The 48,506-nt window shown below is 34.1% G+C and carries 40 protein-coding genes (1 of these 40 only partly in view); 28 read left to right on the top strand and 12 right to left on the bottom strand.

Translation table 11 applies throughout. The features are described 5' to 3' along the window. The 8 genes from speB to DNJ73_RS09460 all read left to right on the top strand — a co-directional run. A protein-coding gene (gene speB / locus DNJ73_RS09420) for an agmatinase (RefSeq protein ID WP_158467460.1) crosses the window boundary here: on the top strand, positions 1-435 show its 3' end. The gene continues 459 nt to the left of window position 1, outside the view; the window shows 435 of its 894 coding nt (coding positions 460-894); its start codon lies beyond the left edge, outside the window; the stop codon is at positions 433-435. A gap of 372 nt (positions 436-807) precedes the next feature. After that, entirely contained in the window at positions 808-1,926 is a 1,119-nt protein-coding gene (gcvT, locus tag DNJ73_RS09430; RefSeq protein WP_158467462.1) for a glycine cleavage system aminomethyltransferase GcvT, read from the top strand. 74 nt (positions 1,927-2,000) lie between these two features. Then, positions 2,001-3,821 (top strand): aspartate--tRNA ligase, encoded by a 1,821-nt coding sequence (gene aspS, locus DNJ73_RS09435; RefSeq protein ID WP_187152647.1) that lies wholly within the window; start codon positions 2,001-2,003, stop codon positions 3,819-3,821. A 103-nt stretch (positions 3,822-3,924) separates the two neighbouring features. After that, on the top strand, positions 3,925-5,592 hold the full coding sequence (locus tag DNJ73_RS09440) for a CTP synthase (RefSeq protein WP_158467463.1): 1,668 nt from the start codon (positions 3,925-3,927) through the stop codon (positions 5,590-5,592). After that, on the top strand, positions 5,593-6,234 hold the full coding sequence (locus DNJ73_RS09445) for a 7-carboxy-7-deazaguanine synthase QueE (protein WP_158467464.1): 642 nt from the start codon (positions 5,593-5,595) through the stop codon (positions 6,232-6,234). Between the two features lie 46 nt (positions 6,235-6,280). Beyond that, complete coding sequence (gene queC / locus DNJ73_RS09450) at positions 6,281-6,958, top strand: 7-cyano-7-deazaguanine synthase QueC (RefSeq protein ID WP_158467465.1); 678 nt, start codon at positions 6,281-6,283, stop codon at positions 6,956-6,958. After that, complete coding sequence (locus DNJ73_RS09455; protein WP_158467466.1) at positions 6,958-8,298, top strand: anthranilate synthase component I family protein; 1,341 nt, start codon at positions 6,958-6,960, stop codon at positions 8,296-8,298. Before queC ends, DNJ73_RS09455 begins: the two co-directional genes overlap by 1 nt. Continuing rightward, positions 8,295-9,122, top strand: coding sequence for an aminotransferase class IV (locus DNJ73_RS09460; protein WP_158467467.1), 828 nt, complete (start codon positions 8,295-8,297; stop codon positions 9,120-9,122). Before DNJ73_RS09455 ends, DNJ73_RS09460 begins: the two co-directional genes overlap by 4 nt. A gap of 21 nt (positions 9,123-9,143) precedes the next feature. Here the strand turns inward: DNJ73_RS09460 and cobA are convergent, their stop codons facing one another. Further along, positions 9,144-9,929, bottom strand: a complete 786-nt coding sequence (cobA, locus tag DNJ73_RS09465; RefSeq protein WP_158467468.1) for a uroporphyrinogen-III C-methyltransferase — start codon at positions 9,927-9,929, stop codon at positions 9,144-9,146. Continuing rightward, complete coding sequence (locus DNJ73_RS09470; RefSeq protein ID WP_158467469.1) at positions 9,926-10,738, bottom strand: CbiX/SirB N-terminal domain-containing protein; 813 nt, start codon at positions 10,736-10,738, stop codon at positions 9,926-9,928. The genes cobA and DNJ73_RS09470 overlap by 4 nt, the downstream gene beginning before the upstream one ends. 235 nt (positions 10,739-10,973) lie before the next feature. Here DNJ73_RS09470 and DNJ73_RS09475 point away from each other — a divergent pair, with 235 nt between their 5' ends. From DNJ73_RS09475 to DNJ73_RS09495, 4 genes are all read left to right on the top strand, one after another. Further along, the gene (locus tag DNJ73_RS09475; RefSeq protein ID WP_158467470.1) at positions 10,974-12,635 is read left to right on the top strand and encodes a ferredoxin--nitrite reductase; all 1,662 of its coding nucleotides are present in this window, start codon (positions 10,974-10,976) and stop codon (positions 12,633-12,635) included. Positions 12,636-12,898: 263 nt separating this feature from the next. Beyond that, the gene (locus DNJ73_RS09485) at positions 12,899-13,789 is read left to right on the top strand and encodes a formate/nitrite transporter family protein (RefSeq protein ID WP_158467499.1); all 891 of its coding nucleotides are present in this window, start codon (positions 12,899-12,901) and stop codon (positions 13,787-13,789) included. A gap of 218 nt (positions 13,790-14,007) precedes the next feature. Then, positions 14,008-14,718 (top strand): capsid protein, encoded by a 711-nt coding sequence (locus tag DNJ73_RS09490; protein WP_158467471.1) that lies wholly within the window; start codon positions 14,008-14,010, stop codon positions 14,716-14,718. Between the two features lie 6 nt (positions 14,719-14,724). Beyond that, on the top strand, positions 14,725-15,783 hold the full coding sequence (locus DNJ73_RS09495) for an anthranilate phosphoribosyltransferase family protein (RefSeq protein WP_158467472.1): 1,059 nt from the start codon (positions 14,725-14,727) through the stop codon (positions 15,781-15,783). A 19-nt stretch (positions 15,784-15,802) separates the two neighbouring features. Here DNJ73_RS09495 and DNJ73_RS09500 read toward each other — a convergent pair whose 3' ends face one another. Then, on the bottom strand, positions 15,803-16,234 hold the full coding sequence (locus DNJ73_RS09500; RefSeq protein WP_158467500.1) for a GNAT family N-acetyltransferase: 432 nt from the start codon (positions 16,232-16,234) through the stop codon (positions 15,803-15,805). A gap of 109 nt (positions 16,235-16,343) precedes the next feature. Between DNJ73_RS09500 and DNJ73_RS09505 the strand changes: the two genes are divergently transcribed. The 4 genes from DNJ73_RS09505 (at position 16,344) to DNJ73_RS09520 (ending at position 21,613) form a co-directional block, all read left to right on the top strand. Next, entirely contained in the window at positions 16,344-17,588 is a 1,245-nt protein-coding gene (locus DNJ73_RS09505; protein ID WP_158467473.1) for an MFS transporter, read from the top strand. A 60-nt stretch (positions 17,589-17,648) separates the two neighbouring features. Next, the gene (gene ppk1 / locus DNJ73_RS09510) at positions 17,649-19,778 is read left to right on the top strand and encodes a polyphosphate kinase 1 (protein WP_158467474.1); all 2,130 of its coding nucleotides are present in this window, start codon (positions 17,649-17,651) and stop codon (positions 19,776-19,778) included. Between the two features lie 155 nt (positions 19,779-19,933). Then, positions 19,934-20,956 carry an RpoD/SigA family RNA polymerase sigma factor gene (locus DNJ73_RS09515; protein WP_158467475.1) on the top strand — a complete coding sequence of 341 codons (1,023 nt, stop codon included), beginning with the start codon at positions 19,934-19,936 and terminating at the stop codon, positions 20,954-20,956. A 3-nt stretch (positions 20,957-20,959) separates the two neighbouring features. Next, positions 20,960-21,613: a diacylglycerol/polyprenol kinase family protein gene (locus DNJ73_RS09520; protein WP_158467476.1), complete on the top strand. Its 654-nt coding sequence runs from the start codon at positions 20,960-20,962 to the stop codon at positions 21,611-21,613. 15 nt (positions 21,614-21,628) lie between these two features. Here DNJ73_RS09520 and DNJ73_RS09525 read toward each other — a convergent pair whose 3' ends face one another. Further along, positions 21,629-22,699, bottom strand: a complete 1,071-nt coding sequence (locus DNJ73_RS09525; protein ID WP_158467477.1) for a 3-deoxy-7-phosphoheptulonate synthase — start codon at positions 22,697-22,699, stop codon at positions 21,629-21,631. 153 nt (positions 22,700-22,852) lie between these two features. On the opposite strand from DNJ73_RS09525, the gene acnB reads away from it, so the two are divergent. Further along, a complete protein-coding gene (gene acnB, locus DNJ73_RS09530) occupies positions 22,853-25,453 on the top strand; it encodes a bifunctional aconitate hydratase 2/2-methylisocitrate dehydratase (RefSeq protein ID WP_158467478.1) in 2,601 nt (866 codons plus the stop codon). A 10-nt stretch (positions 25,454-25,463) separates the two neighbouring features. Beyond that, the gene (locus DNJ73_RS09535) at positions 25,464-26,816 is read left to right on the top strand and encodes a ClC family H(+)/Cl(-) exchange transporter (RefSeq protein WP_158467479.1); all 1,353 of its coding nucleotides are present in this window, start codon (positions 25,464-25,466) and stop codon (positions 26,814-26,816) included. A gap of 5 nt (positions 26,817-26,821) precedes the next feature. Here DNJ73_RS09535 and DNJ73_RS09540 read toward each other — a convergent pair whose 3' ends face one another. Further along, positions 26,822-28,126 (bottom strand): O-antigen ligase family protein, encoded by a 1,305-nt coding sequence (locus DNJ73_RS09540; protein WP_158467480.1) that lies wholly within the window; start codon positions 28,124-28,126, stop codon positions 26,822-26,824. Then, positions 28,123-28,977 carry a formyltetrahydrofolate deformylase gene (gene purU / locus DNJ73_RS09545; protein WP_158467481.1) on the bottom strand — a complete coding sequence of 285 codons (855 nt, stop codon included), beginning with the start codon at positions 28,975-28,977 and terminating at the stop codon, positions 28,123-28,125. The genes DNJ73_RS09540 and purU overlap by 4 nt, the downstream gene beginning before the upstream one ends. A gap of 80 nt (positions 28,978-29,057) precedes the next feature. Here purU and DNJ73_RS09550 point away from each other — a divergent pair, with 80 nt between their 5' ends. Next, positions 29,058-30,161: an NAD(P)/FAD-dependent oxidoreductase gene (locus DNJ73_RS09550; RefSeq protein WP_158467482.1), complete on the top strand. Its 1,104-nt coding sequence runs from the start codon at positions 29,058-29,060 to the stop codon at positions 30,159-30,161. A gap of 3 nt (positions 30,162-30,164) precedes the next feature. Here DNJ73_RS09550 and dnaK read toward each other — a convergent pair whose 3' ends face one another. Next, entirely contained in the window at positions 30,165-32,057 is a 1,893-nt protein-coding gene (gene dnaK / locus DNJ73_RS09555) for a molecular chaperone DnaK (RefSeq protein WP_158467483.1), read from the bottom strand. Positions 32,058-32,175: 118 nt separating this feature from the next. Here dnaK and DNJ73_RS09560 point away from each other — a divergent pair, with 118 nt between their 5' ends. The 3 genes from DNJ73_RS09560 to rpsF all read left to right on the top strand — a co-directional run bounded on the left by DNJ73_RS09560 (position 32,176) and on the right by rpsF (position 34,126). Further along, positions 32,176-33,063: a shikimate dehydrogenase gene (locus tag DNJ73_RS09560; RefSeq protein ID WP_158467484.1), complete on the top strand. Its 888-nt coding sequence runs from the start codon at positions 32,176-32,178 to the stop codon at positions 33,061-33,063. A gap of 24 nt (positions 33,064-33,087) precedes the next feature. Beyond that, positions 33,088-33,546 carry a Tic20 family protein gene (locus DNJ73_RS09565; protein ID WP_158467485.1) on the top strand — a complete coding sequence of 153 codons (459 nt, stop codon included), beginning with the start codon at positions 33,088-33,090 and terminating at the stop codon, positions 33,544-33,546. A 73-nt stretch (positions 33,547-33,619) separates the two neighbouring features. Further along, on the top strand, positions 33,620-34,126 hold the full coding sequence (rpsF, locus tag DNJ73_RS09570; RefSeq protein WP_158467501.1) for a 30S ribosomal protein S6: 507 nt from the start codon (positions 33,620-33,622) through the stop codon (positions 34,124-34,126). Between the two features lie 38 nt (positions 34,127-34,164). Here rpsF and DNJ73_RS09575 read toward each other — a convergent pair whose 3' ends face one another. Beyond that, positions 34,165-35,367: an argininosuccinate synthase gene (locus DNJ73_RS09575; RefSeq protein WP_158467486.1), complete on the bottom strand. Its 1,203-nt coding sequence runs from the start codon at positions 35,365-35,367 to the stop codon at positions 34,165-34,167. Between the two features lie 138 nt (positions 35,368-35,505). Continuing rightward, positions 35,506-35,715, bottom strand: coding sequence for a hypothetical protein (locus tag DNJ73_RS10105; RefSeq protein WP_187152646.1), 210 nt, complete (start codon positions 35,713-35,715; stop codon positions 35,506-35,508). 278 nt (positions 35,716-35,993) lie between these two features. Here DNJ73_RS10105 and DNJ73_RS09585 point away from each other — a divergent pair, with 278 nt between their 5' ends. The 3 genes from DNJ73_RS09585 to DNJ73_RS09595 are packed head-to-tail and all read left to right on the top strand — an operon-like array spanning position 35,994 to position 37,661. After that, positions 35,994-36,269 (top strand): DUF3134 domain-containing protein, encoded by a 276-nt coding sequence (locus tag DNJ73_RS09585; RefSeq protein WP_158467488.1) that lies wholly within the window; start codon positions 35,994-35,996, stop codon positions 36,267-36,269. Next, positions 36,250-37,401 (top strand): phospho-N-acetylmuramoyl-pentapeptide-transferase, encoded by a 1,152-nt coding sequence (gene mraY / locus DNJ73_RS09590; RefSeq protein WP_261792601.1) that lies wholly within the window; start codon positions 36,250-36,252, stop codon positions 37,399-37,401. The genes DNJ73_RS09585 and mraY overlap by 20 nt, the downstream gene beginning before the upstream one ends. A gap of 17 nt (positions 37,402-37,418) precedes the next feature. After that, positions 37,419-37,661 carry a hypothetical protein gene (locus DNJ73_RS09595; protein ID WP_158467489.1) on the top strand — a complete coding sequence of 81 codons (243 nt, stop codon included), beginning with the start codon at positions 37,419-37,421 and terminating at the stop codon, positions 37,659-37,661. Between the two features lie 14 nt (positions 37,662-37,675). On the opposite strand, the gene DNJ73_RS09600 is transcribed toward DNJ73_RS09595, so the two are convergent. The 3 genes from DNJ73_RS09600 to recN form a co-directional block, all read right to left on the bottom strand. Further along, on the bottom strand, positions 37,676-39,808 hold the full coding sequence (locus tag DNJ73_RS09600) for an HAD family hydrolase (RefSeq protein WP_158467490.1): 2,133 nt from the start codon (positions 39,806-39,808) through the stop codon (positions 37,676-37,678). Positions 39,809-39,998: 190 nt separating this feature from the next. Further along, positions 39,999-42,947: an excinuclease ABC subunit UvrA gene (gene uvrA / locus DNJ73_RS09605; RefSeq protein WP_158467491.1), complete on the bottom strand. Its 2,949-nt coding sequence runs from the start codon at positions 42,945-42,947 to the stop codon at positions 39,999-40,001. Positions 42,948-42,991: 44 nt separating this feature from the next. After that, positions 42,992-44,677, bottom strand: coding sequence for a DNA repair protein RecN (recN, locus tag DNJ73_RS09610; protein ID WP_158467492.1), 1,686 nt, complete (start codon positions 44,675-44,677; stop codon positions 42,992-42,994). A 75-nt stretch (positions 44,678-44,752) separates the two neighbouring features. On the opposite strand from recN, the gene DNJ73_RS09615 reads away from it, so the two are divergent. From DNJ73_RS09615 to thrC, 3 genes are read left to right on the top strand one after another with little or no spacing between them, the layout of a single operon-like run. Then, positions 44,753-46,612, top strand: a complete 1,860-nt coding sequence (locus DNJ73_RS09615) for an ABC1 kinase family protein (protein ID WP_158467493.1) — start codon at positions 44,753-44,755, stop codon at positions 46,610-46,612. Next, a complete protein-coding gene (locus DNJ73_RS09620) occupies positions 46,613-47,176 on the top strand; it encodes an alpha/beta hydrolase (protein ID WP_158467494.1) in 564 nt (187 codons plus the stop codon). It begins immediately after the preceding gene. Between the two features lie 26 nt (positions 47,177-47,202). Beyond that, positions 47,203-48,309, top strand: coding sequence for a threonine synthase (gene thrC / locus DNJ73_RS09625; RefSeq protein WP_158467495.1), 1,107 nt, complete (start codon positions 47,203-47,205; stop codon positions 48,307-48,309). The last annotated feature ends 197 nt before the right edge of the window (positions 48,310-48,506 follow it).

A 48,506-nucleotide genomic window follows, 5' to 3' on the forward strand; every position in this document is an offset into this window, starting at 1 on the left:
AGTAAATTTAGTCATGCTTGTACTATGAAAAGATGTTTAGAAATACTACCTAGCAAAAATATCTTTCAAATAGGAATAAGAAGTGGGACAAAATCGGAATTTCTTGAAATGAATAATACTAAAAGATTAATTAAACATACTTATGGAGATAATGCAAAATATTTAGATAAAGCTCTAAAAAATTTCAAAGGAAAACCAATCTATTTAACTTTTGATTTAGATTGGTTTGATCCATCTATAATGCCAGGTACAGGAACTCCTGAACCTGGAGGTTATTTTTGGGGAGATTTTGCAGCAATCGTAGAAGTTCTTAAATCTCACAACTTAATTGGTGCTGATGTAGTCGAACTATCTCCAAAATTAGATAATTCAGGTATAAGTACTATTCTTGCTGCAAAGGTGATACGTTCATTAATTATGTTACTAAATAAATAATTTTATCAAATTCAATTTACATTCTCTTTTGATACTAATACCTTTCGAAAATCGAGTTGTTGATGAACAAATTTTTCAGAAATCTTTGGTAAGATAGGTTCCTTTTTTATCCAGTGATAACAAGAAACAAGTGAAGAAATTTCAGAATGTATTTTTATTTTTCTAAGTTTGCACCATGAGAATTTATCAAAATGAGTAGAGTCACATTGATTACAGCTTCTACAACATCTTTTTGAAGTCATCTCTTCATCGACCAAGACTCATAGATTAGTAAAACTTTCCGGATCGAGCCACAAAGCATTAAATTTAGTTTGAGTAATTCTTATAGATTCACCTTATTACTAGTGAATTTCTATATACCTTCAGCAAAAAATGAAATTACTGCAAACTCCTCTTCATAAAGAACTCAAAGAATTAGGAGGGAAAATGATCCCTTTTGCAAACTGGGAAATGCCTGTAAGCTTTGCAGGGTTAATAGAAGAGCACAATGCAGTAAGACAAAACGTTGGGATGTTCGACATATCTCACATGGGCGTTGTGCAATTAAAAGGTAAAAATATCAAGAGCGCGATACAAAATTTGGTGCCTTCAGACGTTTTTCGAATAGGGCCCGGTGAAGCATGTTATACAGTTTTTTTAAAAGACAATGGAGGTATTCAAGACGATCTAATCATTTATGATCAAGGAATTTTAGACACAAATGAAGAGAGCATACTTCTAGTTATTAATGCCGCAAGAAAAGAATCAGACATTGAATGGTTAAATTTAAATCTTTCAAAACAAGAAATCACAATATCTGAATTCATGCCCGAAGGAGCATTGATTGCCATCCAAGGTCCAGAATCAATTCGTACATTTGAGAAAATTCTTCAAGAGCCTTTATCGAATTTGCCACGTTTTGGTCACAAAACTATTACTTCTAATCCAAATATAATTAACTCACAAGAATCAATTTTTATTGCACGCACTGGTTATACAGGAGAGGAAGGTTTCGAATTTTTATCATCGCCAGAAACAGCCAAGTCAATCTGGAAAAGCCTAATTGCATCGGGAGTTACTCCATGCGGGCTTGGAGCAAGAGATACACTGCGATTAGAAGCTTCTATGCATTTATATGGCAACGATATCAACCTAGATACAACTCCCTTTGAAGCTGGCTTGGGTTGGTTAGTTCATTTAGAAATGCCTCATGATTTTATAGGTAGGAAAGCTCTAGAAAAACAGGTTGAAGATGGAACCCGAAAAAAACTTGTTGGTATGAAGGTGCTTGATAAAGGAATTGCAAGAAAAGGATACCGAGTTTTACATAACAACGAAACTGTTGGGCAAGTAACTAGCGGAACTTGGTCTCCAACATTGAAAGAACCTATAGCTCTTGCTTATGTACCTAGCGAAATTGCAAAAATAAATACTCAATTAGAAGTAGAAATTAGAGGAAAAAAACATCCTGCAATCATCGTAAAAAGACCTTTCTACAGAAAAGGTTTTTGAGCAAGTAAAAACTCTGTTGTGCATAAAAGCCGGTCTTTGTGGGAAACTCATTACTCATGATGATTGAGAATTTCATGCGCAATAAGACTTGTGGAGAACTGCGAGCTTCCGCAATTGGCGCAGATGTTCAACTATGTGGTTGGGTTGATCGCAGGAGGGATCATGGCGGAGTAATTTTTATTGATCTCAGAGATCGCTCTGGAACAATTCAAATAACAGTTGATCCAGATCAAGGTCCGAATCTTTTTAGCATCGCTGAAAGTCTAAGAAATGAGACTGTTCTTCAAATCAATGGATTGATCAGAGCAAGACCTGAAGAAGCTATTAATACAAAAATCCCAACCGGTGAAATAGAAGTCTTAGCTAAAAATATCAAAATCCTCAATGCTGTTACTAGTTCACTCCCTTTCTCAGTTTCTATTCATGATGATGAGAGTGTTAAAGAAGAAATCAGGCTAAGACATAGATATTTGGATCTCAGAAGAGAAAGAATGAATAATAATCTTCGCTTGAGACATAACACAGTCAAAGCAGCTAGAAGTTTTCTTGAAAAGGAAGGATTTATAGAAGTTGAAACACCTGTTCTGACTAGATCAACTCCTGAAGGAGCAAGAGATTATTTAGTACCCTCACGTGTATGTGGTGGCGAATTTTTTGCATTGCCGCAATCACCACAATTATTCAAACAATTATTGATGGTTGGTGGCGTTGAGCGTTACTACCAAGTTGCACGATGTTTTCGAGACGAAGATTTACGAGCAGACAGACAACCAGAATTTACTCAATTAGATATTGAAATGAGTTTTATGGAGGAAAAGGAAATAATTGAATTAAATGAGAAATTAATTGTCAACATATGGAAAAAAATTAAAGGGATTGATCTCCCAACTCCATTCCCAAGAATGACTTGGCAAGAAGCTATGGATCGATTTGGGACTGACAGACCTGATACTCGATATGGGATGGAACTCGTTAACACAAGTGATTTATTTTCCAAAAGTGGATTTAAAGTTTTTTCAAATGCTATTTCTTCTGGTGGATGCATAAAATGCATCACCATTGAGGATGGAAATAATTTAATTAGTAATGTCCGAATAAAACCTGGTGGAGATATTTTTAGCGAAGCCCAAAAGGCTGGTGCTGGCGGACTAGCGTTTATTAGAGTTCGAGATAATGAAGAAGTCGATACTATAGGAGCCATCAAAAATAATTTAACTACCTCACAAATAAAAGAACTACTATCAAAAACGAACGCGAAACCTGGTGATCTAATACTTTTTGGTGCAGGAACTACAAATATTGTTAATAGAACCTTAGATAGAGTGCGTCAATTTATTGCTCAAGATCTAAAAATCATCTCAGACAACAGACTAAAAGCACAATGGAATTTTCTTTGGGTCACTGATTTTCCTATGTTTGAATTAAATTCTGATGAAAATCGTCTTGAAGCAATTCATCATCCCTTCTGTGCTCCGAAGCCTGAAGATATTGGTGAATCAGAAAACTTATGGAAAGACAAATTACCCAAGTCAAATGCTCAAGCGTATGATCTAGTGCTAAATGGCCTAGAAATTGGTGGAGGATCTTTAAGAATTCACAACTCAGAACTTCAAAAAACTGTATTTGAAGTCATTGGTCTATCTAAGAATGAGGCAGAAGAGCAATTCGGTTTTTTAATTGATGCACTTTCAATGGGTGCTCCTCCACATGGTGGGATTGCATTTGGACTTGACAGAATAGTTATGCTTTTAGCCAATGAAGATTCAATTAGAGATACTATTGCTTTTCCAAAAACACAACAAGCTCGTTGTTCCATGGCTAAAGCCCCTGCAAACGTAGAAAATAAACAATTAGAAGACCTCCATATAGCCTCGACTTGGATCGAGCCTGATTGAATTGATAGAAATTAGCGACAAAAACACTATCCTAAAGAGAAAATATGTAAATTTCTTGGCGTTTAGCTGGATCAAGGTAGCTTAAAGAATGATTGAAAAGTAAATGGCAAAATTTGTTTTCGTCACTGGTGGTGTAGTTTCAAGCATTGGCAAAGGAATTGTTGCCGCAAGTCTTGGCAGACTACTGAAGTCAAAAGGGTACAGTGTTTCGATTTTGAAGCTTGACCCATATTTAAATGTTGATCCTGGGACGATGAGTCCTTTTCAACATGGAGAGGTTTTTGTAACTGAAGACGGGGCTGAAACTGATTTAGACCTTGGGCATTATGAACGCTTTACAGATACTGCAATGTCACGACTTAACAGTGTCACGACAGGTTCCATTTATCAAGCTGTTATTAATAAAGAAAGGAGAGGTGACTATGACGGAAGAACAGTTCAAGTTATCCCCCACATCACTCGTGAAATTCGCGAAAGAATTAAACGTGTAGCAGACAACAGTGGTGCAGATGTAGTGATATCAGAAATTGGAGGAACAGTTGGAGATATTGAATCTCTACCTTTTCTGGAAGCAATAAGAGAATTTAAAGGTGATGTAAATAGAAACGATGTTGTTTATGTTCACGTCACATTATTACCTTACATAGGTACATCTGGTGAAATTAAAACCAAGCCAACACAGCACTCTGTAAAAGAATTACGTTCTATCGGGATTCAGCCAGATATTTTAGTTTGTCGCAGTGATAGGCCAATTAATGATGATTTAAAAAATAAAATAGGAGGTTTTTGTGGAGTTAACTCTGATGCGGTCATAGCATCCCTGGATGCTGACAGTATTTACTCAGTACCTTTAGCACTCAAAGATGAAGGACTTTGCAAGGAGGTATTAGATTGCTTGGATCTAAATGATCATGAAAGTGATTTAAAAGACTGGGAAAGATTAGTCCATAAATTGCGCAATCCAGGCCCTTCTGTCAAAGTTGCATTAGTTGGCAAATATGTACAATTAAATGATGCCTACTTATCAGTAGTCGAAGCATTACGTCATGCGTGCATTTCCCAAGATGCATCGTTAGATCTTCATTGGATCAATGCGGAGAACATTGAATCAGAGGGAGCAGAAAAACTACTTCAAGGAATGGATGCAATTGTCGTTCCAGGAGGTTTTGGTAATCGTGGCGTAAATGGGAAAATAGCAGCTATCAGATGGGCAAGGGAGCAAAGGGTTCCTTTCCTTGGACTTTGCTTAGGTATGCAATGTGCTGTCATTGAATGGGCTCGCAATTTAGCTGGTTTAGTAGATGCATCTAGTGCCGAACTAGATCCAAATTCAAAACACCCTGTAATTCACTTGCTCCCAGAACAACAAGACGTAGTTGATCTAGGAGGAACCATGAGATTAGGAGTATATCCTTGTAGACTTCAAGCCAACACAACCGGGCAAAGTTTATACAACGAAGAAGTTGTTTACGAAAGGCATAGACATCGTTATGAGTTCAATAATTCATATAGGACTCTCCTAATGGAATCTGGTTATGTAATTAGTGGTACTTCACCTGATGGTCGATTGGTAGAGCTAATAGAATTAAAAAATCATCCATTTTTTATTGCATGTCAATATCATCCAGAATTTCTCTCTAGGCCAGGGAAACCACACCCTTTATTTAGTGGCTTGATTCAAGCTGCACAATTACGCGTCCCATCCTCACCAAGTGAAGCATTCAATCCACAATCAAAAATTATTGAAAAAAAATCTCTAGAACAGCAATAAATGGAACCATCTCTACCAGTAGTGGAATGTTTTCATTCTCTACAAGGAGAAGGAGAACATGCTGGTAGAAGCGCTTACTTCATTAGATTAGCTAGTTGCAAAGTTGGATGTCCTTGGTGTGATACGAAAAATTCATGGAATTCCGAACTTCATCCACAACAAACTTTGATAGATTTATCAATTAGCACAGCCAAAGCGCAAACAGAAGGTGCAGCTTTTGTTGTAATCACTGGAGGTGAGCCATTACATCATAATTTAGATCATCTATGCAGAGAAATTAGAAAATCTACACTCAATCTAGAGAAAAAATCTATTCCAATTCATCTCGAAACAAGCGGTGTAGATGCACTAAGTGGCAACCCAGATTGGATAACATTATCTCCTAAACGGCATTCTCCTCCACGCCTTGATAATCTGTTATCTTGCCAAGAATTAAAAGTTGTCATACAGAACGCTGAAGATTTACTTTTTGCTAAAAAAATGGCTGATTTAATAAAAAACAATGGAAAGGTTAAACCTCAATTATTTTTACAAGCAGGATGGGAAAATGAAGAAGGACAAACACTCGCAATCAAGTATGTAAAAAACAATCCTGATTGGAGATTAAGTATGCAAACTCACAAATGGCTAGGTGTACTCTAACCATCTAGATAATTAAGATTTTGCTTCATTAGATTTAAAAAAAATAATGATTGAACAGACAACAATTGCATTACTTTCCGGAGGAATTGATTCAGCTACAGCTGCATGTATAGCTATGGAAGCTGGGCAAAAAGTGATTGGATTATCCTTTGATTATGGCCAACGACATCTTAAGGAGTTACAAGCAGCCGCAGATTTAGCAAAAGATTTAAATCTTGAGGATCACATAACAATCAAGATTGATTTATCTTCTTGGGGTGGGTCCTCCTTGACCGACACGTCACAAATAATTCCCACTAAAGGCATACAAAAAAATACTATTCCTAATACTTACGTTCCAGGTAGAAACACTATCTTTGTTGCTATTGGGTTAAGTCTTGCAGAAGCTCGTGGAGCCAATCGAATAGCATTAGGCATCAATGCAATGGATTATTCTGGATATCCAGACTGTAGACCAGATTATTTAGAGGCATATCAAGATTTAGCCAACTTATCCAGCAGAGTAGGACGCGAGGGGAAAGGTATAAAACTCTGGGCTCCACTACTAGCTTGGGAAAAAACAAAAATCTTTAAAGAGGCATTACGCTTAAAAATTCCTATAGAAAAAACATGGAGTTGCTATCAAGGTGAAAGTAAACCATGTGGTAGATGTGATAGTTGTCGCATTAGAGATAAAGCATTAAAAGAAATAGGTCGAGAAGATCTATGTAGCCAAAATATCTAGTGAATAACATTAAGCGAATACTATGTCAGTGGAAATCACCTGAGCTAGTAGCTTATAAATTGATTCAAGAATGGGGAGATGCAGGATTTATATGGCTTGATGGCGATGGGAGTGATTTAGGTCGATGGGTCACCTTAGGAATTAATCCTCTAGAACAGTTTTGTTCTAGAGGATTGGAAACTTCAAAAAACGATTCTAATCCTTTTAAAATTTTACGCGAATTACCGCCAGGGCATTGGACTGGTTGGCTGAGTTATGAAGCTGCATCTTGGACAGAGCCACAAAATCCATGGCAAACAAGTTCTATGGCAACTTTATGGATAGCCTCTCATGACCCTATATTAAAATTTGATCTTCAGAAGAGAGAGCTATGGCTAGAAGGCAAAGATGAAAAGCGCATCTCAATTATGGAAAATTTTCTAAAAAGTACTTTTCATCAAAAGCTTTCCAAAGCTCACTCTGAAACGACAAAACAAACAGAACGCAAGAATAGTATCCCCCTAGAATCTTGGGACTGGAAATTAACAAGTCAAGAATATTCTGAAAGAGTTGATGAGATCAAAGAATGGATTGCGAAAGGTGATATTTTTCAGGCTAATCTAACCACCTCATGCCAAGCCCCATTACCAGAATCTATGCGTCCAATAGACGTATATTCAAAACTTAAAAAATGCTCCCCGGCTCCATTTGCTGGAGTAATTATCGGCGATCAAATGGCAAAAGGAGAAGCTATTATATCAACTTCACCTGAAAGGTTTTTAAAAGCGTTACCCAGTGGTGAGGTGGAAACGAGACCAATCAAAGGAACTAGACCCAGAGATAGAGATCCAGAAAAGGATGCTGATTGGGCAGCAGAACTTATTTGTAGTCCAAAAGATCATGCTGAGAATGTAATGATTGTAGATCTACTAAGAAATGATCTTGGAAGAGTATGCCAACCTGGTTCAATCAAAGTCCCTCATCTACTAGTTTTAGAAAGCTATTCACAAGTTCATCATCTCACTTCAGTAGTTAAAGGTAGACTCAATACAAATAAAACTTGGGTTGACTTGCTTGAAGCATGCTGGCCAGGAGGTTCAGTAACAGGAGCACCGAAGCTTAGAGCATGTAAAAGATTGTATGAACTTGAACCAACAGCGAGAGGTCCATATTGTGGATCAATATTAAATATAAATTGGGAGGGGGGCCTTGATAGCAATATTTTAATCCGATCTTTAATGATTAAAGAATCCTCTATCAGTGCTCACGCTGGATGTGGAATTGTTGCAGATTCAGATAGTCAAAAGGAAGCTGAGGAAATGAATTGGAAATTGATGCCACTTTTAAACGCATTAACATGACTAAAAATAAGAACGAAAAATTAGGCTGGATTAATGGTCACTGGGGAGTCTTCAAAGATTTAAAAGTGCCAATTAATGATCGAGGTCTCAACTTTGCAGATGGAATCTTTGAAACGATTTTCATTTTGAATGGAGTTCCGCAGCTTCTTGATGAGCATTTAAATAGATGGGAAGAAAGTGCAAGTATTTTAGAAATGAATCCCCCGCCATCAAAAGAATGGTTGATTTCACTCATTGAAGATGGCATTAACCGATCGCAATTAAATAAGGTCAATGGAGTAATTCGTATTAATTGGACTCGAGGAGCATCAAAACAACGTGGAATTGATATCAGCAAGACAAGCCATCATAGTTTTTGGTTGGAGATAGATTCTTATCAACCAAATTTTGAATCTATATCTACAATAATTAGTCAAACTGAAAGAAGAAATTCTTTTAGCCGATTGAGTTATTGTAAAACATTTTCCTATACCCAAGGGATTCAAGCACGCATAGAAGCAAAGAATGCAGGCTTTAATGATGCAATATTATTAAATAGTCAAGGTGAAATATGTTGCGCCACTACAGCAAATATATTAGTAAAAAGAGAAAATAATTGGTTGACTCCCCCATCTAATAGTGGTTGTCTACCTGGCATAATGCGTCAACGAGGAATTGATTTGAATATAATAAAAGAAGCTCTCATTGAAGCGACACCAAAAGATAATGATGAATGGTTTTTAATTAATAGTTTAAGTTGTCGTCCAATTAAAAAAATAAACAAAAAAGAATTAAAAATATCAACTAACCCCAAAGAATTTTGGCTGAGTTTATTACAAATCTAAAAATAATATCTGATAGACTATCTATATAGGAATTGGAAATGTCACTTCAGCTGGCTTTGGAGAGCAAGCTTCTACTTGAAAATCCACAACTGAACCTATTACAACAATCGCAGGAGACCTTAAATTTTCTTCTTGAACTCGGTCAAAAAGCTTTACCAAAGGGCTCTTAATATAACGTTGACCAATTACAGTCCCCTGCTCAATAACTGCCGCAGAAGTCTCAGGATGCATACCACCAGCAATCAACTCTGCTGAGATAAATTTTAAATTATGAACACCCATATATATAACGATTCCATCACTAGATTTCGCTAAAGACCGCCAATTTACAGCTGGGCGTTTTTTATCAATCCCCTCATGTCCAGTCACAAAAGTGACTGAGGATCCAGCAAGTCTATGAGTAATAGGTATCCCAACATAAGCAGGAGCAGCTATACCTGATGTAACCCCAGGTACTACTTGTACTGGAACCCCTTTTTTATGCAAATAAGAAGCTTCTTCCGCACCTCTACCAAACAAAAATGGATCACCACCTTTTAATCTAACAATACAAGAATAACTCTTTGCTAAGTCAAACAAAATATCATTCGTTGTCCTCTGAGGAACCGAATGATGACCACGCCTCTTACCTACTGAATGAAGTTGACAATTTGAAGAAACTAATTCAAGTAGCTCTACAGGAACTAAAGAATCGTATACAAGCGCATCACATTTACTAATTAGTTTTTGCGCTTTAACTGTTAACAAATCGGGATCACCAGGACCTGCTCCGACAAGATGCACAGTGCCAAACTGATATGTATTCATGGCAAGTTACCCAAAATATTAACAAGACCACCATGAATAATATCAATCTCAAGCAAAGATTTAAGCTGCTCTCCTTTACTATCAATTTCTACATTTTTGTTAGGCGTCAAAAGATAGGGAATAGGAAGATAATTCTTCTCATTTTTCAAAGTATCTTGATTCCATCTAGACCATGAATAAAGAGGAATATTTAGGAATTTTTCTAAGGACTTAAGAAAAACGCTTGAAGTATCTGAAGAGACAGGGTGATGAATCAATGCAGGTTTAACAAAAGGACTCTGACTAGTTATCAGATCATCTATTAAGGATAGCCATGGTATAAAAGAACCTAGGAAAGGAAACAATTTTATATTTTGTCCATCTTCTTGCAAACGTTTAAATATTTTTGGTACATCAATACAAACATGACTTCCGGGTAACAAAAAAAGAGGAACTAAAAATACTGATCTATTACCGATGTCAATTTGTTCTGGATTCTCATCAGTTAAAGCCTCTATTGAAACAGAGCGATTTTTAAGCCTTTTTAATTGGTCAACCAAAGAAAGAAGAGATGGATGTATCTCACCACCTCGAGAACCATGAACTAATAAATGTAAATGGTGAGGAGGCTCACAATTAATTCTATTTGGTAACAAAGACAACTTTTGATGGACATCTGAAGATGTATTAGTACTTTCAACTAATTTATTAAAATTGAGATAATGAGAAATTCTAGATACTCGAGAACAAATAATTTCAGGCGAGGAGAGGGGGTTGATCGAAGAAACACTAAATACAGAGGAAGAAAAAGATTCAAAAGTACTTTTCATAGAGACCTCTTTGCTATGAAAGAGGTTTGGGAAATGCTCAAAAGTGGAGCGATTAGAAGCCTCGGAGAAATTGGACGCCAATACTAAATGGGTAAATTTGAAAACCAATTAATCAATTAAATAGATATGTACGTTGTATTGGATGTTACTAAAAGAATAAAAAAATTTGGTAAAAACTGATACATACAAAGTTTGTCTTTTGACGGTTAATTAATAATGTTAATTACGGATTGTGATGGCCAAGTACTATCTAGAAGGTAAAAAACTAAATCAAGTTGAAAAAAATAAAGCTGCTAAGGATGGACTTGAAATAGGAAAGGATATAGAGAAGTTTGCTGAAATGGGATGGGAGGAAATGGATAAAACTGATTTAGAATTAAGATTAAAATGGTATGGAATGTTTTGGAGGCCCAAAACACCTGGTAAGTTCATGTTAAGGCTAAGAATACCTAATGGGATAATTAATTCAGAACAACTCAAAGTAATTGCATCAATTGTTGCTAGATATGGAGAAAATGGAAGTTGTGATATAACAACTAGACAAAATATACAACTTAGAGGTGTTTTAATTAGTGATTTACCTGAGATATTAAATAGATTAGACAAAGTAAACATATCAACAACTCAATCTGGATTTGATAATCCAAGAAATGTTACTGGCAATCCAATCGCTGGGGTTGACCCAGAAGAAATTATAGACACAAGAAAATATACATCAAAAATGCAAGATCATTTAACTAATGAAGGCAAAGGAAATTCAGAATTTTCAAATCTTCCAAGAAAATGGAATACAGCTATAGCAGGTTCTAAAGATAATTTTCTTTTACATAATGATTTGATTTTTCATCCGGTAAAAATTAATAATGTTTTAGGTTTTAGTGTTTGGGTTGGAGGTGTACTTTCATCAGTAATGAATGAATATGCAGTTCCGTTAAATGCCTGGGTTGAAGAAGAAAAAATTTATGAATTAACATCAATCATTATATCCCTATGGAGAGATAATGGAGAAAGAAATATAAGACCTAAAGGTAGGTTTAGATTTTATTTAGATAAAATTGGGATTGAGAAATTTAGAGATCTTGTCGAAAAACAATATGGAGAATTAAAAGAAGATCCAGGATCAATATTTTCAGATAAACCAAGGTCATTTTTTGGAATTCATCCTCAAAAGCAAGAAAATAAATATTATGCAGGAATTCATGTGCCAGTAGGTCGACTTTTGGCTGAAGATTTACAAGATCTAGCGAATATCAGCAATAATTTTGGTAACAAAGAAATAAGACTTACTGAAGATCAAAATGTTATTGTTACTGGTATAGATACAAATCTAATTGAAGAATTTAAGGGGCAATCTATCTTACAAAAGTTTCCATTAGAACCAGAAACTATTGCAGCAGGTACTGTTTCTTGTACTGGAAATACCTATTGTGGTTTCGCTCTGACAAATACAAAAGATCAAGCTTTAAAAATCTCACATGAATTAGACAAAGAATTAGATTTAAAAGACGAGTTAAAGATTCATTGGACAGGGTGTCCTAATAGTTGTGGGCAAGCCTACATGGGAGGAATTGGTTTAACGGGTAAAAAAGCTAAAGACAAAGAAGGAAAAACCGTTGAAGCTTATGATATATGCATTGGTGGATCACAAGGACCTAATTATAAATTAGGCGAATTAATAAAAAAATCTGTCCCTCAAGATGAACTAAAAGATGTACTAAAAGATTTACTTATCTCAAATTTTGATGCAAAAGAAAAAATATTTTTAAGTAAGAAATCTGGTTCATTTTCTCTTTTCATGAATTGGTTTAACAACCTTGGCAAAGATAAGCCTTTAGTTAATAGAGCCAATGGTAGCCCCGACATCTTTTCCAAATTTATGAATCGAATTAGCAATTAATTCGATTTTATAAAAATTATTTTTATTACTTTTTAAATTTATGACTCAAAGTGCTTCTCAAATGAGCTCCGTCTTACCTAAAGATTCTATTTCTCGTTTCATGAATTGGTTTAACAACCTTGGCAAAGATAAGCCTTTAGTTAATAGAGCCAATGGTAGCCCCGACATCTTTTCCAAATTTATGAATCGAATTAGCAATTAATTCGATTTTATAAAAATTATTTTTATTACTTTTTAAATTTATGACTCAAAGTGCTTCTCAAATGGACTACGTCCTGCCAAATGAATTGGTAGATGGAATGATTGCTGCAGGTGGAAAGAAATCATCTGTAAGCGTAAAAAACTTACTAATAAGAGGCTTCTATTCAGGAGCAATTTTAGGTTTAGCGACATGTCTTGCAATTACTATAGGTATTCAATCTGGGATGCCTTGGTTAGGTTCTTTCATATTTCCTTTTGGTTTTGCAAGCATCGTTCTTTTTGGTATGGAGCTTGTTACTGGTAATTTTGCGTTACTACCAATGGCAGTATGGGCTGGAAAAAGTTCTTGGTCTGCAACTGTAAGGAATTGGCTATGGGTTTGGATCGGTAATTTTCTTGGTACAGCATTTGTTGCCGTACTACTTTCAATTAGTTTATCTAGTGCTGGAAATATAGATCCTTTAACTGCTGCTGAAGGTGGAAAAGGATGGGCAGTTGTTGCAGCAAAAATAATAGCTATTCATAAAGCAAACACAGTTGTTAAGTATGAAGCGCTTGGAAGTACTGGTTTTTTCCTTGCATTTTTACGTGGGGTAATTGCAAACTGGCTAGTTTGTTTAGGTGTAACAATGGCACTTGTAAGTAAAAGTGTTCCAGGCAAAATACTTGCTTGCTGGCTACCTATAACTGCATTCCAAACAATGGGAATGGAGCACATAGTAGTTAATATGTTTTTGCATACAACTGGCCCTCTACTTGGATCTGGTATTCCTTTTACAAAAGTAATCTTTTGGAATTTCTTTCCAGTTACTATTGGAAATATTGTTGGAGGAATGGTATTTATTGGAATGCTTTTCTATAGCACCCACAAAACTCCAATATCTAACGTTTTACCAGACGTCAAAGATGAAAAGCTAGAAAGAGAGGTGGCCGCACAACTTGGTGCAAGATAAAATTAAACAAATTAAATTTTAAACTAAATTAAGAAAGCCTAGAATACAATTTTCTAGGCTTTCTTAATATCTCTACTACTTAGTAGGTATTAATAAGGTTTCAAACAATTTTCAATTGATCTCTAAACAAATCAAATACTTGACTTGATTAATAAACAAAGAGTAACTTATAAAATTAATCTGATTAATTATTTTCTAATCCACTAAATTTAAATTCTATGATTATTGAAGAAAGCAATATATGGGATACGCTTAATAACGCAAAAAAAACTAAGCCAAGCGCTGAGTGGCTTAAGAATGCATACAATCCAAATATCAACTACGAACTTAGGCAAGAAATCGCTAATCGCTTAGGACAATTATCAAAAGTAGGATGGATAAAAATAAAAAATCTAATTAATACATATGGCAATAAAGATGAACTAATTCTTGCTGCAGGACTTACTTATCAAGAGGATGCCAAAGAATGGCTCTTAAAACATCTTTATGATGATGACATTATGAGCATCAAAATCGTAGAAGCTTTAGCTTGCTGGGGAGGAACATTACCGATTGAGTTGATCAAAACAATATTAGAAGATAAACGTGAACAAATGAAAATAGCTGGTCTAGAATTACTAAAGTTTAAAGCTCATTTACTTTCTGATTCTCATTTACTTGATATAGCAAAGTCACCTTTAAATGATTTCAGAGAAGAGATAGTAATCAAAACACTGACAATCATTCAAAGACGTGAAAGCCTAGATATCTGCATAGCTATAAGCGATGTAATACAAAAAGGATCGGATAAATCTGCATACTATGGCTTAATGGCTCTTGGTTCAATTGGAACTGAAATTAGTAAAAATATCCTATTAGATTTGGTCAAAAATTTGAAGAATACTCAACGCAAAGAACTTGCAAAAAAACAACTTCACTTTGAAATATAAGCTCTCATGACAAACAAATACGAAGAATTTAAAACCTATTTAAAAAAAATAGGTAGTGGTGAGTTCACAGGGAAAAGTCTTACTCGCGAAGAAACTAAATCAGCTATTAAGCTGATGCTAAAAGAAGAAGCAAGCGCAGCACAAATTGGTGGCTTCATGATTGCGCATAGAATTAGACGTCCCATCCCTGAAGAATTAGCTGGGATGATTGATGCCTATATAGAACTAGGACCCAAAATTCAATCACCCAGCAATCAACGTCAACCTATATTTTTTGGGATGCCTTTTGATGGGCGAAAAAAAACAGCGCCAATTTACCCTCTAACAACTTTACTATTACTAACTCAGAAACAGCCTGTTATTTTGCATGGTGGTTCTCGTATGCCAGTGAAATACGGCGTTACTCATCACGAACTCTTTCAAGCCTTAGGAATAAATTTAACTGGTCTATCCATAGAACAACTGCAAAGTTTTTTCAACCATAACGATCTAGCTTTAATACATCAGCCAGATCATTTTCCGCTAGCTGAAAATTTAATTCCTTACAGAGATCAAATAGGTAAGCGACCACCTCTAGCAAGTATGGAATTAATCTGGACATGTCATCAAGGAAATCATCTACATATAAGTGGCTATGTTCATTCACCTACTGAAGAAAGACATTGGAAGACCTTAGAGCTTATGGGAGAACAAAATGTGATGACTATCAAAGGACTGGAAGGTGGAATAGATCTTTCAATTAGTCGTTCATCAACAATTGGACAGTACAAAAATCAATATGGAACTAGAACTGTTTTTCATCCCAAAGACTACAAATGTTCTGGAAAAGATATTGAATGGAACAACATCACAGAATGGAAAAGATTTGCTTTACAAGCTCTTAATGGCGAGGGTCCTTTAATAAAAGCACTTGAATGGAATGCTGGTATTTACTTTTTTTATGCAGGCTTAAGCTCTGATATTAAAGAAGGAATTAATAAAGCAAAAGAAATAATCAATTCAGAACTTGCTATCAAGCACTTAGAAAAATTAATTGATTGGAGTGAGAAAAATATTGATTCCTAAAAATTTTTAAAAAATAAATTTAATACAAAGTTTTTTCCATCAAATAACGAGAAAAATGCACACCACCTATTTGAATTTCTTCAGGGGAAATAATTGTCCATCCATGACGTAAAAGCAGTTGATAACTACATAAACTTGCCTCGGTTTTTAAAGTTATTGGTCTATCTTTAAGAGTATCTGCCTCAATTTGATTTAATAGAGCCGTAGCATGCCCCTGCCGTGACGAACGCCCTCGGCAATAAAGCAATGCCAAGCGATTATGGGGATATTTTAAAGCAAATGCTTCAATAGTTTTATCAACACAACTCACCCAGCCCACCCCTTGCTTCAGAGGTTTATCTAAAATCCCAGGAAGATACGCTAAAGCTGACCATGCTTCAATCTGTTCTTGGCTGTACAAGGATTTGTCGCAAGTTCGAATAGCATCTTCATAAACTTCTCTGAGGGCCATTTCATCAGAACTCTCACAAGGTCGCAAATATCGATTTAGACTGTTTTTACTAAATGAAGCCAAGTTCTCTGACAGTATGAGAAGGTGAATAAATTATGAGCTATTTGCATTGAGAAGGCTAAAAATTCCCACCCTTTTAGGAGCTTTCATAACACTTCTAGATGATCGTTTGGGCGAAACCATTGTTTTGCCTTTATTACCTTTTTTATTAGAACAATTCACGACAAGCGCGACGACTCTTGGTTTTTTAACTGGAACTTATGCAATATCTCAGTTTGCTGCAGCACCACTAATTGGAGCTATGAGTGATCGTTTCGGTCGTAAGCCAATCATGATCACATGTGTATCTGGTTCAGTAATAGGAATATGTCTATTTGCATTAACTGTAAGCCTGAATTGGGATAATTATTTACCTTTATGGGCCTCAGCTTTACCTTTATCTTTACTATTTTTAGCCAGAATAATTGATGGTATAAGTGGCGGTACTGCAGCTACTGCTACTACAATACTTGCAGATATATCAACTCCCGAAAATCGCGCAAAAACCTTTGGATTAATTGGAGTAGCATTTGGTTTAGGTTTTATTCTTGGTCCAGGATTAGGAACAGCTCTTGCTAAATTTAGTGTTACTTTACCGGTATGGGTAGCAAGTGGATTTGCAATATTTAATCTTATTTTTGTAATTTGGTTTCTACCGGAAACACTGCCCAAAAATAAAAGAAATTTACTACCAAGGAAAAGAGATTTGAATCCAATTAGTCAGCTACTAATTGTATTCAAAAACCCCTTAGCTAGAAGACTTTGCTTATCCTTTTTTGTTTTCTTTATGGCATTTAATGGCTTTACAGCTGTTTTAGTCCTTTATTTAAAAGAAAAATTTGGATGGAGTCCTGAATTATGTAGTGCTGCTTTTATTGTCGTTGGAGTTATCGCAATGATTGTTCAAGGAGGCCTAATAGGTCCTCTTGTAAAAAGATTTGGTGAGTCGAGATTAACTTTTACTGGTATTGGCTTTGTAATGACAGGATGTATTCTTTTAACGCTTGCAAATATAGATACGTCAATTCCTCTTGTATTTTCTGGCGTCGCAATACTTGCAATGGGAACTGGACTAGTAACTCCTAGTTTAAGAGCACTAATTTCAAGAAGACTAAGTTCTATAGGTCAAGGAGCAGTATTAGGAAATCTGCAGGGATTACAAAGTCTGGGAACATTTCTTGGTGCAATAGCAGCAGGACGTTCATATGATATTTTTGGTCCAAAAAGTCCATTTTTTGGAACCATATTGCTCCTATTATTCGTTATGTTTTTAATTTCGGGTAAAAATCTTCGGAATAGAAAAGTAAGCGTCTAGACTTATAGATAGCCAAGATATTAAAGTTATAATTGGAAATTAAATCAATTAGTTATAGATATGAGCACTTCTAACATCAATAATGAAAACTATATTAATCGTGAACTTAGTTGGATAGATTTTAATAAGCGTGTTTTAGAATTAGCAATAGAAGAAGAAACACCTCTACTTGAAAAGATTAAATTTAGCTCGATTTTTAGCAATAATTTAGACGAGTTCTTTATGGTGAGAGTTGCTTCATTAAAATCACAAGTAGATGGTGGGATATCGAAAAAAAGCCAAGACGGGCGATCGGCCGAAGAGCAACTTGATGCAATTAGAAATTATCTAGATCCTATTTTAGATAAGCAACAATCTAAAACAAAATACTATATACAAGATGAATTTAAAAAAAATAATTTATTTATACTTGAATATAAAGAATTGAACGAAAAGCAAAAGGTTTGGATTGATAATTACTTTACAAATGCAATTTTTCCAATATTAACTCCTTTAGCTGTTGATCCTGCGCACCCATTTCCTTTTATAAGTAATCTTAGTCTCAATTTAGCCGCAATCATATTCGATAGAGAAACAGAAAAAGAACAATTTACTCGTATAAAAATTCCAGGTGAAAGTATTTCTAGATTTATAAGTATTCCAATTGAGCTAGATGATAATCAATCAGCAAAATATACAGGTATTGCAATTGAACAAATTATTGCAAATAACCTTATAATGCTATTCCCAGGAATGGAGGTTAAAGCATATTCATTCTTTCGTGTAACGAGAGATGCTGATCTAGAGCTTCGTGATCTTGAAGCTGATGATTTAATGAGTGCATTAGAAGAAGGTTTAAGAAAAAGACGCAAAGGTGGCGAAGTAGTAAGACTAGAGGTTTCCTCAAATACACCAGAAATAATTCTTGATTTACTACAAGAAGGTATGCATGTTGAGAAAGAAAATTTATATCAAATCGAAGGATTACTAGCTTTAGATGAGCTCATAGAATTAACAGCAATTAATCTTCCAAAACTAAAATTTAAAGAGCATCAAGGGATCACTCATAATCAACTGAAAAACAGTCAATTAAGAGAGACTGAAGATTTAGATATTAGAAATAAAAATAACTTTAAAAGTATATTTTCGATTATTCGCCGTAATGATTTACTAGTCCATCACCCATATAATCTTTTTTCAACATCAGTCGAAGAATTTATCAATCAAGCTGCAGAAGATTCACAAGTCATGGGAATAAAAATGACATTGTATAGAATATCAAAAGACTCTTTAATTATTGATGCACTAATCAGAGCTGCTGAAAAAGGAAAGCAAGTGATGGCTCTGGTTGAACTCAAAGCAAGATTTGATGAAGATAATAATATCCAATGGGCAAAGCAATTAGAACAATCAGGAGTACATGTTGTATATGGCGTAATTGGACTTAAAACTCATACAAAAATCGCATTAGTAATAAGGAAAGAAAAAAATAGATTAAGGTCATATTTTCATATTGGGACTGGCAATTATAATTCAAAAACATCAAAAACCTATACAGATCTTGGTTTACTTTCTTGCCAACCTGAACTTGGTCAAGATCTTATTGAGCTATTTAATTATCTAACAGGATTTGCTAAACAACAATCTTATAGAAAGTTATTAGTTGCTCCGGTAACTCTCAGGCATGGAATCGAAAAGTTAATCAAAAGAGAAATCAAGCATGCAAAAACTGGACTTCCTGCAAAAATAATAGCCAAAATGAATTCTCTTGTTGATCCTGAAATTATAAAATTACTTTATGAAGCCTCAAGAGAAGGAGTACAAATTGAACTCATTATCAGAGGAATGTGTTGTCTATATCCTCAGAAAAAAGGCTTAAGCGAGAATATAAAAGTAAAGAGTATTATTGGTCGATTTTTAGAGCATTCAAGAATTTTTTGGTTTAATAACGATGGAAATGCAGAAGTCTTTATTGGTAGTGCAGATTGGATGAGACGCAATTTAGATAGAAGAGTAGAAGCAGTTACTCCTATTGAAGATAATAAAATCAAAAAAGAAATTAAACATTTATTAGATTCTTATATAGAGGAATCTAAAGACTGTTGGATTATGCAAAGTGATGGAAGCTACATTAAAAATGAAATTTTGAATGATAAAAAAAGATATCTTCAAGAAAAAATTATCAAGCTGTACAAAAAAGAAGCAAATTAAAAGATTCATAAATTTTATGAAAACATTTAATCTGTTTTTTTTGATGCGCTTTATACCTAATTAAGCCAAAAAACATAAATTTTTCGTTTCAATTAGTCAACTTCTTCCTATAAGTGCTACCTTCTTAATAAATCTAATTTCAAGAGGCCAGGGTGATGGGGATCCCGCTGGAATCTGCCAAAGACATTACTGCTGTTTCAGCAGAAATATCTAATGCGGCAAGTACAACTGAAAAACTATCTACATCAACTGTAAGTAGTCAAAAATCTCGAGGTTCACGAAGGCAAAGTAATCGTTTAGCCACTGATGCAATAGGTTTTTATCTAACAAGTATTGGACGAGTTCCTCTTTTAACTCCTGCAGAAGAAATTGAGCTTGCTCATCACGTTCAACAAATGAAAGATTTGTTGAATCTTCCAAAAGAAGAAAGAACTCCACGTCAAAAGCATAAAATAAAAATGGGTAAGCGAGCCAGAGATCGTATGATGGCTGCAAATCTAAGACTTGTTGTAAGCGTTGCAAAAAAATATCAAAACCAAGGTCTTGAATTACTAGATTTAGTTCAAGAAGGTGCAATTGGCCTTGAAAGAGCTGTTGATAAATTTGATCCTGCAATGGGTTATAAATTTTCAACCTATGCATACTGGTGGATACGACAAGGTATGACGCGTGCAATTGATAACAGTGCTAGAACTATTCGCCTGCCGATACATATCAGCGAAAAACTCTCAAAAATGCGCCGTATCTCACGGGAATTATCACATCGATTTGGCAGGCAGCCAAATCGACTAGAGCTTGCCAATGCGATGGGAATTGAACCTCAAGATCTGGAAGATCTTGTATCGCAAAGTGCGCCATGTGCTTCTCTTGATGCTCACGCAAGAGGCGAAGAAGATCGTAGTACTTTAGGAGAATTAATTCCAGACCCAAATTATGATGAGCCTATGGAAGGAATGGATAGAAGTATTCAAAAAGAACACCTCGGTGGATGGTTATCTCAATTAAATGAGAGAGAGCAAAAAATTATGAGGCTGCGATTTGGCCTGGACGGAGAAGAACCACTGACTCTTGCTGAAATTGGTAGACAAATAAATGTGTCGAGAGAGCGTGTAAGACAACTTGAAGCAAAAGCAATTTTAAAATTAAGGGTTATGACTACTCATCAAAACGCTGCATAAACATTGCCAATTCAAATAGCTATTTTTGTTATTGCCTTATGGATAATAACAATTTTAGTAATTGCATTTTTATGTAAACGATTTTTTCCTAAAAAAGAGGAGTTAAGTAGAAAAATTATTCATATTGGTACTGGACCAGTAATTCTATTAGCTTGGTTATTTGATATTCCAAAAAATATAGCTTTTTTTTCTGCATTTTTGGTCACTATAGCCTTAGGTATTAATTATCAATATCGTTTATTACCTGCTATTGAGGATATTGAGAGAAAGAGTTTTGGAACAATTGCATATGGTATCAGCATCACACTTTTACTTTTATTCTTCTGGCCTAACTATTCAGCATCTATTTCGATAGGAGTCCTATCAATGGCTTTTGGTGATGGATTGGCAGGCTTAATTGGAAGATCAATTAATTCTCCAAATTGGACAGTGCTTGGTCAAACAAAATCAATAGCAGGAACATTAACAATGGGATCAATAGTAGCTATGACATCTGCAACAATCTCATCAATAAATAATCTCGGAATACAGCCTTTAGAAATTATAGTCATATCTTTAATAGCCACTTTTTTAGAACAAATAAGTCCTTGGGGCATAGACAATATAACTGTTCCTATTGGAGTAACCTGTGTAGGAATATGGCTTGTTGGAACATAAACCACTACAGAAAATTTATTTCACTGATTCAGCTAATTCCTCCAATAAAACCTCAGTTGTAGAAAAGTTAATGCATGCATCTGTAACACTTTGCCCGTACGTAAGTTTTGATAAATCCGAATTTAATTTCTGATTGCCCTCTACAAGATGACTTTCAATCATTACCCCCATTATATTCTTTGATCCACCTTTTAATTGAGATGCTACATCACGTAAAACTTCTGATTGTCTACGGAAATCTTTATTTGAATTGCCATGACTACAATCAATCATCACTCTTTCAGCCATTTTAGATTGTGCTAATTCATCTGCAATTAAAGTAACTGCATCAAGATGATAATTAGTTCCATTATTACCACCTCTTAGAACAAGATGACCATCTGGATTGCCTGTAGTACTAACGATTGAAGCATGACCATCATTATTAATTCCTAAAAAATGATGGGGTTTTGAAGCCGCTTGCATGGCATTAATAGCAATCGTTGCAGTTCCATCAGTACCATTTTTATAACCAACTGGCATTGATAATCCTGAAGCCATCTCACGATGAGTCTGACTTTCTGTTGTTCTTGCTCCAATAGCAGTCCAACTAATTAAATCAGCAATATATTGAGGAACAACTGGATCAAGTAACTCAGTTGCTGCGGGCATTCCTTGAGTCGCTAAATCAAGTAATAGACCTCTTGCTTTTCTTAAGCCAGTATTAATATCATAAGAATTATCAAGATGAGGGTCATTGATAAGTCCTTTCCACCCAACAGTAGTGCGTGGTTTCTCAAAATAAACACGCATAACAATTTCTAGCTGTTGTGAATATTTTGCTCTCAATGGGGCTAAGCGATTTGCATATTCAATGGCAGCATCAACATCATGAACTGAACATGGTCCAACAATCACCAAAATTCTTTGATCAATACCGTGAAGAATTGATTGAATCTTTTGTCTAGTTGTAGAGACAACTTCAGATGCTGCCTTATCTAATGGCAAATCTCTGTGAATTAATGCTGGTGACATTAATGGACGTGTCTCGACCACATGAAGGTCAGAGGTGCTATCCACCATTGAAAAATATGATGAGGTGGACATTTAAAACGTGATCATAGTTATAAGATTAGAGAAGTATCAGTCATAGGGGGGTAATAAGTTGCATTATCTGAATCTTTGTTCAAGAAACATGCGATTGTAAAAAAAGAAAATAACAGACTCTCACTCAAATACATCCTCTCTTGAGATTTAAACATGCTAAAAAACTACTTATCACATGCTGCAGAAAGACAAGCTTTAGGAATTCCTCCGCTTCCTTTAGATGCAAAACAGACTCAAGCCTTAACAAAGTTATTAGAAAAGCCAGATAAAGAAATCGATCAAAACTTCTTACTAGATCTTCTTATCAATCGAATTCCTCCTGGAGTTGATCAAGCCTCTTATGTCAAAGCCACTTGGCTTAGCTCACTTGCTCAAGAAGAATCGAAAAGTCCATTAGTAAGTCCTTTAAAAGCAACTGAACTATTGGGTACAATGATTGGGGGCTATAATGTAGCAGCATTAATTGAAATACTAAAATCTAATAATAAAGAATTAGCAGCCTCAGCATCTAAAGCATTAAGTAATACTCTTTTAGTTTATGATGCATTAAACGATATTTTTGAATTAGCAAAAAACAATATTTATGCAGAAAAAGTTATAAATAGCTGGTCTAATGGAGAATGGTTCACTAATAAACAATCTTTAGCTAAAGAAATAACAGTAATAGTATTTAAAGTTGAAGGAGAAACAAATACAGATGACCTCTCTCCCGCCACTCATGCCACAACAAGACCGGATATTCCTTTACATGCTCTAGCTATGCTAGAAACTCGAGATCCAAATGGTTTAAGCACTATTGAAAAATTAAAAAAGAAAGGACATTCGATTGCATATGTTGGTGATGTAGTTGGAACAGGAAGCTCTCGAAAATCAGCAATAAACTCTGTCCTTTGGCATACAGGAGAAGACATACCCTTCGTTCCAAATAAAAGAGGGAGTGGAGTAATAATAGGAGGTAAAATTGCGCCTATTTTCTTTAATACCGCTGAAGATTCAGGTGCACTTCCAATTGAATGTGATGTAAGCAAGCTCAAAACAGGAGATGTGATAACTATTTTTCCTTACAAAGGAGAAATTAGAAGAAGTAAACATGAAAACAACGGTGGGGAACTTCTATCAAAATTTGACTTACAACCACAAACTATTACTGATGAAGTAAGAGCCGGCGGGCGCATTCCTTTAATGATTGGAAGAGCTTTAACAGACAAAGTTAGAGCAAAATTAAAACTTCCTTCATCTACTCTTTTTATTCGTCCTGGTCAGCCAGCTTTATCAAATCATGGGTTTACTCAAGCTCAAAAAATGGTGGGAAAAGCTTGCGGTTTAGAAGGCGTACTCCCTGGGACAAGTTGTGAGCCAATAATGACAACAGTTGGTAGTCAAGATACTACTGGTCCGATGACTAGAGATGAAATGAAAGAATTAGCCTGTTTAGGATTTTCTGCTGATTTAGTTATGCAGAGTTTCTGTCATACGGCGGCATATCCCAAACCCGTTGATATCAAAACTCAAAAAGAACTCCCTGATTTTTTTGCTGAAAGAGGAGGAATAGCATTAAAACCTGGTGATGGAATTATTCACAGTTGGCTAAATAGAATGCTTTTACCAGACACAGTCGGGACAGGTGGCGATAGTCACACTCGATTCCCATTGGGCATCTCATTCCCAGGTGGTTCAGGAGTTGTGGCATTTGCTGCAGCAATTGGTTCTATGCCTTTAGACATGCCTGAGTCAGTTCTTGTACGTTTTAAAGGGTCTTTACAAACTGGTGTCACTTTAAGAGATGTAGTTAATGCCATTCCATGGATGGCAATACAACAAGGTCTTCTGACAGTCGCGAAAGCAAACAAAATTAATGTGTTTAATGGAAAAATTTTAGAAATTGAAGGTCTACCAAACCTAAAATTAGAGCAAGCCTTTGAATTGACTGATGCAAGCGCAGAAAGATCTTGCGCTGGATGCACTATTCAACTCTCTGAATCAACAATCAGTGAATATTTAAAAAGCAATATTGTTTTACTTAAAAATATGATTGCTAGAGGGTATAAAGACGCAAGAACAATAAGTAGAAGAATTAAAGAAATGGAAGATTGGTTAAAAAAACCAGATTTACTATCAGCCGACCAAAATGCTCAATATTCAGAAATCATCGAAATAAACTTGAATGAACTCAAAGAACCTGTTTTAGCTTGTCCTAATGATCCTGATAACGTCAAACTTTTAAGCAAAGTCGCAGGCACTCCTATCCAAGAAGTTTTTATTGGTTCGTGTATGACTAATATTGGACATTATCGAGCTGCTGCAAAAATTCTCGAAGGAGAAGGGAAGATATCAGCGCGATTATGGGTATGTCCACCAACACGAATGGACGAGGAGATTTTGAAGAAAGAAGGGTACTACGAGATCTTTGAAAAAGCTGGTAGCCGAATGGAAATGCCTGGTTGTTCTCTATGCATGGGCAATCAAGCTCGTGTAAAAGATAATTCAACTGTTTTCTCAACCAGTACAAGAAATTTCAACAACAGATTAGGGAAAGGAGCTCAAGTGTTCTTAGGAAGTGCAGAACTGGCTGCTGTTTGCGCTTTGTTGGGTCATATCCCTACCCCTGATGAATATCTTGCAATAGCTTCCAAAAAAGTTTCCCCTTTGACTAAAGAAATATACAGATACTTAAACTTTAATGAAATACCAAACTTTATCGAAGATGGCCGTGTAATAACCAAAGAAGAAGAAGCCTCTATTTTAAAAACCTAAATTGAGATAAATGATCAAAAGTCAAAATTCCGTTCAAAAGAAATCAACTCAAAGTATAAAAAAACTTCTTCAGAAGAAATGGCTAAATGTAATTCTTGCTCTAATCCTTACAGGATTAGGAGCAGCATTAACGGGAATATTATTCAAAACTGGAATTCATGCATTAGAACAATATCGATCAAATCTTCTTGGATATATGCCTAGATGGATAGTTTTACCAATCCTAGGAACATTAGGAGGATTAATTGCTGGATCACTCATTCAAAATTTTGCTCCTGCGGCAAAAGGAGCAGGAGTAAGTCACATCATTGCATTTCTTCGCCATAAGCCAGTTCCTATGGGATTAAGAGTTGGAATCGTCAAACTATTTGCTGGAATAATTGCTATTGGCAGTGGATTCCCACTAGGGCCAGAAGGTCCAGCAGTACAAATGGGAGGATCTGTTGCCTGGAAAATGGCTAAATGGCTAAAAGCCCCTATTTCATTTCGCAGAGTCATAGTTGCAGCAGGAGGAGGAGCTGGAATTGCAGCCATTTTCAGTGCACCTATTGGAGGATTTATCTATGCAATTGAGGAACTTTTAAATTCAGCCAGACCCGTCGTCCTTTTACTAGTAGTAGTAACAACATTCTGGGCAGATAGCTGTGCTGATATTTTGCAAGCGATTGGACTAGATCAAAAAGCTGGTGGATTTGTTAATAATTTAGGTTTTCAATTAGAAAGAGCATATACACCCGTAATCAAATTCTTTCCAATAGATTTTTTATACCTAATAGCTTTAGGAATCTTACTTGGATTCTTAGCAGAAATGTATTGCCAATACGTTTTAAGAATGCAAGTCTTAGGAAACAAATGGTTTAAACATAAAACTATTCAAAGAATGAGTTTATCTGGGTTATTACTTGGTTCAGTGTACTCAATAATTCCAGAAAACCTACACAATATTGAAGGATTACAAAAAATTATTGTTAATGAAAGTAGTAGTTTTACTCTCGCAATCAGTATATTTTTAATTTTATTTTTTGCTTCTGGTTTGGCAGCTGCCTCAGGAGCACCAGGTGGTTTATTTTATCCAATGCTCACCCTAGGAGGAGCGATAGGTTTAGCCAGCGGTATAGGAGTAGAAACATTGACCGGCCATGTGCCAACAACCTATATTTTTGCAGGAATGGGCGGATTCGTAGCTGGATGCTCAAGAACGCCCTTAACAGCAATGTTTTTAGCCTTCGCATTAACTAAAAATCTTTTAATACTGAAGCCACTATTGATTACATGCATTACTAGCTTTTTAACTGCCAGAATATTTAATGAACATTCAATTTATGAAAGACAAATTACAATTGAAGAAGGTGAGTTAATATAATAATTTCAATTTTCTTTAAACACAATCTTATCCGTATCAGGATTAAAAATGATACATCTAAGACCTATTAATATTAACCAGCCTAAAATATTAACCCTGCTATCAAACATTGGTATATCAGTTGCATGGAAACAAATAAGAATCAATGCAGATGTCCACCATGCTCGATCAATTATTAAATTTTTTTGAGTTCTTAATTTATTAAATATTTTATAATAAGCCGAAATTATTAATAAAGCAAAAACAAATAGATTTAGTAAAATAGCAACTAAAATACCATGACTTATTGCTATCTCTAAAGGTAAGTTATGAGAATGACCATGATATAAACCTGTCCTTAAAGGATAAATAATTGAAAAGGCTGCTGCTCCCCAACCAAATAAAGGTTTTTCAAAAATTAAATTAAATGCAATTCTCCATTGTCCAATACGTGTTGCCTCGAATGGTCTAGTGTCAACAAACTGAATATCAGTTAATCTCATCCAAATTGATTCAGGCACAATACTTCTTGCAAATTGTTGTAATCCAGCATCAAATACGGGTAAAACAGCAATAACAATTGGAATAAAACAAATAACCATTAAAGGTATTAACCAACTCCATGATGCTGAACCAACAACCAAAGGCAATCCAATAAAAATTGCACCCCAAGCATTTCGAGAATTCGTCAAAATCATTGCTAAAACAAATGCAACCGAAAGAAGAAAAGGAATAACTCTATTTCTTCCAAAAATAAAAGGACGGATAACAGAAGCAAAGCAGAATGGCCATACACCAGACAACCATGCAGCAGTGATATTTGCGTAATCAAACAATCCTGACAATCTGCCTAAAGGCTCTCCACCTGGAGAAATAAACCAAATAATTAAACCATCAAAAAGCTCCCATGGTCCCTTCCATCCAAGCCACAACTGACCAAAGCCAGTTATCAAAACAGGTAAACTTCCTAAGACCAGCCAAGAAGCACATTTTCTTCTTCGTTCAGTAGTTAACAAATATGGTTGAAAGCCCCAAAAGCACCAAAAAAATGGCAACCAATTAAAAAGACCAATCCATGCTAACCAACCAGTTTGAGAGCGAATACAACCAACTAACATTAATAAAGATGTTAGTACTAGCGGATAATTCCAATAGTCCCTCCAATAAAGGTCCCTTCTTATAAAACTTCCTTCAAAAAGAGCTATTAGCAAAAATATATAAGAAATTAAGGCACTTGAAGGTAAAAAAAATACTCCAATCTGAAAACATCTCCAGCCATTATTTACTAATAAATTATTTTTTAAAGTCGAGAAGTTTGCATTATTAATCATGTAAATACTGCCGTTCTGCCCCTATAAACAATTACTTGCCGCCTTAAATGCAACCTTAAAGCTCTTGCTAAAGCAACTCGCTCCAAATCTCTACCCTTTCTGATTAAATCTGATACTTCATCACGATGACTGACATTAGATATTGTCTGTTCGATGATGGGACCGGCATCAAGGTCTTGAGTAACATAATGGGCTGTTGCACCGATTAATTTTACCCCTCTTTCCCAAGCCTGATGATATGGTTGAGCACCTTTAAAAGCAGGTAGAAAAGAATGGTGAATATTGATTAGATGAGGAAACTTATCTAAAAACGAACTACTTAAAATTTGCATATATTTTGCTAAAACACCTAAATCAATTTTGTACTCATTCAATAAATCTAATATTTTACTTTCAGAATCTAATTTACTATTTTTATCTACTTTTATAAGCTTAAAAGGAATATCAAAGCTTGAGCAAATCTCCTCTAAGTCTGAATGATTAGAAATAACTAAGGGAACATTCATACATAATTCACCTGCCTTAACTCTCCATAAAAGATCAACCAAGCAATGACTCTGCCTGCTAACAAATATTGCAACATTGGGGAAATCATCAGAGAAACTCAAGACTGCTTTTCCGTTCAATCGTTTCTCAAGTAAAGTAACTTCAGAATTTATTTCATTTTTATCAAGCATAAAACCGTCTAAATCCCACTCGATCCGACTTAGAAACAATTTTGCATCAGCGTCTGTATGGTGATCAGCATGTCTTATATTCCCATTTTTGCTTGCAATCCAACTCGCTAAATCACTTACTAGTCCTGGCTTATCGGGACAAATGAATTGCAAGATAACTGTTTTGATGTTCACTCCAACTATATCCTTTAACTATTCTCTTTTTTAGAGCACTCATTGAAAATTAACAAGCAAATTTCACAGCATTTGTGCAAATGAATAACCTAAAAGCAAAAAAAAATCCAATTGAAATCTCAGTAATTGGAAGCGGGATAGCAGGAATCACAACTGCCTTTCATCTAGGACAAAAAGGTTATAAAGTGAATTTAATCGATCCGAAAGTCAACTCAGAAATAAATAATATTAATCCACTAAATGGAAGCCAAGCTGCCTTGGGAGTGCTGATGGGAAATAGTTATAAAAGAACAAAAGGAAGAGCTTTTTTCCTACGAAAAAAAAGTATGGAGTTATGGAAAGATTGGCTTATTCAACTAGATTACTCCAGATCGAGTATCGCATTAGAGAAACCTTTGATTAAATTAGCGAGTTCAGCAAAAGAATATCAATCTATGATTGAAATAAGTAAAAATAAAAAAGAATATGGAATAGAACTTTTAGATGAAATCTCATTAGAGTTCTGGAGTTCAATCTTTGAAAAACAATTAATTGGTGGATTAATTTCTCATGAAGATGGTCGGTTAAATCCAATAAAATTAATAAGATTAATAATGAGCAGTCTTGATAATATGAAAGTTAATAAAATTGAAAGAAATGTTATCAGAATTAAAAATAATAAATTATCCAACAAAAACTGGCAAGTATATTTTGAAAATAATGAATATATGAATCAAGATTACATCGTTATTTGTTCTGCATTAAATACTGAAAAGTTATTAAAGCCATTAGGACATGAAATACATTTAGAGCCAATATTAGGACAAGTTTTTGAATTAGAATTAAAGGATCTAACAACTAATTGGTATCAATGGCCTGCGATATTAAATTATCAATCTATAAATTTTATACACCATGATCCTAATCATATCCTAATGGGAGCAACTATAGAAAATGGCACTGAACCAAATTTAAAATATAAGCAAGAAATGTTGGATATGAACAAGGACGCCCCAAAGTGGATAAGAAAAGCAAGAATTAGCCATCAGTGGAGTGGTATAAGAGCAAGACCAAGAAACGAACCTGCTCCATTATTAAAAGAATTAGAACCTGGATTGTTAATTAATACAGGTCACTATAGAAATGGTATTTTGTTAGCTCCTTCTTGCGCTGAATGGATTGGACTTAAAATTAACAGATGTTAATTATTACTTTGTCTCAGTAAATTCAGCGTCAATTACATCATCTCCATCATTTTTTTTATCAGTATTTGGATCTTCAGCTGCTTGTGAAGCTGCATTTGCTTGTTGATATACAGAAGCTCCTAATGAATACAACTCTTGCTGTAATTCCTCAACTAAAGACTTCATAGAGTCATAATCATCTTTTTCTATTGCTTCTTTCAAATTGACACGTTTTTCTTCAACCTTAGTTTTTGCAGCTTCATCAACTTTATCTCCGAGCTCTCCTATTTGTTTTTCAGCTTGATAGACAAGAGTTTCGGCTTGATTTTTTATATCAATCCTCTCTCGCTTTTCTTTATCTGCAGAAGCATTCATTTCTGCATCTTTGACCATTTTATCTACTTCGTTATCCGACAAAGTAGAAGCGCCAGTTATAGATATGCTTTGCTCTTTACCACTCCCCTTATCTTTTGCGGTAACGCTCAGGATTCCATTTGCATCAATATCAAAAGTAACTTCGATTTGTGGAACTCCTCTAGGAGCAGGAGGAATTCCATCTAAACGAAATGTCCCAAGACTTTTGTTATCGGAAGCCATCTCACGTTCACCTTGTAAAACGTGAATTTCTACATTTGTTTGTCCATCAACTGCAGTTGAGTAAGTTTCAGCCTTTTTAGTAGGGACAGTAGTATTTCTAGAAATCATTTTTGTCATGACTCCTCCCAAAGTTTCGACACCAAGGGATAAAGGAGTCACATCAAGAAGCAGAATATCTTTGACTTCACCAGCAAGAACTCCTCCTTGAATTGCCGCCCCAACAGCAACAACTTCATCAGGGTTAACTGTTTGATTTGGATCTTTAGTTGTAACTCTTTTAACTAATTCTTTGACAGCTGGCATTCGTGTAGAACCGCCAACCATAACAATTTCATCTATTTCCCCAGTAGATAGCTTTGCATCTTTCAAAGCTTGCTCTACAGGGACCCGACAACGATCAATAAGGTTAGATGCCAATTCTTCAAATTTCCCTCTTGTAAGAGTCAAATCAAGATGTTTTGGTCCTTCTGGGGTAGCTGTAATAAATGGAAGATTTATTTCACTTTGAGTAGCATTTGATAATTCTATCTTTGCTTTTTCAGCTGCCTCAGTTAGACGTTGCAATGCTTGCTTATCTTGTCGTAAATCAATGCCTTCATTGCCTTTAAAGGTAGAAGCCAAATGATCAACAATCACCCGATCAAAATCGTCACCACCTAAATGTGTATCTCCTGATGTGGAGAGAACTTCGAAAACTCCATCACCAACTTCTAAAACTGATACGTCAAAAGTGCCTCCACCCAAGTCAAAAACTAATATTCTTTCATTACTTTTTTTGTCTAAACCATATGCTAAAGCAGCAGCAGTAGGCTCATTAATAATTCTAAGAACTTCTAAACCTGCAATCTTTCCTGCATCTTTTGTTGCTTGACGCTGAGAATCATTAAAGTAGGCAGGTACAGTAATTACTGCTTGTGTAACAGTTTCACCTAAATATTTTCCAGCGTCATCAGAAAGCTTTCTTAAAACTTGCGCACTAACTTCTTCAGGAGAAAACTGTTTATCAAGTATTGGGCATTTTAGCTTAACATTGGATCCCGCTTTTTCTACACCATAACTCACTTCTTTGGATTCATCATTCACCTCATCAACTCGTCTACCAACAAATCTCTTCGAGGAATAAAAAGTATTTTCAGGATTCATCACAGCTTGACGCTTAGCAATTTGTCCTACAAGTTGATCTTGATTTTTTGTATATGCAACCACTGATGGGGTAGTTCTAAATCCCTCAGCATTTGCTATTACAGTAGGCTTACCGCCTTCCATAACAGCCACACAACTATTTGTAGTACCGAGATCGATTCCGACAACCTTCCCCATGAGTTAAGAGCTCCGTTAATTTCTTTCTTTAGGTATCATCCTCGTCAGTGAAACCTATTTGAGGCGAGGCGTGGTTCCCGAACAGTCTCTTACCTTTTTGTATCAGCATCAGCACGAAATGATTACTATCACTGGAAAAACTAATCTAGTAGGACTTCTTGGACAACCAGTAAATCATTCACTTTCCCCTGTTATGCATAACGCCGCATATGAAGAAATGGGACTGGATTGGTGTTACTTGGCATTTGCATGCGATAAAACTAACCTCATACAACTAACAACAGCATTAAGACTTATAGATTGCAAAGGCTTAAATGTAACTATCCCTCATAAACAAGAAATTTTAAAAGCTTGTAATAAATTTACTAATACAGCACATGAAATCCAAGCAGTTAATACATTAATACCAGAAAAAAATAATGAATGGATAGGAGCAAATACTGACATTGATGGATTTAAAGTGCCATTAAAAAATCATAATTTGATTAATAAAAATGTCATTGTGATAGGTTGCGGAGGAAGTGCTAGAGCTGTAATTATGGGGCTTAATAGCTTAAATGTGAAAAAAATTACAGTTATTGGTCGGAATGAAAAATCATTAAAAAGCTTTATACATAATATGAAAAACTTAAAAACAAATAGCGAGATATCTATTGTAGGAATTAATTATAAAAAATTAAATGTTTCCCCATATATAGAAGAAGCTGATTTAATTGTTAATACAACTCCAATTGGAATGAATAGCAATCAAACTGAACAAGAAAGTATTCCACTTGGTAATGAAATTTGGAACAGTCTTTCAAGTCATACTATTTTATATGACTTGATATATACTCCAAGACCAACAAAATGGTTAAAGCTTGGACAAGAAAAAAATTGTTTCACAATTGACGGGCTTGATATGCTTGTTGAGCAAGGAGCATTGTCAATTAAACTGTGGAGCGGTTTTACTAACGTACCAACTCAAATAATGAAATCATCTGCAAAAAAACATTTAATGCTTTAATCTGAATAAAAATTTAATTTACTTATGCCTTCCATAGGAGGAAAAATATTAGGAATTTTTTTATATATGATTCCATGGGCAGATAGCCTTATGTTTGGTAATCATTTATATATAAAATATCCTTTTACTCAAATTCTTCAAATACCAGCTATTCCTATTATTATTATTGAAAGATCGATACCCTTTGGAAATTTATTATTATTTTTAGCAATATTTATTGGACTAGTAAGAAATACTAAAGTATCATATTTTTTACGTTTTAATGCTCTTCAATCTTTATTAATCAATATTGGTATAATTATAATTAGTTTTATTTTTCAAATTTTCTTTAGTCCTTTTGGAAGCTCATTAATAATAAGAACTTTTTCGAGTACTTTATTAATTAGTCTCTTTGCAATGATTACTTATTGCATTTGGTCTTGCACTCAAGGTAATGAACCAAATTTACCAGGAATCAGCCAAGCGGTAAAAATGCAATTGTAAAAAGTTACCGATTCAGTATAAGATTGTAGATCCGCTGCTCATGTTGAGCCATCTAGTCCTCGTCGGTATTTTTATGTCTGAAAAACCTTACTACGAAACAATGTACATTCTTCGTCCGGATATCCCGGAGGATGAAGTTGATAGCCATCTAAAAAAATATAGTGAAATACTTGTTAAAGCAGGAACAGAAGTATTAGATAGTCAAATGCGAGGGAAAAGAAGACTTGCTTATCCAATTGCAAAGCACAAAGAAGGAATATATGTGCAACTAAGTCACAAAGGAGATGGGCAGCAAGTTGCCCTCCTAGAAAGAGCTATGAGGTTGAGCGAAGACGTTATCCGCTACCTGACAGTAAAACAAGAAGGTCCTTTACCAACTCCAAAATCCACATCTAAGGAAGATGAAGCTGAGAAATCTGAAACAGACAAGGAAGAAATAAAAGCTACTGAAAATAAGGCCGAGTCAACTATTGAAGATAAGGCCGAGTCAACTATTGAAGATAAGGCCGAGTCAACTATTGAAGATAAGACCGAATCATCTACTAAAAACGAAAAAAAAGAAGAAGCCACTGAACAGTGAAGTAATAAAGGGGTAAGGATAAACAAATGAAAAATTATTTATTTATTTATCCAAGACCAAATTCGGCTTGGCAATCCCCACACATAGATAAACCCTTCGGCTGATGTATGGTTGAACTTATCCTCTCTTCCATAAGTAGACATATCAGAAATATACAAACTATTGTTTTTTGACTTTCTACCAATAACATCAGCATTACCTTTGAAAAGCCTAATCTTTACAGTTCCATTAACTTGTTTTTGAGAATAATTAATAAATCCATCCAAGGCTTCTTTTAAAGGACTAAACCAAAAACCTTGATACACCAAATCAGCCCATTGTCGCTCCAACCTAAATTTAGTATTTAATAAATCTGCAGGCAAAGTTAAACTTTCCACTTCTTGATGCGCTTTGATTAATAAAAGCAAGCCAGGTGTTTCATAAATTTCTCGACTTTTAATTCCAACTACTCTGTCTTCAATAATATCCAAACGACCAAAACCATGTTTTCCTGCAAGACTATTAGCCTTCTTGATAAGAGATATTGGATCCATTCGTTCTCCATCAATTGCAACTGGATTACCATTTTCAAACAGGAAATCCACTATTTCTGGCTCATCAGGTGAATCTAAAATTGATGATGTGATACCAAAAACTTCTTCGGATGGCATCTCAAATGGATCTTCAAGGGGACCAGCCTCAATACTTCTACCCAAGAGATTTAAATCGATAGAGTATGGATTTTTTTTACTTACGGGTGGAACTATTCCATATTTCTCTCCATAAGCAATAGTTTCTTCACGACTCATGCCCCACTCTCTTGCTGGTGTAAGCAATTTCAAATCAGGCGCTAAAGCACCAATTGTCACGTCAAAACGAACTTGATCATTACCTTTGCCAGTACACCCATGCGCAACCCCGTCAGCATTTAATTCTCTTGCAATTTCTACAAGTTTTTGTGCGATTAATGGCCTTGCTAATGCAGTTGAAAGAGGATATTTCCCTTGATACAAAGCATTAGACCTAATCGCAGGAAAAGCAAAATCTTCAATAAAAGGCTTTACTAAATTGCCAATAAGTGATTTAGAAGCTCCAGCTGCAATTGCCTTGTTTTTAATTTCATCAAGCTCGTCACCTTGACCAAGATCTGCTGCAAAAGCAATCACCTCCTCCACTCCATATTCCTTTTTTAGATAAGGAATGCAAACGCTGGTATCTACTCCTCCTGAATAAGCCAAAACAACCTTTTTAGCACTTCGCATATGTTTTTATCCTTGAGGAATTTCAATTCTCCTCAATAAATATAGAGACCTATTGGACAAAATTTCTAATTTAGACAATCAATGCAAATACAAAACTCTTAAAGACCTAAAAAAGAACAGAAAAAGTCATTCACAAAATTATTCCCATGGCTGCTTAATGGAATTGCCAGATTGCCTTTCAATTAACAACCCAATAAACCAAACGGAAAGAAAAGCTAAAGCAGAAAAACCAAAAAAAATAAGTACATAAATCAACCAAGTATCAATATTTTGTCCAAAAATCAATAGATCCTGCACATCTTGATTTGAAGTAAAAATAAAATAATCATGTAAACAATTTAAATTCACTTGATCCTCAAAATTAAATTAATGAATCTACAGAAAAAGATCTCTTGATCAAAAAATAAATTAAAAGAAAAAGAGATGGACCAAAAACCAAAAACCACACAAATAAATGATTGATATAAAAGGGTTGTGGATGAGCAATTCCAGTTATTCTAAGAGAAATACTCACTAACAAAGCCATACACCATGTAAAAGTAATTAATGTCAGCTTTGAAGTCAGCATAAAAATTAGAAAATTAATCCATAATGCATTATGTTAATTCATCGATCATAATATTGATATGAGCGATCTAGAAAAAATCAATTTATCAGCTTTAGACGGAATTAACCCCGCTTTAACTCGCTATGGCAGGCAAGAGCCCGCCCCTGTTCTCCCTCTAAGAGAAGAGCCAGATTTACTATCTTGGTTAGAAACTAGTGGAAGATTAGTTGCTGATGAAGATTCGAATGAACAAGAAATCAGTACAGTTGAAGAAGAAGAGCTTTCCGCTTTAATGGGAGAAAAAGAAGATTATAAAGCTGAAGAAGAGCCTACAGATGAAGAATGGGAAGATTAAGTTACAAGCTTATATTTTGAAAAAGTCTAAAAAACTTTTTGATAAAAATAAAGTATTATTTTTAAAAAATAATAATCAACAAGTAATAGTCTTATTTGGGTTAATTACTTTAATTTGTATATTTTTTGATTTTAATCTACAAAATAGCAATTTAACAATTCCTTTTATAATTACAACTCTTGTATCATCAGCAATCACTTTGATAGGAATACCTCAGTTAAAAAAAATTAAAGTTAAGCAAGTAATCAGAGAAGAAGGGCCTAAAAATCATTTTATTAAACAAGGTACTCCAACCATGGGTGGCATTTTTTTTATTCCTATAGGAATAATAATAAGTAATATCTTATATTTTAATACACAAGATTATAAGGTTGTCTTAACTTTAAGTGTTCTTATTATATTTTTTATGTTTATTGGATTAATTGATGATTTGCTAAGTTTAAAAAAACAATTCAACACAGGCTTAAATTCTAATCAAAAAATAATTTTACAGTTAATTATTAGCCTTATTTTTATAATATTTTGTGCATCAAATGGTTATATAAATAATTCTATTCAGATAGAAAATAGAACTTTTAATATAGGGAATTTAATTTATCCATTAGGAGTATTTGTTTTATTAGCTGAAAGTAATTCAGCTAATTTAACAGATGGTTTAGATGGATTACTAAGTGGATGTAGCGTAATAATTTTTGCGGGTCTATCTATTACTATTTTAATAGAAAATTCAATTAATAACACTGGTCTATCTCAACTTTGTATAGTCATGGCTGGTGCATGTATGGGATTTCTATTTCTAAATAAATATCCTGCAAAATTATTTATGGGAGATTCAGGTTCTCTAGCTATAGGAGCATCTATGGGAGGTATAGCTTTAATATCTAATAATCTTTGGTCTCTATTAATTATGGGAGGAATACTTTTCGCAGAATCTATCTCGGTAATAATTCAAGTAACTATTTTCAAAATTTCTAAAAAATTACAAGGTAAAGGCTATAAATTTTTTTTAATGACTCCCTTACATCATCACTTTGAACTTAAAGGTAACAATGAAATTAGAATTGTAAGTAGTTTTTGGTTGGTTACATTATTATTAGTAATATCTAATCTAATCTTTTTTATTAAAGATTAAATATTGAAATTCTTTAAATGACGTATTTTACTTGGAAAGAAGAAGGATTAACTAGCGACTGCGAAACTCTTGATTCTATGGCAGCTCGGTTTGAAGAATCTGCAAGATTAATGAGAAAAATGTCTGAGGAGGGTTTTAAAGTAGAAAAAAGAAATAAACGTCAAATAATTACTCATTTAGACTCCAAGATTTTCAATGATTGGGGATTTGTGAGTGAAGAGCCACCATATCAACAACTTACGTTGATTCTTGAAGAATAAACAAAGCAAATTAATTATTGAGTATTAAAAAACCGAAAATATTTTAAGCCATCAAGAACACAATCTTCAGAATCAGAAAAGAATACCCTTTGTTGAGTTCTAAATCTTTCCAATGATGCGTCATGATCACAAGTAACAACTGTGGGTGTCAATCCTTTTAACAACTCTGCATCACCTTGTTGACTAGCAACAATTAGAACTTTTTCTAAAGAGAGACCCCATCGTAAAGTCAAAAACCTTATAGCTTCTGCTCGAGATGCTCGCAAAGGAACAATATCTAAATACCAATGACATTTCAGATGAGGTAGAGCAGCTAATCCAGCCTGTCTTAATCTTTTACGAACCAAAGGTAAAAGTGCAGTACTAGGTTCTTTCAAAAGATAGCTAACCTTATAGGGAGCCTGATTATCAATTGACTGTAACTCCATATAATCTTTTAAATCGAACAAAGCTTTCTCTACACCTTTACGATTCCAATCAATAGCTATTGACTCTTGCCAAAAAATATCGGTTTTATTTTCATCTGAATAATAAATTTCAGTACCAGCTTGACATATCCAGACTGCGGGTTTTGGTAATTGTTTTGCTGCATATAGATGACGTGCAGATTTAATGGATCTTCCAGTTAAAATTCCTAATTGAATATCCATTTTGAATGAAGTCTCATTTAACTTATTTCTCAGTTTTGATAAACCTTGAGATTCTGATTGCTCAAGGTAATTATCTAAATCAAGAAGTAATAAATTTTTCGAAATTGGAGTAGCCTCTTTGGTTTTCCCAAATGTCCAATATCGAGGTGCAAGAAATTTCAATCGCTTCTGCATCAATGCGATGTAATTACAAACATGAGCATCCCAACTAAAATGCCTGCTTACTGCCTCAACGCCATTATTGCTCCAAGTTTTCCATAAGGAGGAATTAGAGCCCGCAGTCTCTAAACCATCTCTGAAAGCTTCTAAATCAGTTACATCAACAAGTAGACCATTTTCACATCTAGAAAGAATATCTCTTGGACCACCATCATCTGTAGCTACCAACGGCAAACCACAGGCAGCAGCTTCTAATAAAGTCAAGCCAAATGGCTCTGTTAAGGCAGGATTAACAAAGAGACCCTTTCTCTTTGCAACCCAACGATATATTGAAGGAATTTGTTCTCTTTTATGTTGTTTTGGATAAGCAACTTTTCCATATAAATTATATTTATCAACCAATTCAAAAATTTGTTGAAACACTTCTTTTTGCTGTTTCTCAAGCTGACGAGAATCTTCACGACAACCTAAAATTAAAATAAGATTATGTCGTTGCTGCAAAACTGGTGAACGCCCATAAGTCTCAATTAATGCAGGAATATTTTTTCTCCTGACTGCTCTAGATATGGCCAAAAGAGGAGAAAGTTTTGTATTTCTCAAAAAGGGTTTAAAAATTTTATCTAATTCTTTTTCTTCTTCTGTTTGATTAAGATCTATTGAATGAAAACGATTTAAATCAACACCTGGAGGAATGGTTTCAACATTTTTAGAACTAAATTTTCCGTAACGAGAATATTGTTCATCAGATTCTTGCTTAGTGCTTGTGATTAGTAAATTTGAATGAGCTAAAGCTATTTCCTCCGCATCAATTCTTTTACTAATTGAGTAAGTCTGTTCTATTTGATCATGATCTACTCCAGCCGCCAATAATCTTCTTAATTTTTCCCTTCCCAATGAGTGACCAGTAAAAACCAATGGCAATCCCAATCTTCTACTTACTAAAGCACCTACATAGCCAGCATCCGCATAATGAGCATGAATCCAATCCGGTAAATTTTTGTCTTGTTGTAATCTTTGAACTATTTGATCAGCCAAATCATCCAAATATGGCCACAGCAATTCTTTTCTGACATAACGCTTAGGACCAAATGGTAATCGAATAATTTCAGCACAACTTGATATTTTTTCAACGGGTTTTGCATAGTCAGTTGAAACTCTCCTATCGTGAATTAATCTTGTAAAAAGTTGGACTTTATCAACCTCTGGCCTTGCAGCAAGGCCTTTGACTAATTCTAGAACATATAAAGTTTGCCCTCCTGTATCAGAATCTCTCCCAAGTTCTAGATCATGTGATCGGATTAGGCCATGCAAATTTAAATGTAAAAGTCTTAATCCCAAGCAAAGCCTCTAGATAAAGTTGGAAGATAAATAATTCATTTTTTATTCCACAAACATAAAGAAAGCATAATATTTTTTTTTAAAAAATAATTAAAACTATAAGTGTAGACTATTACTTGATTTTTTTGATCTTAATTATTTAAAATAACAAAGCTCAATGATTAACGTAAAGGAATATATCAAAAAATATTTAGGTTTTTTTGGGAGGATGAAGTTCCAAAACTTTTTTTAGATAATTACCTGTGTGACTATTTGAATCAGATGCAACCTCTTCAGGAGTTCCCATAGCAATGATGTCACCGCCTTTGTTACCTCCCTCGGGACCCATATCAATGATCCAGTCCGAGCATCTAATGACATCCAAATTATGCTCAATGACAATAATTGAGTTTCCCTTATCCACCAATCTTTGGATAACATCCATTAATTTATGAACATCATAAAAACTTAAACCAGTTGTAGGCTCATCAATTAAATAAAGAGTTTTACCAGTAGCCCTTCTGGATAATTCAGTAGCAAGTTTCACTCTTTGAGCTTCACCACCAGACAATGTTGGAGCAGGTTGACCGAGTTTAATGTAACCAAGACCAACGTCTAAAAGTGTTCTTAATCTATCTGCAGCTTGTGGTATTGCAGAAAAAACATCCACAGCTTGTTCAACAGTCATTTCTAATACATCAGAAATAGAATAATTTTTATATTTAACTTGTAGTGTCTCTCGATTAAAACGAGCTCCTTTGCAGACATCACATTGAACATAAACATCTGGTAGAAAATTCATCTCTATTACATTTACACCTTGACCACGACAAGCCTCGCATCTTCCACCCTTTACATTGAAGCTAAATTGACCTGCTTGATATCCTCTCGCTTTTGCTTCAACAGAAGTTGCAAATATTTGACGTATAGGATCAAATGCACCTGTATAAGTAGCTGTATTAGAGCGTGGAGTTCTACCAATTGGTGATTGATCAATCACAATAACTTTATCAATTGATTTTATACCTTTGAGTTCTTTTAGACCTTTTGGAAAAGGAACTTTTAACCCTAAGGAATGATTTAAAGCAGGATGCAGTAATTCATTAACTAAAGTACTTTTGCCGCTTCCACTAACTCCAGTTACAGCAACTAATCTACCTAAAGGAAAATCTACAGAAATATTTTTTAAATTATTTTTATCACAATCAATCAAGCGTAATTTTCTTTGTACAGAATCTCTACGATGAGTAGGAGTTGGAATAGCTGAACGTCCACTAAGGTAAGCACCAGTTAAGGATTCTTTAGCAGTCAACAAATTATTGAGAGATCCTTCAGCGATAATTTCACCTCCATGCACACCAGCTCCAGGGCCTATATCAACTAAATGATCAGCAGCTCGTATAGTATCTTCATCGTGTTCAACCACAACAAGAGTATTGCCCAGATCACGTAATTTTTTTAATGTAGACAATAATCTATCATTATCTCTTTGATGTAAACCTATACTAGGTTCGTCTAATACATATAGTACTCCTGTTAAACCAGCACCTATTTGAGTAGCCAATCGTATTCTTTGAGCCTCTCCTCCAGATAAAGTCATTGCAGGTCTATCTAAAGTTAAATAATCAAGTCCAACATCCAAAAGAAATTTAAGACGTAATCGAATCTCTTTTAAGACTAATTCTCCTATCTTTTTCTGTTTATTAGATAGTAATTGTTCTGATTTTTTAGACTTCTCAAGACCCATTAATTCTTCTACATTCTCAAGTGTTTTGGAAACACTTGAGGAAGTAAGATCAGTAATCGAATAAGGACCAAGTTTTACAGCAAGAGCTTCAGAACGTAATCTTTTACCGTGACAAGTTGCACAAGGTACTAGCTCAAGATATTTTTCTAATTTTTGACGAACAGCTTCACCATTTGCGTCCTGTAACTGTCTTTCTAAAATTGGTAAAATACCTTCAAAAGGACGTTTAAATCCAGAGTCTTGTTTATATCTACTATCAACTTTTATTAAAATTGGTTCTTTACTACCGTTTAACAAAATATTAATTTGATCTTCTTTTAAATCTTTCCAAGGAGTTTTTATCTCAAACCCAAATGCCTCACCGACCGAAAATAATAATGAAAAATAATATGAATTATCTTTATCACTCCATGGTGCAACTGCAGCATAAACTGGTAAAGATGGATCAGGTATAACTCTCTCACAAGTAAATTTTTTCAAATGACCTAGTCCATGACAATCAGGACAGGCACCGTATGGACTATTAAATGAAAATAATCTTGGAGATAATTCTTCAATAACTGCACCATGAACTGGGCAGGCAAAATTTTCAGAAAATAATCTTTCTCGCTCTATATGTTTAGGAAGTTCTTCATTTTTTTTGGGAACTGCTTCAACTATTGCTAAACCATCACCCCTTTTTAAAGTAGTACTTAATGAATCAGTTAATCTCTCTTCAATTCCCTCCCTTGCAATTAATCTATCAACAACCACCTCTATGGAATGTAATTGATTTTTATCTAATTCAATATTATCTGCTAGTTCTCTAACTTCTTTATTAATTCTAACTCTGACAAATCCCTCTGCAGCAAGTCCAGACAATAATTTTGAATGTGTCCCTTTCTTGCCTCTAACAACTGGAGCAAGCAATTGGTAACGAGTCCCTTCTGGAAGAGTCTTTATTTGATCAACCATCTCATCTATCGTTTGAGGCTTTATTGGCCTAGAACATTCAGGACAATGAGGTTCTCCAGCTCTTCCAAAAAGCAAACGAAAATAATCTTGAATTTCAGTAACTGTTCCAACTGTTGAACGAGGATTATGACTTGTTGATTTTTGGTCAATAGAAATTGCTGGTGATAAGCCTTCAATTGAATCAACATCAGGTTTATCAACCTGACCTAAAAATTGTCTTGCATATGCAGACAAACTTTCAACATAGCGCCTTTGTCCTTCAGCAAAAATGGTGTCAAATGCTAGAGAACTTTTACCACTTCCGCTAACGCCTGTAAAAACTACTAATTTATTTCTTGGAATTGATAAATCAACATTTTTTAAATTATGCTGTCTTGCACCACGAATTGTTATGACTTCTTCATTAGAAGAATCAATATTTAATGACTTTTTTTTTGAATTAGATTCAGAGCTTCCCATTAGGGAAAATTATTAATAGTTAATTGTATAAAAAAATATGCTCATCATGCAGCTTTGTGTTCCAGCAAACTCGCCGCATAAGCATTTGCTTCTACAATTTCTCCTCCTGCCAATAATGCTAATTCCTTCTGTCTATCTGCTATTTCCTTCAAATTAGTAAGCTTAGAAACTGTTTTACCAGCGATTACAATCTTTTTAAAAGCAAAATGATTATCAGCAAATGCTGCAATTAAAGGTTGATGAGTCACACAAAAAACTTGTCGATGACAAGACAATTGATTAAGCAAATTAGCAACATAACTACTTACTGAACCACTGACCCCAGAATCAATTTCATCAAAAATCAAAAGATTCGTTTGATCAAATGAAGCAAATATGGCTTTTATAGCTAGTAAAACTCTAGATTTCTCTCCACCTGATGCAACTTCTGCAAGAGGTGCCAAAGGGAAGCCTGGATTTGCTGAAAACATAAAATTAACTCTATCTATTCCATTAACAGTTGGTTCCCTTTCTTCAAAAAGAACCTTAAAGCGAACGTTAGGCATACCTAATTCTTTAAGGCTAGTTATCAATTTATCTTCTAATTTAAGTGCAATCTTTTTTCTCATGTTTGATAAATTTTTATTTGACTGATCTCGTATTATTCGTTGCTCATGTTCGAAAGAAATAAGCTCTTCTATATTATTAGAATTATCTTGAAAAGATAAATTTTTAAACAATTCATTTTTATAACTAATTAGTTCTGGTAAATTTCTTTGATATTTTTTTTGATAAAGCTTAAGAGTAGATAATCTAATTTGTAAATCATTTAAATAAGATGGATCAATATCCAAAGTTTGTTCGTAGTCTTTAATTTGATATGTTAAGTCATAAAAATTATTTGTTAGAGTTGAAAAATTATTGAAAATTGTTTCCAAAGAAGAATCAATCTGTGATAAAAGTTTTAACTCATTAATACAAAAATTAGTATGATCTAACAATGATGGATATTCATCTACACCTTCATTTAAACGTAATAATATTGTCTTAACTCCTTCTTTTAATCTATATAAATTCGATAAACGATTTTGATCCATTTCTAATTTTCTATCTTCTTTTGGGTCTTTTAGTTCTAATTTTTCTAAATCTTGATAAATATATTGCAATTCTTCAAATTGATTTTTAAAATCAATAATTTTTTCTTGTGCTTGCTTTAACTGAGAGTATGATTCATGCCAATTTTTCCAACATTGATTGACATTTTTAATAGATTCTTCTATTTTTTCTAAGTCTAGAGAGTCTAATAAAGTCAATTGATAATCTCTATTATTCAAAATATAAGTATCTCCTTGTAGAGTAAAATCTAACAAGAGTGATCTTAATTGTGAAATTTGTTCTCTATTAGCTAATACACCATTAATTCTAAATCTAGATTTATATTTGTTTTCTTTTAAACGCCATTCTCTGGTTACTATTAATTCATCATCAAAGTCAAATTCTTGATTTATTAGCCAATCTTTTGTATTTGAAAAAATATAGAAAACACCTTCAATAGATGAAAAAGAAGAATCTTTTTCTACCAGTTTATTGTCTAGTATGATCTTTTTGCATGCCAATAGACTGTTTAACGTATCAATAAATATTGATTTACCTGAACCAGTTTCACCTGTAAAAGCAGTAAATCCTTTATCGAAATCAATCTCTAAATTCCCAAATAGAGATATATTTTGAAAACGAAGGCTTTTTAGCATAACTCAAAGGGATCAAAAAGGCACAAACTAGGCCTAGAATGGACTAGAAGGTATGTAGAACATTGCCATAATTAAATGGCCGAAGAACTCAGCGATTTCATTGAAGCCTCAGGTCTACTTGAGTATGACCCTAAAGCTATTGACATAATCTACAAAAAAAATCCAATTCGTCTACTTCGAAGACTTTGGCAAACACTTTTACCAATAGGTTTATTTTTACTTGGCGTAGGTTGGGAAAAATTAATTGGGTCTTTAGAAAAAAACGAAAGACAAACATTTAGGGCTAAAGAATTTACAAAGCTACTTGTAGATTTAGGTCCAGCATTCATAAAAGCTGGACAAGCACTATCGACTAGACCAGACATAGTTCCTCCAATAGTTTTAGAAGAATTAGCACAGCTTCAAGATCAACTACCAGGATTTGAAAGTAAACTTGCTATGGCATGTATTGAAGAAGATTTAGAAGAGAAAGTAGAGAATATTTTTCACGAAATAGATAAAGAGCCGATTTCGGCAGCATCGTTAGGACAAGTTCATAAAGCAATACTCAAAAATGGGGAAAAAGTTGCCGTAAAAATTCAAAGACCAGGACTAAGAGAACAAATTACTTTAGATTTATATATTGTTAGAAATATAGCTATTTGGTTTAAAAATAATATTGGTATAATAAGAAGCGATTTAGTCGCATTAATTGATGAACTAGGTAAGAGAATTTTTGAAGAAATGGATTATATTAATGAAGCAAATAATGCTGAAAAATTTAAAAAATTACATAGCACAAACAATAAAATAGCAGTTCCAAAAATTTATAGAGAAGCTACAAGTAGAAGAGTTCTAACAATGGAATGGATTGATGGTATAAAATTAACAAATATAGAAGCTGTAAAAAAATTAGGAATTGATCCTAATGAAATGATAGAAATCGGAGTAAGTTGCAGCCTTCAACAACTAATTGAACATGGTTTCTTTCATGCAGATCCTCATCCAGGAAATATCTTAGCAATGGATGATGGCAGGTTATGCTATTTAGATTTTGGGATGATGAGCGATATTACACAACAATCAAGAGTTGGATTAATAAGAGCTGTTGTACATCTAGTAAATAGAAAATTTGATAAACTTTCCAAAGATTTTGTTCAATTAGGTTTTTTATCAGAAGAAGTCGATTTAACTCCTATAGCGCCTGCTTTTGAAAGTGTATTTACCAGCGCATTAGAAATAGGAGTAAATAAAATGGATTTCAAAGCTGTAACAGATGATATGTCTGGTATTATGTATAAATTTCCATTTAAATTACCACCTTATTACGCACTTATTATCAGATCATTAATTACTTTAGAAGGCATAGCTCTAAGCGTAGATCCAGATTTCAAAATACTTGGAGCTGCATATCCTTATTTCGCAAGAAGATTAATGGAAGATGAAAATCCAGAACTAAGAAATAGTTTAAAAGAAATGCTTTTTGATGAAAATAGTTTAAAATTAGAAAGATTAGATGACCTATTATCAAGCGCTACTAAAGAAAAGAAATTAGACAGTGAAAAAATATTAGATCAAACAATAGATTTTTTATTTTCAAAAAATGGTGATACTCTTAGAAATGAATTAGTTAGTATTTTAGCTATGAAGATAGATTCTATTGGTTGGAAAACTATAATTAAACTCAATAATAAACTCCCATTGAAAATTCGTTCAAAAACGATAGAGAAATCAGCAAAGATAAATAATAATAAAATTTTAAATTTATCTTCAATTCAAAAAATGTTTAATACATCTAGAATGAATCCAGGATTCAAAAGAAAAATAATATTCAAACAAATCCCTAGAATATTAATAACTAAAGATACATACAAAATGGGTTTGGGACTAATGCAAAAAACCTCCGAAAAAGGTCTAGTAAGATTAGTCAAAGTTGCAGCAGGTGTAGAACAATAAATGAACCTAAAAAAAAGCCAAATTTTATTATTAATATTGTTATTTTTTAGTCCAAGCGTTAAAGGAGCAGAAAGATTATTTCTCTACAAAGGTACATTTAGTAGAAATATAAAAATTGAAGAATTATATAAATTTAGAGAAACAGAAATACCTAGTACTAAATTAAAAAATCTAATAAGAATAACCAATCAAAACGAAAAAGAACTCCTTAAATTTTTATCTTATGAAATAGAAATACCTTTAACTGCTAGTAGCAAATTAATGAATAGTAAAATAGGAGAAGTTTTTTTAAGCAGACTATCTAAAATTGTTCATCCAAACAAAATATTAGATAAAAAAATAGGCATAAAAGCAATAAGGTCTGGACTTATTTTAAGTTCATATAAAAATAATCAAAAAATTAATCTCATCGATTTCTTTAGTTCTTATCCGACAAAAAATATAGCTATTAATCTAAACGCACTAAGCAAAGCACTTAAAAAAGTAGAATCAGTAAAAGAATTAATCGAATTCTATTCAGATTCTCCATTTAAAAAACTAAAAGATGGAAGGTCTAGCACTTAGATTACTTAAAACTACTTGCAGATGAAGTGGCATTTTCGAAAAAATTAAAACAGCTTTTCACTTCTACTCCCAAAAAAAATAATTGGGAAGGTCTTATAGAAGCATACAAACCCTGGTTACCCGTAACAAAAAAAACACCAATCATCACTTTAAAAGAAGGTGCAACTCCTCTAATAGAAATAAAATCAATATCTGATCGAATTGGTAATGGCGTTAAAGTATATGCCAAATATGACGGACTAAATCCAACAGGATCGTTTAAAGATAGAGGTATGACAATGGCAATAAGTAAAGCAAAGGAATCAGGATGCGAAGCCGTAATTTGTGCAAGTACAGGTAACACCTCAGCATCTGCAGCTGCATATGCAAGAAAAGGTGGAATGAGAGCTTTTGTAGTTATTCCAGATGGATATGTAGCTCAAGGTAAACTTGCTCAAGCATTGGTTTATGGTGCAGAAGTTTTAGCCATTAAAGGAAATTTTGATAAAGCGTTAGATATTGTTAGAGAATTATCAGATAAATACCCAATAACTCTCGTCAATTCAGTAAATCCTTTCAGATTACAAGGTCAAAAAACAGCTGCTTTTGAAATAATAGAAAACCTTGGAAATGCTCCTGATTGGTTATGTATACCAATGGGAAATGCAGGAAACATAAGTGCTTATTGGATGGGTTTTGAAGAATTTTTTAGAGCCAATAAATGTAAACAATTACCTAGAATGATGGGTTTTCAAGCAACCGGATCTGCTCCTTTAGTAGAAGGAAGAAGCATTGAAAATCCAGAAACAATAGCAACTGCAATTAGAATAGGAAATCCTGTTAACAAAGAAAAAGCTTTTCAAGCAAAAAAATCTAGCAATGGTAAATTTTCGTCAGTAACAGATGAAGAAATACTTAATGCATACAAAATTCTAGGAAAAGAAGAAGGTATTTTTTGCGAGCCAGCTAGTGCGGCTTCTGTAGCTGGATTATTAAAACTTAAAAATGAAGTCCCAAAAAACTCAACTATTGTTTGTGTTCTTACTGGTAATGGTTTAAAAGATCCTGACTGTGCAATAAAAAATAATGATTCAATTTTTCATACAGCTGTAGAGGCAGAAGTACATTCCATAACAAAAAAAATCGGGTTTTAAAGACATAGAAATATCCAATAAAAAAACTGTCTGTTGAATTTGAAAATTTATTTATATTTTTAGTGTGGAAAACAAACAAAACCTGATCAAAAATTTCTTCTCTTTTTTCCACAGTTCAAGATAAAGGTGGATAACTATATTTTTATCCACTTATGGAAAAATTTTTCCACAATAAAAAAATTCAATATCGCTTATCA

Origin of the sequence: Prochlorococcus marinus XMU1408 (assembly GCF_003208055.1) — a bacterium.
Taxonomy (GTDB): domain Bacteria; phylum Cyanobacteriota; class Cyanobacteriia; order PCC-6307; family Cyanobiaceae; genus Prochlorococcus_B; species Prochlorococcus_B marinus_A.

Excerpts from the sequence above, each read along its gene's own strand:
- DNJ73_RS09495 (WP_158467472.1), top strand. The coding sequence starts at position 14,725 with ATGACAAACAAATACGAAGAATTTAAAACCTATTTAAAAAAAATAGGT.
- DNJ73_RS09475 (WP_158467470.1), top strand. The coding sequence starts at position 10,974 with ATGGCCAAGTACTATCTAGAAGGTAAAAAACTAAATCAAGTTGAAAAA.
- DNJ73_RS09615 (WP_158467493.1), top strand. The coding sequence starts at position 44,753 with ATGGCCGAAGAACTCAGCGATTTCATTGAAGCCTCAGGTCTACTTGAG.
- queC (WP_158467465.1), top strand. The coding sequence starts at position 6,281 with ATGATTGAACAGACAACAATTGCATTACTTTCCGGAGGAATTGATTCA.
- aspS (WP_187152647.1), top strand. The coding sequence starts at position 2,001 with ATGCGCAATAAGACTTGTGGAGAACTGCGAGCTTCCGCAATTGGCGCA.
- DNJ73_RS09565 (WP_158467485.1), top strand. The coding sequence starts at position 33,088 with ATGCCTTCCATAGGAGGAAAAATATTAGGAATTTTTTTATATATGATT.
- DNJ73_RS09500 (WP_158467500.1), bottom strand. The coding sequence starts at position 16,234 with ATGGCCCTCAGAGAAGTTTATGAAGATGCTATTCGAACTTGCGACAAA.
- ppk1 (WP_158467474.1), top strand. The coding sequence starts at position 17,649 with ATGAGCACTTCTAACATCAATAATGAAAACTATATTAATCGTGAACTT.
- mraY (WP_261792601.1), top strand. The coding sequence starts at position 36,250 with ATGAAGAATGGGAAGATTAAGTTACAAGCTTATATTTTGAAAAAGTCT.
- DNJ73_RS09485 (WP_158467499.1), top strand. The coding sequence starts at position 12,899 with ATGGACTACGTCCTGCCAAATGAATTGGTAGATGGAATGATTGCTGCA.
- DNJ73_RS09460 (WP_158467467.1), top strand. The coding sequence starts at position 8,295 with ATGACTAAAAATAAGAACGAAAAATTAGGCTGGATTAATGGTCACTGG.
- dnaK (WP_158467483.1), bottom strand. The coding sequence starts at position 32,057 with ATGGGGAAGGTTGTCGGAATCGATCTCGGTACTACAAATAGTTGTGTG.
- uvrA (WP_158467491.1), bottom strand. The coding sequence starts at position 42,947 with ATGGGAAGCTCTGAATCTAATTCAAAAAAAAAGTCATTAAATATTGAT.
- DNJ73_RS09440 (WP_158467463.1), top strand. The coding sequence starts at position 3,925 with ATGGCAAAATTTGTTTTCGTCACTGGTGGTGTAGTTTCAAGCATTGGC.
- DNJ73_RS09550 (WP_158467482.1), top strand. The coding sequence starts at position 29,058 with ATGAATAACCTAAAAGCAAAAAAAAATCCAATTGAAATCTCAGTAATT.
- DNJ73_RS09535 (WP_158467479.1), top strand. The coding sequence starts at position 25,464 with ATGATCAAAAGTCAAAATTCCGTTCAAAAGAAATCAACTCAAAGTATA.
- gcvT (WP_158467462.1), top strand. The coding sequence starts at position 808 with ATGAAATTACTGCAAACTCCTCTTCATAAAGAACTCAAAGAATTAGGA.
- DNJ73_RS09515 (WP_158467475.1), top strand. The coding sequence starts at position 19,934 with ATGGGGATCCCGCTGGAATCTGCCAAAGACATTACTGCTGTTTCAGCA.
- acnB (WP_158467478.1), top strand. The coding sequence starts at position 22,853 with ATGCTAAAAAACTACTTATCACATGCTGCAGAAAGACAAGCTTTAGGA.
- DNJ73_RS09595 (WP_158467489.1), top strand. The coding sequence starts at position 37,419 with ATGACGTATTTTACTTGGAAAGAAGAAGGATTAACTAGCGACTGCGAA.
- DNJ73_RS09490 (WP_158467471.1), top strand. The coding sequence starts at position 14,008 with ATGATTATTGAAGAAAGCAATATATGGGATACGCTTAATAACGCAAAA.
- DNJ73_RS09525 (WP_158467477.1), bottom strand. The coding sequence starts at position 22,699 with ATGTCCACCTCATCATATTTTTCAATGGTGGATAGCACCTCTGACCTT.
- DNJ73_RS09540 (WP_158467480.1), bottom strand. The coding sequence starts at position 28,126 with ATGATTAATAATGCAAACTTCTCGACTTTAAAAAATAATTTATTAGTA.
- cobA (WP_158467468.1), bottom strand. The coding sequence starts at position 9,929 with ATGAATACATATCAGTTTGGCACTGTGCATCTTGTCGGAGCAGGTCCT.
- DNJ73_RS09470 (WP_158467469.1), bottom strand. The coding sequence starts at position 10,738 with ATGAAAAGTACTTTTGAATCTTTTTCTTCCTCTGTATTTAGTGTTTCT.
- rpsF (WP_158467501.1), top strand. The coding sequence starts at position 33,620 with ATGTCTGAAAAACCTTACTACGAAACAATGTACATTCTTCGTCCGGAT.
- DNJ73_RS09575 (WP_158467486.1), bottom strand. The coding sequence starts at position 35,367 with ATGCGAAGTGCTAAAAAGGTTGTTTTGGCTTATTCAGGAGGAGTAGAT.
- DNJ73_RS09445 (WP_158467464.1), top strand. The coding sequence starts at position 5,593 with ATGGAACCATCTCTACCAGTAGTGGAATGTTTTCATTCTCTACAAGGA.
- DNJ73_RS09620 (WP_158467494.1), top strand. The coding sequence starts at position 46,613 with ATGAACCTAAAAAAAAGCCAAATTTTATTATTAATATTGTTATTTTTT.
- DNJ73_RS09585 (WP_158467488.1), top strand. The coding sequence starts at position 35,994 with ATGAGCGATCTAGAAAAAATCAATTTATCAGCTTTAGACGGAATTAAC.
- DNJ73_RS09560 (WP_158467484.1), top strand. The coding sequence starts at position 32,176 with ATGATTACTATCACTGGAAAAACTAATCTAGTAGGACTTCTTGGACAA.
- recN (WP_158467492.1), bottom strand. The coding sequence starts at position 44,677 with ATGCTAAAAAGCCTTCGTTTTCAAAATATATCTCTATTTGGGAATTTA.